Origin of the sequence: Lentzea jiangxiensis (assembly GCF_900104175.1) — a bacterium.
Lineage (GTDB): Bacteria > Actinomycetota > Actinomycetes > Mycobacteriales > Pseudonocardiaceae > Lentzea > Lentzea jiangxiensis.
This window is the reverse complement of record NZ_FNIX01000006.1, coordinates 55,482-110,015: the sequence shown is the minus strand read 5'-3', so window position 1 is coordinate 110,015 and position 54,534 is coordinate 55,482. Positions and strand designations below refer to the sequence as shown.

The 54,534-nt window shown below is 70.3% G+C and carries 61 protein-coding genes, 1 tRNA gene and 1 pseudogene (1 of these 63 cut by a window edge); 33 read left to right on the top strand and 30 right to left on the bottom strand.

Annotated features, from left to right (window positions below; all coding sequences use genetic code 11):
• Positions 1–180: 180 nt before the first annotated feature.
• From BLQ91_RS19585 to BLQ91_RS19575, 3 genes are all read left to right on the top strand, one after another.
• Entirely contained in the window at positions 181–1,434 is a 1,254-nt protein-coding gene (locus BLQ91_RS19585; RefSeq protein WP_176959832.1) for an aKG-HExxH-type peptide beta-hydroxylase, read from the top strand.
• A gap of 381 nt (positions 1,435–1,815) precedes the next feature.
• Entirely contained in the window at positions 1,816–2,538 is a 723-nt protein-coding gene (locus BLQ91_RS19580; protein ID WP_176959831.1) for an LPXTG cell wall anchor domain-containing protein, read from the top strand.
• Between the two features lie 211 nt (positions 2,539–2,749).
• Positions 2,750–3,475, top strand: a complete 726-nt coding sequence (locus tag BLQ91_RS19575) for a hypothetical protein (RefSeq protein ID WP_143022721.1) — start codon at positions 2,750–2,752, stop codon at positions 3,473–3,475.
• Here BLQ91_RS19575 and BLQ91_RS19570 read toward each other — a convergent pair.
• Both BLQ91_RS19570 and BLQ91_RS19565 read right to left on the bottom strand, forming a co-directional pair.
• A complete protein-coding gene (locus BLQ91_RS19570) occupies positions 3,472–4,248 on the bottom strand; it encodes a phosphotransferase (RefSeq protein WP_176959830.1) in 777 nt (258 codons plus the stop codon). The two genes, BLQ91_RS19575 and BLQ91_RS19570, sit on opposite strands and share 4 nt — an antisense overlap.
• A gap of 16 nt (positions 4,249–4,264) precedes the next feature.
• Positions 4,265–4,771 (bottom strand): DUF305 domain-containing protein, encoded by a 507-nt coding sequence (locus BLQ91_RS19565; protein ID WP_090098382.1) that lies wholly within the window; start codon positions 4,769–4,771, stop codon positions 4,265–4,267.
• A 143-nt stretch (positions 4,772–4,914) separates the two neighbouring features.
• Here BLQ91_RS19565 and ctaD point away from each other — a divergent pair, with 143 nt between their 5' ends.
• The 7 genes from ctaD to BLQ91_RS42745 all read left to right on the top strand — a co-directional run bounded on the left by ctaD (position 4,915) and on the right by BLQ91_RS42745 (position 11,470).
• Complete coding sequence (gene ctaD, locus BLQ91_RS19560; protein ID WP_090098380.1) at positions 4,915–6,705, top strand: aa3-type cytochrome oxidase subunit I; 1,791 nt, start codon at positions 4,915–4,917, stop codon at positions 6,703–6,705.
• Between the two features lie 81 nt (positions 6,706–6,786).
• Positions 6,787–8,001, top strand: a complete 1,215-nt coding sequence (gene serB, locus BLQ91_RS19555) for a phosphoserine phosphatase SerB (RefSeq protein WP_090098378.1) — start codon at positions 6,787–6,789, stop codon at positions 7,999–8,001.
• A complete protein-coding gene (locus BLQ91_RS19550) occupies positions 8,001–8,678 on the top strand; it encodes a peptidyl-tRNA hydrolase (RefSeq protein WP_090098678.1) in 678 nt (225 codons plus the stop codon). The genes serB and BLQ91_RS19550 overlap by 1 nt, the downstream gene beginning before the upstream one ends.
• Before the next feature lie 30 nt (positions 8,679–8,708).
• Positions 8,709–10,097 (top strand): phospholipase D-like domain-containing protein, encoded by a 1,389-nt coding sequence (locus BLQ91_RS19545; protein WP_090098376.1) that lies wholly within the window; start codon positions 8,709–8,711, stop codon positions 10,095–10,097.
• 22 nt (positions 10,098–10,119) lie between these two features.
• A complete protein-coding gene (locus BLQ91_RS19540; RefSeq protein WP_090098374.1) occupies positions 10,120–10,695 on the top strand; it encodes a bleomycin resistance protein in 576 nt (191 codons plus the stop codon).
• A 179-nt stretch (positions 10,696–10,874) separates the two neighbouring features.
• Entirely contained in the window at positions 10,875–11,171 is a 297-nt protein-coding gene (locus BLQ91_RS42750; protein WP_245733679.1) for a VOC family protein, read from the top strand.
• Positions 11,168–11,470, top strand: coding sequence for a hypothetical protein (locus BLQ91_RS42745; RefSeq protein WP_245733678.1), 303 nt, complete (start codon positions 11,168–11,170; stop codon positions 11,468–11,470). Before BLQ91_RS42750 ends, BLQ91_RS42745 begins: the two co-directional genes overlap by 4 nt.
• Here BLQ91_RS42745 and BLQ91_RS19530 read toward each other — a convergent pair.
• The 5 genes and pseudogenes from BLQ91_RS19530 to BLQ91_RS19510 all read right to left on the bottom strand — a co-directional run.
• Positions 11,439–13,442, bottom strand: coding sequence for an ATP-dependent DNA helicase (locus BLQ91_RS19530; RefSeq protein ID WP_483810819.1), 2,004 nt, complete (start codon positions 13,440–13,442; stop codon positions 11,439–11,441). The two genes, BLQ91_RS42745 and BLQ91_RS19530, sit on opposite strands and share 32 nt — an antisense overlap.
• A 127-nt stretch (positions 13,443–13,569) precedes the next feature.
• Positions 13,570–14,358 (bottom strand): TIGR04222 domain-containing membrane protein, encoded by a 789-nt coding sequence (locus BLQ91_RS19525; protein WP_176959829.1) that lies wholly within the window; start codon positions 14,356–14,358, stop codon positions 13,570–13,572.
• A 22-nt stretch (positions 14,359–14,380) separates the two neighbouring features.
• Positions 14,381–15,022: a nucleotidyltransferase domain-containing protein gene (locus BLQ91_RS19520; RefSeq protein WP_143022719.1), complete on the bottom strand. Its 642-nt coding sequence runs from the start codon at positions 15,020–15,022 to the stop codon at positions 14,381–14,383.
• A 10-nt stretch (positions 15,023–15,032) separates the two neighbouring features.
• Positions 15,033–15,605 carry a biotin transporter BioY gene (locus BLQ91_RS19515; RefSeq protein ID WP_245733677.1) on the bottom strand — a complete coding sequence of 191 codons (573 nt, stop codon included), beginning with the start codon at positions 15,603–15,605 and terminating at the stop codon, positions 15,033–15,035.
• Between the two features lie 132 nt (positions 15,606–15,737).
• Positions 15,738–16,195 (bottom strand): annotated as a pseudogene (locus BLQ91_RS19510) (glycosyltransferase family 2 protein); the annotation flags it as partial.
• 37 nt (positions 16,196–16,232) lie between these two features.
• On the opposite strand from BLQ91_RS19510, the gene BLQ91_RS19505 reads away from it, so the two are divergent.
• Both BLQ91_RS19505 and BLQ91_RS19500 read left to right on the top strand, forming a co-directional pair.
• Complete coding sequence (locus BLQ91_RS19505) at positions 16,233–16,472, top strand: UDP-N-acetylglucosamine 2-epimerase (protein WP_245733676.1); 240 nt, start codon at positions 16,233–16,235, stop codon at positions 16,470–16,472.
• Between the two features lie 119 nt (positions 16,473–16,591).
• Positions 16,592–17,248 carry a hypothetical protein gene (locus tag BLQ91_RS19500; protein ID WP_090098368.1) on the top strand — a complete coding sequence of 219 codons (657 nt, stop codon included), beginning with the start codon at positions 16,592–16,594 and terminating at the stop codon, positions 17,246–17,248.
• On the opposite strand, the gene BLQ91_RS19495 is transcribed toward BLQ91_RS19500, so the two are convergent.
• Both BLQ91_RS19495 and BLQ91_RS19490 read right to left on the bottom strand, forming a co-directional pair.
• Entirely contained in the window at positions 17,245–17,784 is a 540-nt protein-coding gene (locus BLQ91_RS19495) for an isochorismatase family protein (protein ID WP_090098366.1), read from the bottom strand. The genes BLQ91_RS19500 and BLQ91_RS19495 overlap by 4 nt on opposite strands.
• 1 nt (position 17,785) lies before the next feature.
• On the bottom strand, positions 17,786–19,069 hold the full coding sequence (locus BLQ91_RS19490) for a nicotinate phosphoribosyltransferase (RefSeq protein ID WP_090098674.1): 1,284 nt from the start codon (positions 19,067–19,069) through the stop codon (positions 17,786–17,788).
• Between the two features lie 79 nt (positions 19,070–19,148).
• On the opposite strand from BLQ91_RS19490, the gene clpS reads away from it, so the two are divergent.
• The 4 genes from clpS to BLQ91_RS19470 are packed head-to-tail and all read left to right on the top strand — an operon-like array spanning position 19,149 to position 21,224.
• Positions 19,149–19,448, top strand: a complete 300-nt coding sequence (clpS, locus tag BLQ91_RS19485; RefSeq protein WP_045310228.1) for an ATP-dependent Clp protease adapter ClpS — start codon at positions 19,149–19,151, stop codon at positions 19,446–19,448.
• Positions 19,445–20,002: a DUF2017 domain-containing protein gene (locus tag BLQ91_RS19480; RefSeq protein ID WP_176959828.1), complete on the top strand. Its 558-nt coding sequence runs from the start codon at positions 19,445–19,447 to the stop codon at positions 20,000–20,002. Before clpS ends, BLQ91_RS19480 begins: the two co-directional genes overlap by 4 nt.
• A complete protein-coding gene (locus BLQ91_RS19475; protein ID WP_090098365.1) occupies positions 19,999–20,910 on the top strand; it encodes a P1 family peptidase in 912 nt (303 codons plus the stop codon). Before BLQ91_RS19480 ends, BLQ91_RS19475 begins: the two co-directional genes overlap by 4 nt.
• Before the next feature lie 17 nt (positions 20,911–20,927).
• Positions 20,928–21,224 (top strand): hypothetical protein, encoded by a 297-nt coding sequence (locus BLQ91_RS19470; protein ID WP_090098363.1) that lies wholly within the window; start codon positions 20,928–20,930, stop codon positions 21,222–21,224.
• On the opposite strand, the gene BLQ91_RS19465 is transcribed toward BLQ91_RS19470, so the two are convergent.
• The 3 genes from BLQ91_RS19465 to BLQ91_RS19455 are packed head-to-tail and all read right to left on the bottom strand — an operon-like array spanning position 21,208 to position 22,478.
• Entirely contained in the window at positions 21,208–21,576 is a 369-nt protein-coding gene (locus BLQ91_RS19465) for an SRPBCC family protein (protein WP_176959827.1), read from the bottom strand. The two genes, BLQ91_RS19470 and BLQ91_RS19465, sit on opposite strands and share 17 nt — an antisense overlap.
• A gap of 46 nt (positions 21,577–21,622) precedes the next feature.
• On the bottom strand, positions 21,623–22,141 hold the full coding sequence (locus BLQ91_RS19460) for an SRPBCC family protein (RefSeq protein WP_090098359.1): 519 nt from the start codon (positions 22,139–22,141) through the stop codon (positions 21,623–21,625).
• Positions 22,134–22,478: an ArsR/SmtB family transcription factor gene (locus tag BLQ91_RS19455; RefSeq protein WP_090098358.1), complete on the bottom strand. Its 345-nt coding sequence runs from the start codon at positions 22,476–22,478 to the stop codon at positions 22,134–22,136. Before BLQ91_RS19455 ends, BLQ91_RS19460 begins: the two co-directional genes overlap by 8 nt.
• 110 nt (positions 22,479–22,588) lie before the next feature.
• Here BLQ91_RS19455 and BLQ91_RS19450 point away from each other — a divergent pair, with 110 nt between their 5' ends.
• From BLQ91_RS19450 to BLQ91_RS19440, 3 genes are read left to right on the top strand one after another with little or no spacing between them, the layout of a single operon-like run.
• Positions 22,589–22,999, top strand: coding sequence for a M67 family metallopeptidase (locus BLQ91_RS19450; RefSeq protein WP_090098356.1), 411 nt, complete (start codon positions 22,589–22,591; stop codon positions 22,997–22,999).
• A 31-nt stretch (positions 23,000–23,030) separates the two neighbouring features.
• Positions 23,031–23,303 (top strand): MoaD/ThiS family protein, encoded by a 273-nt coding sequence (locus BLQ91_RS19445; protein ID WP_090098354.1) that lies wholly within the window; start codon positions 23,031–23,033, stop codon positions 23,301–23,303.
• Positions 23,304–23,311: 8 nt separating this feature from the next.
• Positions 23,312–24,262, top strand: a complete 951-nt coding sequence (locus BLQ91_RS19440) for a PLP-dependent cysteine synthase family protein (protein ID WP_090098352.1) — start codon at positions 23,312–23,314, stop codon at positions 24,260–24,262.
• A 229-nt stretch (positions 24,263–24,491) separates the two neighbouring features.
• On the opposite strand, the gene BLQ91_RS19435 is transcribed toward BLQ91_RS19440, so the two are convergent.
• Positions 24,492–25,352, bottom strand: a complete 861-nt coding sequence (locus BLQ91_RS19435) for an SMP-30/gluconolactonase/LRE family protein (protein ID WP_090098350.1) — start codon at positions 25,350–25,352, stop codon at positions 24,492–24,494.
• Between the two features lie 33 nt (positions 25,353–25,385).
• Here BLQ91_RS19435 and BLQ91_RS19430 point away from each other — a divergent pair, with 33 nt between their 5' ends.
• The 4 genes from BLQ91_RS19430 to BLQ91_RS19415 are packed head-to-tail and all read left to right on the top strand — an operon-like array spanning position 25,386 to position 27,940.
• A complete protein-coding gene (locus BLQ91_RS19430) occupies positions 25,386–25,997 on the top strand; it encodes a rhomboid family intramembrane serine protease (RefSeq protein ID WP_245733675.1) in 612 nt (203 codons plus the stop codon).
• A gap of 11 nt (positions 25,998–26,008) precedes the next feature.
• The gene (murI, locus tag BLQ91_RS19425) at positions 26,009–26,758 is read left to right on the top strand and encodes a glutamate racemase (RefSeq protein ID WP_090098672.1); all 750 of its coding nucleotides are present in this window, start codon (positions 26,009–26,011) and stop codon (positions 26,756–26,758) included.
• Between the two features lies 1 nt (position 26,759).
• On the top strand, positions 26,760–27,527 hold the full coding sequence (locus tag BLQ91_RS19420; protein WP_090098348.1) for an MBL fold metallo-hydrolase: 768 nt from the start codon (positions 26,760–26,762) through the stop codon (positions 27,525–27,527).
• The gene (locus BLQ91_RS19415; RefSeq protein WP_090098346.1) at positions 27,524–27,940 is read left to right on the top strand and encodes an OsmC family protein; all 417 of its coding nucleotides are present in this window, start codon (positions 27,524–27,526) and stop codon (positions 27,938–27,940) included. Before BLQ91_RS19420 ends, BLQ91_RS19415 begins: the two co-directional genes overlap by 4 nt.
• Here the strand turns inward: BLQ91_RS19415 and BLQ91_RS19410 are convergent.
• Entirely contained in the window at positions 27,898–28,392 is a 495-nt protein-coding gene (locus BLQ91_RS19410; protein ID WP_245733674.1) for a DUF2231 domain-containing protein, read from the bottom strand. The genes BLQ91_RS19415 and BLQ91_RS19410 overlap by 43 nt on opposite strands.
• 49 nt (positions 28,393–28,441) lie before the next feature.
• Here BLQ91_RS19410 and rph point away from each other — a divergent pair, with 49 nt between their 5' ends.
• Together rph and rdgB are read left to right on the top strand one after the other, a co-directional pair.
• Positions 28,442–29,209 carry a ribonuclease PH gene (gene rph, locus BLQ91_RS19405; protein ID WP_090098342.1) on the top strand — a complete coding sequence of 256 codons (768 nt, stop codon included), beginning with the start codon at positions 28,442–28,444 and terminating at the stop codon, positions 29,207–29,209.
• The gene (gene rdgB / locus BLQ91_RS19400) at positions 29,206–29,808 is read left to right on the top strand and encodes an RdgB/HAM1 family non-canonical purine NTP pyrophosphatase (RefSeq protein ID WP_090098339.1); all 603 of its coding nucleotides are present in this window, start codon (positions 29,206–29,208) and stop codon (positions 29,806–29,808) included. Before rph ends, rdgB begins: the two co-directional genes overlap by 4 nt.
• Before the next feature lie 49 nt (positions 29,809–29,857).
• Here rdgB and BLQ91_RS19395 read toward each other — a convergent pair whose 3' ends face one another.
• From BLQ91_RS19395 to BLQ91_RS19375, 5 genes are all read right to left on the bottom strand, one after another.
• Positions 29,858–30,196 carry a DMT family transporter gene (locus BLQ91_RS19395; RefSeq protein ID WP_090098337.1) on the bottom strand — a complete coding sequence of 113 codons (339 nt, stop codon included), beginning with the start codon at positions 30,194–30,196 and terminating at the stop codon, positions 29,858–29,860.
• 284 nt (positions 30,197–30,480) lie between these two features.
• Positions 30,481–30,948 (bottom strand): thioredoxin-dependent thiol peroxidase, encoded by a 468-nt coding sequence (bcp, locus tag BLQ91_RS19390; protein ID WP_090098335.1) that lies wholly within the window; start codon positions 30,946–30,948, stop codon positions 30,481–30,483.
• A gap of 22 nt (positions 30,949–30,970) precedes the next feature.
• Complete coding sequence (locus BLQ91_RS19385; protein WP_090098334.1) at positions 30,971–31,498, bottom strand: hypothetical protein; 528 nt, start codon at positions 31,496–31,498, stop codon at positions 30,971–30,973.
• 337 nt (positions 31,499–31,835) lie between these two features.
• Positions 31,836–32,864 carry an LLM class flavin-dependent oxidoreductase gene (locus BLQ91_RS19380; protein WP_090098331.1) on the bottom strand — a complete coding sequence of 343 codons (1,029 nt, stop codon included), beginning with the start codon at positions 32,862–32,864 and terminating at the stop codon, positions 31,836–31,838.
• Positions 32,865–32,871: 7 nt separating this feature from the next.
• Positions 32,872–33,606 carry a hypothetical protein gene (locus BLQ91_RS19375; RefSeq protein WP_245733673.1) on the bottom strand — a complete coding sequence of 245 codons (735 nt, stop codon included), beginning with the start codon at positions 33,604–33,606 and terminating at the stop codon, positions 32,872–32,874.
• Positions 33,607–33,692: 86 nt separating this feature from the next.
• Here BLQ91_RS19375 and BLQ91_RS19370 point away from each other — a divergent pair, with 86 nt between their 5' ends.
• On the top strand, positions 33,693–34,739 hold the full coding sequence (locus tag BLQ91_RS19370) for an FAD-dependent oxidoreductase (RefSeq protein ID WP_090098329.1): 1,047 nt from the start codon (positions 33,693–33,695) through the stop codon (positions 34,737–34,739).
• Between the two features lie 441 nt (positions 34,740–35,180).
• On the opposite strand, the gene BLQ91_RS19365 is transcribed toward BLQ91_RS19370, so the two are convergent.
• Positions 35,181–35,795: a DedA family protein gene (locus BLQ91_RS19365; RefSeq protein ID WP_245733672.1), complete on the bottom strand. Its 615-nt coding sequence runs from the start codon at positions 35,793–35,795 to the stop codon at positions 35,181–35,183.
• 746 nt (positions 35,796–36,541) lie between these two features.
• Between BLQ91_RS19365 and BLQ91_RS19360 the strand changes: the two genes are divergently transcribed.
• Entirely contained in the window at positions 36,542–36,940 is a 399-nt protein-coding gene (locus tag BLQ91_RS19360) for a hypothetical protein (protein WP_090098323.1), read from the top strand.
• A gap of 111 nt (positions 36,941–37,051) precedes the next feature.
• Here BLQ91_RS19360 and BLQ91_RS19355 read toward each other — a convergent pair.
• A tRNA-Leu gene (locus tag BLQ91_RS19355) sits at positions 37,052–37,125 on the bottom strand.
• 109 nt (positions 37,126–37,234) lie between these two features.
• On the opposite strand from BLQ91_RS19355, the gene BLQ91_RS19350 reads away from it, so the two are divergent.
• Positions 37,235–37,456 (top strand): DUF3618 domain-containing protein, encoded by a 222-nt coding sequence (locus BLQ91_RS19350; RefSeq protein WP_090098321.1) that lies wholly within the window; start codon positions 37,235–37,237, stop codon positions 37,454–37,456.
• Here the strand turns inward: BLQ91_RS19350 and BLQ91_RS19345 are convergent.
• From BLQ91_RS19345 to BLQ91_RS19335, 3 genes are all read right to left on the bottom strand, one after another.
• Positions 37,453–38,064 (bottom strand): TetR/AcrR family transcriptional regulator, encoded by a 612-nt coding sequence (locus BLQ91_RS19345; RefSeq protein WP_245733671.1) that lies wholly within the window; start codon positions 38,062–38,064, stop codon positions 37,453–37,455. The genes BLQ91_RS19350 and BLQ91_RS19345 overlap by 4 nt on opposite strands.
• 311 nt (positions 38,065–38,375) lie before the next feature.
• The gene (locus BLQ91_RS19340; protein WP_090098318.1) at positions 38,376–39,137 is read right to left on the bottom strand and encodes a class I SAM-dependent methyltransferase; all 762 of its coding nucleotides are present in this window, start codon (positions 39,135–39,137) and stop codon (positions 38,376–38,378) included.
• Complete coding sequence (locus BLQ91_RS19335) at positions 39,134–40,276, bottom strand: carboxylesterase family protein (RefSeq protein ID WP_218130324.1); 1,143 nt, start codon at positions 40,274–40,276, stop codon at positions 39,134–39,136. Before BLQ91_RS19335 ends, BLQ91_RS19340 begins: the two co-directional genes overlap by 4 nt.
• Before the next feature lie 111 nt (positions 40,277–40,387).
• Here BLQ91_RS19335 and BLQ91_RS19330 point away from each other — a divergent pair, with 111 nt between their 5' ends.
• Positions 40,388–41,422, top strand: coding sequence for a zinc-dependent alcohol dehydrogenase family protein (locus BLQ91_RS19330; protein ID WP_090098314.1), 1,035 nt, complete (start codon positions 40,388–40,390; stop codon positions 41,420–41,422).
• On the opposite strand, the gene BLQ91_RS19325 is transcribed toward BLQ91_RS19330, so the two are convergent.
• Positions 41,406–42,893, bottom strand: a complete 1,488-nt coding sequence (locus BLQ91_RS19325; RefSeq protein WP_090098312.1) for a flavin-containing monooxygenase — start codon at positions 42,891–42,893, stop codon at positions 41,406–41,408. The two genes, BLQ91_RS19330 and BLQ91_RS19325, sit on opposite strands and share 17 nt — an antisense overlap.
• Positions 42,894–43,006: 113 nt before the next feature.
• On the opposite strand from BLQ91_RS19325, the gene BLQ91_RS19320 reads away from it, so the two are divergent.
• Positions 43,007–43,597, top strand: a complete 591-nt coding sequence (locus BLQ91_RS19320) for a TetR/AcrR family transcriptional regulator (RefSeq protein WP_090098669.1) — start codon at positions 43,007–43,009, stop codon at positions 43,595–43,597.
• Here BLQ91_RS19320 and BLQ91_RS19315 read toward each other — a convergent pair.
• Positions 43,557–44,264 carry a type 1 glutamine amidotransferase gene (locus BLQ91_RS19315; RefSeq protein WP_090098665.1) on the bottom strand — a complete coding sequence of 236 codons (708 nt, stop codon included), beginning with the start codon at positions 44,262–44,264 and terminating at the stop codon, positions 43,557–43,559. The two genes, BLQ91_RS19320 and BLQ91_RS19315, sit on opposite strands and share 41 nt — an antisense overlap.
• Positions 44,257–45,504 carry a MurT ligase domain-containing protein gene (locus BLQ91_RS19310; protein ID WP_245733670.1) on the bottom strand — a complete coding sequence of 416 codons (1,248 nt, stop codon included), beginning with the start codon at positions 45,502–45,504 and terminating at the stop codon, positions 44,257–44,259. Before BLQ91_RS19310 ends, BLQ91_RS19315 begins: the two co-directional genes overlap by 8 nt.
• Before the next feature lie 155 nt (positions 45,505–45,659).
• On the opposite strand from BLQ91_RS19310, the gene BLQ91_RS19305 reads away from it, so the two are divergent.
• Complete coding sequence (locus BLQ91_RS19305; protein WP_090098310.1) at positions 45,660–46,952, top strand: C40 family peptidase; 1,293 nt, start codon at positions 45,660–45,662, stop codon at positions 46,950–46,952.
• Positions 46,953–46,963: 11 nt separating this feature from the next.
• Positions 46,964–48,256: an FG-GAP-like repeat-containing protein gene (locus tag BLQ91_RS19300; protein WP_090098308.1), complete on the top strand. Its 1,293-nt coding sequence runs from the start codon at positions 46,964–46,966 to the stop codon at positions 48,254–48,256.
• Between the two features lie 52 nt (positions 48,257–48,308).
• On the opposite strand, the gene BLQ91_RS19295 is transcribed toward BLQ91_RS19300, so the two are convergent.
• Together BLQ91_RS19295 and BLQ91_RS19290 are read right to left on the bottom strand one after the other, a co-directional pair.
• Entirely contained in the window at positions 48,309–48,830 is a 522-nt protein-coding gene (locus BLQ91_RS19295) for a helix-turn-helix domain-containing protein (RefSeq protein WP_090098306.1), read from the bottom strand.
• A 79-nt stretch (positions 48,831–48,909) separates the two neighbouring features.
• Complete coding sequence (locus BLQ91_RS19290; RefSeq protein ID WP_090098663.1) at positions 48,910–50,331, bottom strand: LCP family protein; 1,422 nt, start codon at positions 50,329–50,331, stop codon at positions 48,910–48,912.
• A gap of 574 nt (positions 50,332–50,905) precedes the next feature.
• Between BLQ91_RS19290 and BLQ91_RS19285 the strand changes: the two genes are divergently transcribed.
• A complete protein-coding gene (locus tag BLQ91_RS19285) occupies positions 50,906–53,836 on the top strand; it encodes a glycine--tRNA ligase (protein WP_090098661.1) in 2,931 nt (976 codons plus the stop codon).
• A gap of 108 nt (positions 53,837–53,944) precedes the next feature.
• Here the strand turns inward: BLQ91_RS19285 and BLQ91_RS19280 are convergent, their stop codons facing one another.
• On the bottom strand, positions 53,945–54,534 hold the end of the coding sequence (locus BLQ91_RS19280; RefSeq protein WP_090098304.1) for an alpha/beta hydrolase. 871 nt of this gene lie beyond the right edge of the window; only the last 590 of its 1,461 coding nucleotides appear in the window; its start codon lies beyond the right edge, outside the window — the gene reads right to left on this strand; the stop codon is at positions 53,945–53,947.

Sequence of the window (54,534 nt, the reverse complement as noted above, 5' to 3'; positions counted from 1 at the left end):
CCGGTCCGCGTCGCTCGACGCGAGCCGGGGCACCGGCCTTGGTGCGACCTCCCGATGTGTTGCGCGCATCACGATGTGCCGTACGCTTCGCGCGTTCAGGGGCGCGCCGCACGTGCAGGGGTGTCCCTGACTTCTTTTCGTCGGGGACGTCGGCACGGGATCTGTCAGTACGGAGTCTCGGTGGTTGGTTCGCCTGTTGCGAGCACGCATGCGCTGCATGCCGCGATCGCACCCGCGGCCGCGCTGATCGATGAGCGACGCGCGCTCTACCGGCTCGCGATCGATCTGTTCGCGCCCGGTGCCGAGTTGTCGGACAACCTCGTCGACCATCCGATCGTCCGCTACGAGATCGGCCGCGTGCTCGCCGGGCAGGGCCACCTCGATCTGGAGCGGCTGGCTGGGGCCGCGGCTGTGCGTGTGCGCGACGTCGGCGTCGCTGTGGTGTCCGACCCTGCCGCGGCTTCGTTGATCGAAGCGCCGTTGCGCATCGTGGCACCACCTGGCGTCTGTCCGGAGCCGCTCACCGAGTCGGACGGAGCGAGGTTCGGCGACGCTCTGGAGATCGTTGCCGAGGGGGTTCGGCTGTTCCGCGAGATCGCTCCGCAAATGGCGGACGACCTGCTTGCGCACGTGTCGATGCTTGCCTTGCTCAAGCGGGAGACGTCAGGCGGCGTCGTCTCGGCGTCGTCGCGCTACGTGCCTGGAATCGTGCTCATCGACGAACCGTCGACTCCGCTCGAAGTCGCGGAGGCGCTGGTCCACGAGGGGGCGCACGAAAAGTTCTTCGACTTGGCGATTGTGAAAGAATTCGTTGACGCCAGGGCGGAAGACGTCGATTTTTTCGAGAACTCGTGGTCGCACGCTCGATGGCCACTGGAACAGACCTTCGCGGCATGGCACGCCTACACCTGCCTCGCGCAGTTCAGCACGTCCGCCGGCACCGAACCGCCCGGGCCTCACTCGCTGCTCCCGGTCGCCCGCGCGCGGGCGACCGAGATCGGTGATTGGTTGCTGGAGCACGAAGAAGTCCTGCTCTCCGACTCGCGCCGGCTGCTTCACGGCCTCCACGGTTCACCCGCTGGAGCCGTGATGCGGCGATCCGAAGTGGACTGTGCCACCCTTTGCGACGAGACCCTTGATGACGGCCACTTCCGCCTCCATCCAGACGTACGCATCCGGCGTGCGTCCACCGGACGCGCGGTTGTCGGCCGTGCCACCCAGCCACCCGGCATCTTTTGGCTCGATTCCGACGCGAGCTGGGTTGTAGGCCAACTCAACGACGAAACCCCAACATCGGTTGAGCTCCTCCTGTCACAGGCGTGCGAGGAATGGCAGACCATCTCGGATCTCGCATTGCGGCGCTTGAGAACCACGATCGGTTCGCTGGCGTCGTGGTCCCTCATCGAGCCAGCACAGACATCCGAGAAGGAATGATGACCACCCCGAACGAACCACTTCGCCGGCCGCAGCCTCCGCACAGCGCAGGCGCCTCGCTTCCTCCTCTTCCGACCGGGGCCGGCCCGGTGATCGGCCAGCCCGTGAGCTCCGTGGACTGGTTCCGGCGGATGCCGACCGGCGGTGGCACCGTGTTCCTGCGTCCTGCCGAGGCCGAGCAGAACGATTGAGCGCCTCGTTGTTGTTCCGACCCGAAAGGGCCGCCACGGCGGCCCTTTCGGCGTTCGGTCGTTCAGGATTCAACTTCACGGACGCATAACAACTCGGCCACAAGGGTGTAGTTGACCGTCATCTAGGCCGATCGGGCGACGTCGATCGTCTTAGATCGCCGAATCCGCCTACCCCCACGGAGTAATGACGATGCGCCTGACGCCCCTGAGAAGATCCGGCCTGGCCGGTGCCGCCGCAGTGGCCGCCGTGGCCACCCTCACGCTGGTCGCCACCGCGTCCGCCCGGCCTGACCAGCCGGCCCCCGGCTCTGGCGACGACCGCGCGGTCGCGTACGCGGGCAACGTCGACATCAACCACGACGACGCCTGCGCCGTCGGTGGCCTGACCGGCACCCCGATCGCGCCCGGCAAGTTCACCTTCACGGGTGGCGTGGGCAAGCAGGACCTCGACATCACCGCCGGCCCCGAGGGCGTGAAGGTCACCGGCATCGTGGTGAAGGGCGCCGACGCCTACAACGTCTACCTCGCCGGCAAGCTCGGGCCGCTGCCGTGGAACGACCTGCGGTCGCCGCTGAAGAACGACAAGGTCCCGGACATCAGCCACTGGTACGGCTGCGGTGTCAAGGACACGACGACCACCACCACTACGACCACGACGACGGCCACCACCACGACGGTCTCGACGGTCACCCACTCCTCGTCGCCCAGCTCCAGCACGAGCTCGACGACGACCACGACCACTTCCGGTGCGGTCACGCCCACGACGACCACGACGGTCGCGCCCGTGCCCGTCGCCAGCGAGGACGACCTGGCCAGCACCGGCTTCGGGTCCGCGTGGCTGCTCGGGCTCGGTGCCGCGCTCGTGGCCGCCGGTGCCGCCGTGCTGTTCGTGATGCGCAGGCGTCGCGCCTAGGAGCTGTGCCGGACGTGGAAGCGCACGTCTGAAGGGGCCGCCCGCCGCCGTGGATCTCCACGGTGCGTTGGGCGGCCTTTTCGTTTGGGGTTACACCTCACGGAGCAATAACAACTCGGCCACGAGGGGCGCTGTTGATCGTCACCTAACCCGTTCGGGGGACGTCGATCGTCTTGGATCGCGGCATCCGCCGACCCCCACGGAGTGACCGATGCGTGTGACGCCTCTGAGACGTTCCGGCCTGCTCGCCTCGGTCGCCTTGGCCGCTGCGGCCTCGCTGGTGCTCGCGACCAGCGCGTCCGCGGACGAGGTGACCACGGACGACCCGCGCGCGCAGCCGTTCTTCCAGTTCATCGACGTCAACCACCCCGACGCCTGCGCCGTGGGCGGGCTGAGCGGGAACGTGGTCCTGCCCGGCGAGTTCGGCTACACCGGCGGCGACAACCAGAAGCACCTGAACATCACCGGGTTGCCCGAGGACGTGGAGGTCACGGGCATGCTCGTGAAGGCGGGGGACGTCTTCAACGTCTACCTGGCCGACGAGCTCGGAGACGCGCTGCCGTGGAACGAGCTGCGCGCTCCGGTCGTCGACGGCGGAACCCTTCCGGAGATCGGCCAGTGGTTCGGGTGCGGTGTCGCTGTCGAACAGCCGCCCACCGGCACCACGACCACGACCACCACCACGACCACCACCACGTCCGAGCCGACCGTGACTCACTCGTCGACGCCGACTTCTACTTCGCGCTCCGAGCCGACCACGTCGTCTTCTTCCGCTGAGGCGGCGCCCACGACGACCACCGTCGCGCCCGTGCCGGTCGCCGAGGTGCGGGACCTCGCCGCCACCGGCTTCGGGTCCGCGTGGCTGCTCGGGTGCGGTGCCGCGCTCGTGGCCGCCGGTGCCGCTGTGCTGTTCGTGATGCGCAGGCGTCGCGCCTAAGACCACTGGACGAGCACGCCCCAGAGCGTGCCGAACATGGTTCGTGTCTTCACGTGGAACTCCACGTCTGCAAGAGCCGCTCCGCCGCCGTACAGCTCTACGGCGCGTGGGGCGGCTTCTTCGGTCGTGGAGCAGGCCATGTCCCAGGCGACCGGTCCGAGCCAGGCGTCCTCGAAGTCGTTCCAGACGGGGCCGGACGGGGTGAGCAGCAGGTTCCCGGGGTGGGCGTCGCCGTGGAGGGGCTGGACGTCGCGGTGGTGCTCGGTCCAGCGGGCCGCCAGCGAGTCGTGCCACGCGCGGAACCTGTCGAGGTCCGGCACGCCACAACAGGCCAGGTAGGCCAGGACGTTGTCCACGTCGTCCAGGGGACCTCGGGTGGGCAACACGCCTTCGTAGTGCCTCAGTTCGGCGTGCAGGTCCGGTAGGAGCTTGAGGACGTCCTCGCGCGGTAGCCGGGCACCGGACTCGTGCGGGACATACGTGCTGAACGACATCACGAAGCCCTCGAACGTGTGGGGTCCTGCGGGCAGGTCGCCGGACGGTGTCACGACCGGCACGCCGCGAGCCGCCAGGAACGCCGAGATCGACAGGTCTCGCGCGAAGTGGTCGGCAACGGAAGGCCTGATCAGGGCTGTGCGTGCGGCTACACGGGCCACGACCGGGGCCGGGCGCAGGTGCACGAGGACGTTGCTGCCCCGCTTCAGCACGACGGGGTCGGAGGAGACCACGTCGTGTGAGGCCGCCAACGAGACCGCGGCTGACAGAGCGTCCACGGGCAGAAGGCTGGCATCAGCCCTGTGGGAGGAGCGACTCCATTTCCGCGATCTCCTTCTCCTGGTGGCTGACGACGTCCTGGGCGAGCTTGCGCGTCTCCGGGTCGGTGCCGGCCGTCAGGTGCTTGCGGGCCATCTCCACGGCGCCGCGGTGGTGCTGGATCATCAGCGAGAGCCACTGGCGGTCGAACTCGGTGCCCTCGAGGTCGGCGAGGTTGCCCAGGTCGACCACGCCGTGCGACTCCGAGTGGCCGTGCGACGTGTGCGAGGACGCCTCGACCGGCGCGTTCCAGGTCCGCAACCAGCCGTTCATCCGGTCGATCTCGGGCTTCTGGGCGGCGGAGATGCGCTTCGCCAGGTCGGCGAGGCGGGGGTTGTCGGTGCGGTCGCCGACGAGGCCGCTCATCTCCAGCGCCTGCTCGTGGTGCGGGACCATGCCCTGCGCGAACGCGACGTCCGCGGAGTTGTGCGTGGCGGGGGTGCCACAGGCGGCCAGCGACAGGACAGAAGCGACAGCGAGCATTCGGAGCACGGCGGCAGAATACGTGTGACCTGCGCTACTCCGCTGGCCATCGGCTCCGGCCCACCCGAATGGAGCTGATCGGCTGCGTCTAATATCCCGGGGAGTTTCCCGAACGACTGGTCCCACCAAGGCCTGGAGGCACCGTGACGGCCGTAGCCCCGCAGCCGATCGCAACGCGTCCTTATCCGACGCGCACTGCGGTCAAGGGGTCCTTCCTGCTGCGGATGTTCCGCACCACGGACCACAAGCAAATCGGCATCATGTACCTGGTCACCTCGTTCGCCTTCTTCATGGTCGGCGGCGCGATGGCCATGCTGATCCGAACCGAGCTTGCCCGGCCTGGCATGCAGTTCCTGAGCCAGGAGCAGTACAACCAGCTCTTCACGATGCACGGCACCGTGATGCTGCTGCTGTACGCGACGCCGATCGTCTTCGGCTTCGCGAACTTCATCCTGCCGCTGCAGATCGGCTCGCCCGACGTGGCGTTCCCGCGGCTCAACGCCTTCTCGTACTGGCTGTACCTGTTCGGCGGCCTGATCGTGATGGCGGGCTTCATCACCCCCGGTGGTGCGGCTGACTTCGGCTGGTTCGCGTACACGCCGCTCAGCAACGCCATCCACTCGCCGGGTGTCGGCGCCGACCTGTGGATCTCCGGCCTGGCGGTCGGTGGTCTCGGCACCATCCTCGGCGCGGTGAACATGATCACCACCGTGGTCTGCCTGCGCGCGCCCGGCATGACGATGTTCCGGATGCCGATCTTCACCTGGAACATCCTGGTGACGTCGGTGCTGGTGCTGCTCGCGTTCCCGATCCTCACCGCCGCGCTGCTCGGCCTGCTGGCCGACCGCCACCTCGGTGCCCACGTGTTCGACCCCGCCAACGGCGGCGTGATCCTGTGGCAGCACCTGTTCTGGTTCTTCGGCCATCCCGAGGTCTACATCGTCGCGCTGCCGTTCTTCGGCATCGTGTCGGAGATCTTCCCGGTGTTCAGCCGCAAGCCGATCTTCGGCTACAACGGCCTGGTCTACGCGACCCTGGGCATCGCGGCCCTGTCCGTCGCCGTGTGGGCGCACCACATGTACGCGACCGGCGCCGTGCTGCTGCCGTTCTTCGCCTTCATGACGTTCCTCATCGCGGTCCCGACCGGTGTGAAGTTCTTCAACTGGATCGGCACGATGTGGAAGGGCCAGCTGACGTTCGAGACGCCCATGCTGTTCAGCATCGGCTTCATCGTCACGTTCCTCTTCGGTGGTCTGTCCGGCATCCTGCTGGCCGCGCCCGCGATCGACTTCCACGTGTCCGACACGTACTTCGTCGTCGCGCACTTCCACTACGTGCTCTACGGCACGATCGTGTTCGCGACCTTCGCCGGCATCTACTTCTGGTTCCCGAAGATCACCGGCCGGTTCCTCGACGAGCCGCTGGGCAAGCTGCACTTCTGGACGACGTTCCTCGGCTTCCACGCGACCTTCCTCGTCCAGCACTGGCTGGGCAACGAGGGCATGCCGCGCCGGTACGCCGACTACCTCGCGTCCGACGGCTTCACGACGCTGAACATGGTCTCGACGATCGGCGCCTACCTGCTGGGTGCCTCGACGCTGCCGTTCATCTGGAACATCTTCCGCAGCTACCGCTTCGGCGAGGTCACGACGGTGGACGACCCGTGGGGCTACGGCAACTCGCTCGAGTGGGCGACGTCGTCCCCGCCGCCGCGGCACAACTTCACCGAGCTGCCCCGGATCCGTTCGGAGCGCCCGGCGTTCGAGCTGCACTACCCGCACATGATCGAGCGGATCCGCAACGAGGGCCACGTGACCTTCACCGGCAAGACGATCCCGCACGAGCAGGCGCCGCCGGCGCTGTCGGAGATGGCCGCATCGGCGATCAAGTCGGGCACCGCCTCCGAGAAGGACGATTCCGAGCACGACAAGTAACCTGCTCTTCACAGGTTCAACGACGAGCCCCGGCTGCTTCGCGCGGCCGGGGCTCGCCGCGTCTTACGAGGAGACGACGACGTGAAAACGCCCGTGCTCATCACCGTGACCGGACCCGACAAGCCCGGTGTCTCCTCCGTGCTCTTCGCCGTGCTGACCAGGCACGGCGTCGAGGTGCTGGACGTGGAGCAGGTCGTCATCAGGGGCCGGCTGGTGCTCGGCGCGCTGGTCTCGACCGACCACGACCCGGAGGGCCTGCAGGAGTCGGTCGAGCAGGCCATGGCCACCGTCTCGATGCAGGTGGAGATCGAGATCGGCGCCGACTCGAAGCGCAGCGCGCGCCTGGAGTCCTCGCACGTGCTGATCGTGCTGGGCCGCCCGGTCACGGCGAAGGCGTTCACCGAGGTCGCGCGCCGGCTCGCGTCGCTCGGCGTGAACATCGACGCCATCCGCGGCGTCGCCGACTACCCCGTCACGGGCCTCGAGCTGCGCGTCTCGGTCGCCGACGACACGCTGGAGAGCGACGCCGAGCTGCGGTCCGCGCTCGCCGACGTGTCGGTGCGGGTGGGCCTCGACGTCGCCGTGGAACGCGCCGGGCTGACCCGCCGCGCCAAGCGCCTGGTCGTCTTCGACGTCGACTCCACGCTCATCCAGGGCGAGGTGATCGAGATGCTGGCCGCGCACGTCGGGTGCGAGGAGCAGGTGCGCGAGATCACCGAGGCCGCGATGCGCGGTGAGCTCGACTTCGCCGAGTCGCTGCGCCGGAGGGTCGCGCTGCTGGAGGGCCTCGACGAGAAGGTGCTGGACGAGGTCGGGGCGTCACTGGAGCTCACGGCCGGTGCGCGCACGACGATCCGCACGCTGAAGCGACTCGGGTTCTTCTGCGGGGTCGTGTCCGGCGGGTTCACGAAGGTGATCACGGGCCTCGCCGACGAGCTGCAGCTCGACTTCTGCGCCGCGAACACGCTCGAGGTCGTGGACGGCAAGCTGACCGGCAAGGTCGTCGGCGAGATCGTCGACAGGCCGGGCAAGGCGGTCGCGCTGCGCCGGTTCGCCGAGGAGGTGGGCGTGTCGCTCGCCCAGTGCGTCGCGGTCGGCGACGGCGCGAACGACATCGACATGCTCAACGCGGCGGGCCTCGGCATCGCGTTCAACGCCAAGCCGGCGTTGCGCGAGGTGGCGGACACCGCGTTGTCGCACCCGTTCCTCGACGCGGTGCTGTTCATCCTCGGCGTCACGCGGGCCGAGGTGGAGGCCGCGGACGCCGCGGACGGCCTGGAGCTGACCCGGCTGTGATGATCCTCGACCTGATCGCCTCCCGGAACTACGCCGAGGAGTCCGAAGTCCGCGCGATGCCGATGGTGCTGCGCATCGAACGCGTCGACCCGCCGTCCAGGACGGCGCTGCTGGAAGCCGCGGCCGCTTCGGCGGTCGCGGTGTGCCTCGACCCCCGTGCCGACGTGGGCGGGGAGTGGCACGAGGCCGTTCGCGCCTGGGTGGCCGGGCGCATCCGCAAGGTGTCGCGGCGGGCCCGTGGTGTGCAGTGGGAGGCCGTGCAGGACCTGCCCGGCGTGACGATCACCGTGGACGGGGCGTCGGTGCGGTCGCTGCTGCCCGTGCTGGTGTCCGAGACGCCCCGCGAGGTCGCCAAGCTGCAGATCTCGGGCTCCGACCTGCCCGTGGACGAGCCGGGGGAGGTGCCGGAGGGCGCCCGGCTGCTGTACGTGAACCCGCGCGTCGAGATGTCCGCGGGCAAGCTCGCCGCCCAGGTCGGGCACGCGTCGATGCTGCTGGCCCCGCGGCTGTCCGAGACCGAGCTCAAGGCGTGGGCGGACCTGGACTACCGCTGCGCCGTGCGCACGCCGTCCCCGGCCGAGTGGGACGTGCTGATCGGCCGCGACGACGTCGTGGCGGTGAGGGACGCGGGGTTCACGGAGGTCGAACCCGGTACAACCACGGTGCTCGCTGTTTAGAAGCGCCTGAATCGGGTAAATCCGCGTCTCGTGGGCCTACTCGACGTTCTCGACGCCCGGCTCGGCGACGGGCTGGAGAATCTGCTGTGCTCCCATCACACGCGAAGACTGCGGCGGCTGGGGTGGGGCGACGTGCTCGAAGGCGACGGCGCGGGGTGGTTCACCCCGCGCCGTCCGGTGCAGCACGGCAACAACATCGAGGTCCTGGTGGACGGGGCCAACGCGTTTCCCGTCATCGCGAAGGCGATCGAGGGTGCGCAGAAGTACGTCCACATCGCGAACTGGCACGCGTCACCCGACTTCCGGCTGACCCGTGAACCGGGGGCGCCGCAGCTGCGCGAACTGCTGTCGGCCGCCGCGGAACGGGTGCCGGTGCGGGTGCTGCTGTGGGCGGGTCCGCCCATGCCGTTCTTCGAACCGACGCGGAAGCGCGCTCTGGCGGCGCAGAAGGCGTTCCTGGAATGCGGTGCGGTCCGCTGTGAGCTCGACGCGCGCGAACGCACCCTGCACTGCCACCACGAGAAGATCGTGATCGTCGACGACGTGGCGTTCGTCGGAGGCCTCGACATGACCGCGGTGGAGGGCGACCGCCACGACTCGCCGGACCACCCGCCGCGCGACCTCGGCTGGCACGACCACATCGCGCGTCTCGAAGGTCCCGTCGTGGCCGAGGTGGCCGCGCACTTCGCCGCGCGCTGGCTGGAGATCGCGGGGGAGACCCTGCCCGCGCCGGAGGTGCCGCCGGAGGCCGGGTCCTCGTCGGTGCAGCTGGTCCGCACGATCCCGGAGAAGACCTACGACTTCTCCCCGCACGGCGACTTCAGCCTGCTCGACTCGTACCTGCGGGCGCTGCGGGCGGCGGAGTCGTTCGTGTACGTGGAGAACCAGTTCCTGTGGTCTCCCGAGATCACCGAGGTGCTGCTGGAGAAGCTGAGCAACCCGCCCTCACCGGACTTCCGGCTGGTGCTGGTGTTGCCGCAGAAGCCGAGCAACGGCGCCGACACCACGCGCGGGCAGCTCGGCCGGATGCTCGACGCCGATCCCGGCAAGCACGTCGTGGCCGCAACCCTCGTCTCCCACGGTGACGCGCCCGTCTACGTGCACGCGAAGCTGTGCATCGTGGACGACAAGTGGATGTCCGTCGGCTCCGCGAACCTCAACGAGCACTCGCTGTTCAACGACACCGAGGTCAACGTCGTGACTGACGACGTTGACGTCGTGCGGGCGACGCGGCTCAAGCTGTGGGCGGAGCACCTGCACGGCCTCGAGGGCGACGTCTCCGGTCCCGTGCACGAGGTCGTGGACGGGATGTGGCGCCCGGCTCTGGAGCGTCCGGCGCGGGTGACGTCGCTGCCCGGCGTGTCCCGCCGTGCCGGAAGATTGCAGGGACCGTTGCGCGGATTGCTGGTCGACGGCTGACCTGCGGGTCTAGCGTGGCGGCGTGGCCAACGAGGTGACGATCCCGCTGCTGCCGTGCGAGTCCATCGACGAGGTGGCCGAGTTCTACGTGATGCTCGGGTTCACCGTCACCTACCGCCAGTACCGGCCGAACGCCTACCTCTCGGTGCGGCGCGAGGAGATCGAACTCCACTTCTTCGGCATCCCCGGCTACGACGCCGAACGGTCGTACAGCTCGTGCCTGATCCAGCTCGAAGATCCGCGGGAGCTGTACGAGGTGTTCGCCGCGGGGATGCGCGCGGTGTACGGGCAGGTGCTGCTCACCGGCATCCCGCGGATGACACGGCCCCGGCGGGACGGGTTCCTGGTGGTCGACCCCGGCGGCAACTGGATCCGCGTGGTGCCGGCCGTGCGGGAGTCCGTGCGGTCGAACGGGCTGTCGCGGGCGTTGACCAGCGCGGTCACGCTGGCCGGGTCGCACGGTGCGGAGCGGCAGGCGTTGAAGATCCTCGAAGGCGCGCTGGTGCGGGAGGTGCACGCCTCGGAGGAGGAGCGGGCGTCGGCGCTGGAGTTCCGCGAAGAGCTGCTTGAACGTCTTGATCCACATAGGTGGTCTTAGCGGTGTGGAGCCGCAGTGGGGCTTGGAGGTCATCAAGCTCACGGGCAGGCCATCTGGATCACTCCGACCTGGGACGACCACACCGAACGACGTTGTTCGTGCTCGGTGGGACCGTGCTGCTGTTCGCTTGAGCAAATAGCTCGGTGTCGTTTCGGCGATGCCGGGCTTAGCTTCGGGCGGTGGCGAACGAACTGACGATTCCCCTCCTGCCCTGTGCCGACATCGACGAGATGGCGGCCTTCTACGAGATGCTCGGCTTCTCGGTCACCTATCGGCAGACGCGGCCGAACCCGTACGTCGCCTTGCAGCGTGAGGACCTCAACCTGCACTTCTACGGGTTGGAGGGACACGTTCCGGAGCACTCGCACAGCACGTGCGTGGTCATCGTCGAGGACACCGGACCGTTGTACGAGGCGTTCGCGGCGGGGATGCGGGCGGTGCACGGAAGGTGCTCATCTCCGGCATCCCGCGAATGACCCGGCCGCGGTTGCGCAACGACCGGTACACCGGGTTCGTCGTCGTCGACCCGGCCGGCAACTGGATCCGGATCACCAAGGCGGCTCAGGAACCCGAGGCGCGCACGAAGCTGGCCCGCGCTCTCGAGAACGCGGCCCGGCAGGCGGACGCGCGCGGGGACGAGCGGCAGGCGTTGAAGATCCTCGAAGGCGCGCTGAAGCAGGCCGACGGCTCCGAACCGGAACTGCTGGAAGCCCAGGCCTACCGCGACGAACTGGTCGAGCGGATCACTTCGTCCGAGCCGCGTCCAGGCGCTTGAGAGCCGCCCGGACCACCTCGGGGTCGTAGGTCGTCCAGAACGGAGGGAGGGAGGCGCGGATGAAACCGCCGTAACGCGCCGTGGCGATGCGCGGGTCGAGGACGGCCACCACGCCCTTGTCCGACATCGACCGCAGCAAGCGGCCCGCGCCCTGGGCCATCAGCAGAGCCGCGTGCGTGGCGGCGACGGTCAGGAAGCCGTTGCCGCCACGGGAGTTCACCGCCTTCTGCCGTGCGGAGGCCAGCGGGTCGTCCGGGCGCGGGAACGGGATCCGGTCCATGATCACGAGCTGGAGGCTCGGGCCCGGCACGTCGACGCCCTGCCACAGCGACAGCGTGCCGAACAGGCACGAGCGCTCGTCCTCGGCGAACTTCTTGACCAGCAGGCCCGTCGCGTCGTCGCCCTGGCAGAGGATCGGGTGGTCGAGCCTGTCCCGCAACGCTTCCGTGGCCGCCTTCGCCGCCCGCATCGAGGAAAAGAGCCCGAGCGCGCGACCGCCCGCCGCGTTCACGAGGCCCTCGATCTCGTCGAGGTACTCCGGCGGCAGCCCGTCCCTGCCCGGCTGCGGCAGATGCCTTGCCACGTAGAGGATTCCGCTCGTGCCGTGCTGGAACGGCGAGCCAACGTCCAGGCCGGTCCACTTCGGACCGTCGATGTCCTTCTCGGTCGCCGCGCCCTCGATCTTGCGGACCTTCTCCGACGGCGGCAGCCCCCACTGGCGCGCCATCGCGTCGAAGGCGCCGCCGAGCGTCAGCGTCGCCGACGTCAGGACCGTGGTGCGCTTGGCGAACAGCCGTTCCCTCAAGAGCCCGCCCACACCCAGCGGCGCGACCCTGAGCGACGGCGCCTTCTGGTTGAAGTCGCCCGACACCCACACGACGTCGCGCTCTTCGTCGAACGCCTCCAGCACGCGCACCGCGCAGTCGTGGACCTCTTCGAGCAACGCCAGCGCGAGCTTGCGCGCCGTCGCCCCGTCCGGGTCTTCCTTCCTCTCCGACCCCATCGCGGACACGCAGTTGTGCGCCGCGTCGCGCGTCGCCGCCAACGCCCCCGCGAGCGCCCGCGGCAGCGCGTCGAGCCGGCCGGACGGCATGTCCTCGAGGATCATCGCGAGCCCGTCGCCCGCCTCGGCCAGCCTGTCCGCGATGTCCTGGTCGATGAGCCTGCCGCACCGGCGCGCCGCCACGGACACGGACGCGCCGCTCAGCTCCTCGGTGGCCACGGACGTGACGCGGTCGACCAGGTCGTGCGCCTCGTCGATGACCACCACGTCGTGGTCCGGCAGGACCTGGTAGCCCTCCAACGCGTCGATGGCGAGCATCGCGTGGTTCGTGACCACGACATCGGCTTTGCCCGCCTCGGCCCGCGCCCGTTCCGCGAAGCAGTCGGACCCGATCGGGCACTTGCTGACGCCGAGGCACTCCCGGGCCGTGACGCTGACCTGCCGCCACGCCTGTTCGCTGACACCGGGCACCAGCTCGTCGCGGTCACCGGTCTCGGTGTCCGACGACCACTCGTGCAGCCGCTTCACCTCACGCCCGAGCTTCGACACCGCGAACGGGTCGAACAGCGCGTCGTCCTCCGGCTCGTCGGGTGCCCCGTTGTGCACGCGGTGCATGCACAGGTAGTTCCTGCGGCCCTTGAGGATGGCGAACGTGGGCTCCCGTCCCAGCTCCTTCTTGAGCGCCTTGGCGAGCCGCGGCAGATCCCGGTCCACCAGCTGCCGCTGCAGAGCGATCGTGGCCGTCGAGACCACCACCGTCTCCTCCTCGGCCACCGCGTGCCGGATCGACGGAACCAGGTACGCCAACGACTTGCCCGTGCCCGTGCCCGCCTGGACCGCGAGGTGCTCGCCGGTGCGGATCGAGTGGTCGACGGCCTCGGCCATCTCCACCTGACCGGGGCGCTCCGCACCGCCGACGGCGTGGACGGCGGTCTCGAGCAGGCTCAGGGTGGGGGGAACTTCAGGCACGGGACAGACCGTACCCGGCGGGTCCGACAGCACCGGTCAGGAGTGGCGGAGTGGGTGGGCTTGAGGGTGGCGTGCGTGTACTAGGGGCGTGCGACGGCGCGAGAAAGCTCACCCACTCCGCCTGGACTCAGTCGCCACCTCCGCCGCACCCACCACCACAACCGCCGCCGTCCCCTCCACTGCCACAGGAGTTGGAGGAACACCCGCTTCCGCAGCTGCCACTCGAAGACGGGTCCCGGTGGGGCAGCATCCCGGCCACAGCGGCCGAAAGCCCGAACATCCCCGCCACGGCCAGCCCGCCGACCCGGCCGCGCAACCCGCACACCGCCACCGCGCCCAGCGGGTCCTGCGGTGACACGCGCCGCTCGGCCCGCTTCAAGGCGACGTGACCGGACCGGGTCCGCAGGCGGCCGGGATCACGGGTCGCCAGCACGGTGCCCCACACGAACAGCAGAACACCGGCCGCGTAGCAGGACCAGTCGGGCAGGCCGGGTGCGAAGCCGTCGACGAACGACGTCACGGGACGAACGACCTCCGGCCACACCCAGTCGAGGAACCCGACCGCCACCAGACCGAACGCCAGGATGAACAGCCACGGGTGCAGGCGGGGGCGCAGCGAACGGCGGCGGCGCAGCAGGCGGCGGTCCGCCAGGTGGCCGCGCAGGCCCGCCGCTTCGGTCGAGGACGCCGTGCCGCCCAGGACGTCGTGCAGCGAGCGGCCGTAGCGCGTGTTCTGCAGTATGTACGACTCAAGAGGTGTGGACGGGCCTCGGCCGGGGACGTGGACGGCGCTCACCACGCCTTCGCGGGAGATGCGCACCAGGCCCGCCTGCACCAGGCGGGCCAGGGCCACCTCGGCCGCGCGGGCCGGGCCGCCGGCCAGGCAGCCCAGCTCTTCGGGGGTATGCGTGGTCACGCGGATTTCTCGGCCGCGGAACCTACGTCGTTACGTCGGTCAGGATCCGGTCGAACAGGTCGATGGTCGCCTGCGTGTGCGATGCGCCCAGCTCTACCGAGGGGTCCCGGCGGGCGGCGACGATGTCGGCGAGCGGCAGGTCCGGCCAGCGGGCCGCGGCCAGTTCGCCGGCGCGGGACTTGCTGACGATGTCACCGGTCCTGATCGTGTGCCACAGCCGGGCGGGACCGAGTCCCACCCAGAGGATGCCGTCGCGCGGCAGCGACTCCACAGCGCGGACCTGCGCGAACAAAGGCGTCCAGTAGCTGACGAGGTTCCCGCGGCAGTAGTCCTCGACCTCGGCCGCGGTGACCGGGCATGTGGGGCGTGTGCCGCGCACGGTCTGACCGACGGTCCGCAGTTGTTGCCACAGCACGGGAGTGATCTCGCCGGCCAACGGCGTCACGGCGGAAACCGGCTTCTCCAGCGAGCCCGCCGGCACGACGGCGACGTCGGCGCCCTCGAAACCAGGCACCTCGGCGGGGGACGACAGCTCGACCACGATGTCGAGGTCCGAGTCCGCGACCACGTCGTCCAGCACTCGTGAGCCGTAGAGATGCGCGCCCGCCACGAGACCGGGCAGACGCGCATCCAGGAAGGACAGGTACTCCCCGGGTGTGATCACCTGGTCCAAGCTACCGGCGGCGCACGAGCGCCCAGGCTCCCGGCAGCAGACCGGCGGCGAGCGCGATCTTCAGGGCGTCACCGACCAGGAACGGCAGCACGCCGACGGACAGCGCCTTGCCCAGCGACATCCCGGTCATCGCCATCAGCCACGGCACGCCGACCGAGTAGATCGCCAGGTTGCCCAGCGCCATCGTGCCGATGGTGCGCAACGGCGTGCGGTCGCCGCCGCGTCCGGCCAGGTAGCCGACCAGGGCACCGGCGAAGACGAAGCCGACCACGTAGCCGAGCGACACCGGGACGCCGGACGAGCCGCCCTGGAACCACGGGACGCCCGCGACACCGGCGATCAGGTACAGCAGCATCGAGGTCGCGCCGCGCTGCCAGCCGAGAGCGGCACCCACGAGCAGTGCGGCGAACGTCTGGCCGGTCAGCGGAACAGGGCTGCCGGGGATCGGCAGCGCCACCTGAGCGGCGAGACCGGTGAGAGCGGCACCGGCGACGACCAGGGTCAGGTCGCGGACCAGTGCCCCCGGCACGAAGTCGGCGAGCACGGTGCGACGGGGCGCGAGTGCGAGAGCCACGTTCCCTCCCAGGCGGAATCGAGTGAACCGAGGTTAACCAGGGAGACTCGAGAACGTCTTTGTCCGATGTCTACAAAGTGACCGGTTACACACATGTATCTCACACGTCGAGAGCGACCTTGCCGTCACGCGCTCTTCGTTGCGCCGCGTCTTGGTCCAGCCGTTGTGGCCGCGCACCAAACGGATCAGCGCACGCCACGACGTGATGCAGAGGTGTAGATGTACAACGCGTAACCGAACCCGTACCCGATCGACCTCCAGGGGATCGGGTGGACCACCGTGCCGAGCAACTGCATCCACGGTTGCGCGAGGTAGTGCATCATCTCGGCGGCACCGAGGGTCGTCAGGTGGCCGTAGTCCCAGATGCGCCGCAGGTAGCGCATGCACTGCATCGTTCCCTGACCCCATCGGGTGCGTTGCGCCAGGAAGCGCCGCATCGAGTAGAGGACTTCCTGGTTCACGTGCGTGTTCAACGAGAACCCGGTGTGCCAGCCCGCCGTCAGCAGGTGCACGCCGAGCTCGAAGTCCTCCGGCAGCGAGCCGCGCCACGGACTCCCGGCCGGCCCGGCGATCGAGTCCAAAGCGGACAGTCCTGCGCGTCCTGGTTCCCGCGCACCCGAACCCGGTGTGCGCGAGACGACCGAACGCATGCTCGCCGTCGACGCCGGGTGCGCCTGGCTCGTCGGCACCGACACCACCCGCATCCTCGCCGAGGCGGGCCGGGTGCTCGGCTTCCGGCTGCGCCTTCCGCTGGGGCGCAACCCGTTCGGCGACGGGCGTGCCGCGGTCCGGGTGTGCTCCGCGCTGGAGGGGCTGGCGGCCCTGCCGCGCCGCGAGCCGTACGCCACCCTGGCCGGTGTCCGCTGAATGTCACTCGGTCGGGTAATCGCGATTTCCCCAACGGGTGATGTGACCGCCCAGCCGTCAGCGATGCCATGTCGCACAACCATTATCGGGTGGTGGGAAATCGAGCCTTGAAAGCACCGATGCGCAAAAGCTTCATCGCGGGCGCTGTGGTCGCGCTGACGTTCGCGACCGCGGCCCCCGCGCTCGCGGCCAACCCTCCCGGCAGGGCGTCGGCGGGCTCCGCGGACTTCGCGAAGGAGGGCCAGGCCTACCAGGTCGCGCCGCTCGCGGTGTGCGACGTGAACCCGGACGCCGCCGGCACCGTCACCGGCGCGAGCCCCGCCGTGAGCACGACCGGGCTCAAGTTCGGCGAGACCAGCTCGTCCTGCACGACCGAGGTCGTCAACCCGGACGAGTTCCTGACGAGGACGAGGTCGGCGGCCAGGGGGTCGGCCTTCGAGCTGTCCGCGCTCACCGGCGTCCGGGGGCCGCGCCTCAAGATCGGCGAGTGGGCGATCACCTGCGACGCGACTGACAAGGGCACCAGCGCCGGCTGGGAGCTCAAGGGCATGTCCGGCTGGACGGGGCTGCCGACGCAGATCCCGCCGGGGTACGTGCACGAGGTCAAGGCGAACAACGGCACGGTGCTCGCCAAGGCCAAGTTCACCGACGCGGTGTTCCCGGTGCCGAACGACGGCAGCGTCAGCATGACGCTGCTGAAGATCACGTTCGAGCCGTCGTCCGGCTACACGGGAAGCGTCACCGTCGGCACGGTGGCGTGCTCACCGACGCCTTAGGCGACCCGGACACCCGCGGCGAGCAGCTCCTCGACGGCGGCGTCGCGGGTCGTCGGGGCGACGGCCGCCGTCAGGTCGACGAGCACCGTCGTGCGGAAGCCGTTGCGTTGCGCGTCCAGTGCCGTGGCGCGCACGCAGTGGTCCGTCGCGATGCCGACGACGTCGACCTCGGTCACGCCCTTCTCCGTCAGCCAGCCAGCGAGGTCGTTCTCCGCCTCGAAACCCGAGTAGGCGGCGGCGAAGCGGCCCTTCGAGAACACCTGCTCGATGCCGGACACGTCGAGCTCCGGGTGGAACGACGCACCGGGCGACCCGGCCACGCAGTGCACCGGCCAGGAGTCGATGAAGTCCGGCGTGAGGGAGAAGTGCGGTCCGGGGTCGACGTGGTAGTCCCGGGTCGCGACGACGTGGTCGTACGACGAGGCGGCGATGTGCTGCGTGATGGCCGCCGCCACGGCCGCACCACCGGCCACGGCCAGGGAACCGCCTTCGCAGAAGTCGTTCTGCACGTCGACGACGATCAATGCCTTCGTCATGTCAGCCTTCCAGGTAGATCGTCGGGATCGCGGGCTCGCCGCGCGAGAGCTTGAGGCCCTCCCACGGCACGCTCACCAGGGCAGCGCGCAGGCGCTCGCGGCTCTGCTCGAGCGTGGGAACGTCGTCGGTGAGCTTTCCGCCGCGCATCAGCGGGATCTGCACCAGCCTGTCGTGCGGGCCGAGCTCGGGCTCCGACGGCGCCTGGAACACGACCTCCTCGATGGCCGTGCCCGTGTCCTTGTGGCGGCGCAACGCCTGCTTCCACCCGCCGCGCGACTGCTTCGACGAGCTGCGCTTCTCGACGTGCCTGCCGTCGACCTCGACCAGCTTGTAGACCATGCCGGCGGTCGGCGCGCCGGACCCGGTCACGACCGACGTGCCGACGCCGTACGCGTCCACGGGCTCCGCGCGCAGAGCGGCGATCGCGTACTCGTCGAGGTCGCTCGACACGACGATCCGGGTGTTCTTCGCGCCGAGCGAGTCGAGCTGGTCGCGCGCCTGCCGGGCCATCACGCCGAGGTCGCCCGAGTCGATCCGGATGGCGCCGAGCTCCGGGCCGGCGACGTCGACGGCCTTCTTGATGCCCTCGGAGATGTCGTAGGTGTCGACCAGCAGCGTCGTGCCGACCCCCAGCGCCTCGACCTGGCTGCGGAACGCCTCTTCTTCGGTGTCGTGCAGCAACGTGAACGCGTGCGCGCACGTGCCGGCCGTCGGGATGCCGTGCCGGCGGCCCGCCTCCAGGTTGGAGGTGGCGTGGAAGCCCGCGAGGTACGCGGCCCGTGCACAGGCCACGGCGGCTTCCTCGTGCGTGCGGCGGGAGCCCATCTCGATCATGTGACGGCCGTTGGCGGCGGACACCATGCGGGCTGCGGCGGAGGCGATGGCGCTGTCGTGGTTGAGGATCGAGAGAGCGAGCGTCTCCAGGACGACCCCTTCCGCGAACGACGCCCTCACCGTCAGCACCGGGGATCCGGGGAAGTAGAGCTCACCCTCGGGGTAGCCGTCGATCTCGCCGGAGAACCGGTAGTTCGCGAGCCATTCCAGGGTCGCGTCGTCCACGACGGAGTTGCGGCGGAGCTGCTCGACCTCCTCCTCGCCGAAGCGGAAGTCCGCGATCGCGTCGAGCAGCCTGTTCACGCCGGCGACCACGCCGTAGCGGCGCCCGTCGGGGAGCCTGCGCGCGAAGACCTCGAACACGCACGGACGGTCACCGGTTCCGTCACGCAGCGCGGCCGCGAGCATCGTGAGCTCGTAGTGGTCGGTCAGCAAGGCCGTCGAGTTCATGGTCACCAACCCTAAGGTCGCATCCGGTTTACCCGCACGCGGTCTCCGTCACTGCGGCGAACATGACACCATTGGCGGTATGACCACGCCCGTCGAACAGGAACGGACGCAGCCGGAGGCCGTCGGCGAGGAGATCGCCGCCGAGGACCGACCGTGGCAGACCGTGGTCTGGAACGACCCGGTGAACCTCATGTCGTACGTGACTTACGTGTTCCAGAAGCTGTTCGGTTTCAGCAGGGACAAGGCGACCAAGCTGATGCTCGACGTGCACCACAAGGGCAAGGCGATCGTGACTTCGGGTACCAAGGACAAGGTCGAGGCCGACGTGGCGAAGCTCCACGCGGCGGGCCTCTGGGCGACCATGCAGCGGGCCTCGTGAAGCGGTGGATCCGCGACGGCGACGTCGTCGTCGGCAGGCTGGACCGGCAGGAGGCCGCGGTCGTGCGCGGTCTGGTCAGCCAGATCCAGGACATGCTGCTGGCCCGCGCCGAGGAGACCCCCCAGGACGAGCTCGCGGAGCTCACCGGCATCAGGACAGGTCCGTCGGAGGCTCCCGACGACCCGATCCTGGGCAGGCTGCTGCCGGACTTCCACCGGCTCGACGACGACGCGCCCGACCCGGACGAGGTCAACTCGGCGTCAGCGCTGCGCTCGTTGCACGAACCGGAGCTCCTCGACCACAAGACGGGTGCCGCCGAGGTGGTGCTGAAGACCTGCTCGCCCGACGGCGGGGAGATCAGGCTCACCATCCCCGAGGCCGAGGCCTGGATGGCGTCGCTGAACGACGTGCGTCTGGCCCTCGGGACGGCGCTCGACGTGACCGAGGACATGCCGGACGAGCTGCCGCCGGAGGACCCGAGATCACCGCACCTCGGCGTCTACCACTGGCTGACCTGGGTGCAGGACACCCTGGTCGAGGCGATGATGCCGTGATCCCCGGCGTCCTCGTCGGCCACCACCACCGGGTCGAACCGGGCTGGGCCACGGGCACGACCGTGGTGCTCGTGCCCGGTGGCGCGGTCGGTGCCGTCGACGGACGGGGTGGTGCGCCCGGAACGCGCGAGACCGACCTGCTGGACCCGGCAAATCTGGTCCAGCAGGTGCACGCGGTCTGCCTGTCGGGCGGGTCCGCGTACGGGCTCGCGGCCGCGGACGGCGTCATGCGGTGGCTCTCGGAACGCTCGATCGGCTTCCCGGTGGGCGCGCAGCCGCACCACGTCGTGCCGATCGTGCCGGGCGCGGTGATCTTCGACCTGCCGATGTCGGAGTGGGGCAACCGGCCGGACCCGTCGTTCGGCCACGCGGCCTGCGAGGCGGCGTCGGAGCGGTTCGAACTGGGCTGCGTCGGCGCGGGTGCCGGCGCGCGGGTCGGGTCGTTGAAGGGCGGCGTCGGCGTCGCCACGACGACGGTCGGCGCGCACCAGGTCGGCGCGTTGGCCGTGGTGAACGCCGCCGGTGAGGTCGTCGACCGCGCCTGCGGCCTGCCGTGGCTGCCGTCGCTGGGCACCGAGGCCGTCGTGCTGCCGGACCGCAAGCCCGAAGGCCTCAACACCACGATCGGTGTCGTCGCGGTGGACGCCGATCTGTCCAAAGCGGAGTGCCGGCGGCTCGCGATGGCCGCGCAGGACGGCCTGGCCCGCGCCGTGCGGCCGGCGCACACCATGTTCGACGGCGACACGGTGTTCGCGCTGGCCACAGGTGCCGTGCCGCTGGCGGGACCGCGTGCGTTCGCGCTGGACGCCCTGTGCACGGCCGCCGCGGACATGTTCGCCGAGGCCGTGGTGTCCGGTGTGCGCGAGGCAACTTCTTTGAACGGCGTGACGGCGTTCCGCGACCTCTGAGTGGGTAACCCCCGCGCATGGCGGATGTCATCGATCAAGCAGCAGGTGTCGTCACGGAGCTCGCACCGCCCGGCGCGGCGCGCGAGATCCCCGGCCGGGAACTGGCGGTGGTCGCGCCCGCGGGGCTCTTCGCCGCGGCGTTCCTCGTGCCCCCGGCGGTGGGGAAGGTGCTGATGAAGCTCGGCGTCGCCGCCACACCGCTCGCCGCGTGGGCCGAGCTGGCCGCATGGCGCGGCCTCGACCAGGGGCAACGCCGGCGCGGCGTGGCGTTGCTGGCCCTCTACCTCGTGGTGGTGCTCAGCAGGCGTCGATGAACGCCTTGAAGTTGTCGACGTTGCGCTCGACCTGTTCGCGCAGCGGCTTCTCGAGCACCCCGCGACCCAGCTTCATGATCCCGGACAGCTCGAACTCGTTGTCGCACACCAGGAGCGTGTGTCGGTCGTCGACCGCCGAGTGGCGGTTGGCGATCGTGTGGACCATGCCGGGCGTGCGGTAGCGCGGGACCCGTTCGCCGGCGGTCGCGGACAACACCGTCTCCTCCAGCGTGGACTTGCGGTACCTCAACGTCGCCGTCGAGCCCGCCGCGCCGGGGGTGGCGGTGTGGTGCGTGATGCCGACCAGGTCCGGCTGCCACTCGTGCAGGTGGGCCGGATCGGACGTGAGCACCCGCACCGCTCGATCGGCTGGTCGAGCACGACCTCCTCGGTGAACCTCACCGCAGCACCTCCGTCCACGCGTCGCTGATCCGCTGGGCCTGCACGCCCGCGGCCGCCAAGTCCTCGGGCGAGGCCGTGGCGACCCAGTCCTTCGCGGCGCCTTCGGGCAGGTCACCGGCCAGGAACTTCTCCAGCGCGCCCAGGCCCATCTCCCAGCCGGCGCCGAGACCCCACACCGCCGGCGAGGCGTTCGGGATGAGCTCGCCGGGCACGGGGGAGTGCGACAGCGTGAGGACCGTCGAGTCGCCGTCCTCCTCGAGCCGCACGACGACCTCGGTGACGCCGCCCATCTCCCAGGTCAGGCCGATCTCACGGGGCCGGTCGCAGCGGACGACCTCGCCGCCCGCGTTGCCCTCCAGCTGGTAGCGGCCGCCCTCGCGCAGGTCGCCGCTGATCGGCAGGAACCACCTGACCAGGCGTTCCGGTGTGGTGATGGCGTCCCAGACGTCCTCGCGGTCCGCCTTGTAGTGCCTGCGGACGACGAGCTTGCCGTCCTCGTAGGAGCGGTCAGTCATCTTCTGCCTCCAGTCTGCGTTCCCGCCTGCCCCTGGCCAGTTCGGTGGTGAGCGCGTCGAGGTGCGGTTCCCAGAACCGCCGGAAGTGGCCGAGCCACGCGTCGACCTCTCGCAACGGGTCCGGTGCGACCGCGTACAGCCGTCGCGTACCGGCGGGTCTCACCTCGACGAACCCGTTCGAGCGCAGCACCTTGAGGTGTTGCGACACGGCGGACTGGGTGATCCCGAACTCCGCCTGGACGACCTCGCCGACGTCGCCCGCCGCTCGTTCACCGGTGGCGAGCAGCTCCAGGATTCGTCGGCGGACCGGGTCCGCGAGTACGTCGAACGCGTGCACGAAGGCAACGATAGTAGTCTTAGCTAATATAAGCGAGAGCTAAATAAAGGAGCGTGACGTGGGTATCTCGCATACCGAGACAACTCCCGTCAGCCCGTAGGATTGAGCACGTGCTGGTGATTCGCCGTGACCTGGTGGACGCGATGGTGGCCCACGCGCGCCGCGACCATCCCGACGAGGCGTGCGGGGTGATCGCCGGGCCGTTCGGGTCCGACCGTCCCGAGCGCTTCATCGAGATGGAGAACGCGGAGCGGTCGCCCACGTTCTACAGGTTCGACGCGGCCGAGCAGCTCAAGGTCTGGCGCGAGATGGACGCGAACGACGAGGTGCCGGTGGTCATCTACCACTCGCACACGGCGACCGAGGCGTACCCGTCCCGCACCGACGTCTCGTTCGCGGGCGAGCCGGAGGCGCACTACGTGCTGGTCTCCACGCGTGACCCGATCGAGCACGAGCTGCGGTCGTACCGCATCGTCGAAGGTGTCGTGACCGAGGAACCGGTCAAGATCATCGAATCCTGAGTTGCACCCGTTTCCCGGAGGTAGAACCACCATGGCAGTCACCGTGTCGATCCCGACGATCCTGCGCACCCACACCGGGGGCGAGAAGTCGGTGTCCGCCACCGGTACGACGCTCGCCGAGGTCATCGACGACCTGGAGAACAACCACGGCGGCCTCAAGGCCCGCCTGGTCAAGGAGGGCTCGCTGCACCGGTTCGTCAACGTCTACGTCAACGACGAGGACGTGCGCTTCTCCGGTGGCCTCGACGCCGAGGTGAAGGACGGCGACAACGTCACCATCCTCCCGGCCGTCGCGGGCGGCTGATCCTCCCCATGACCCGCTACGACTCGCTCCTGGACGCGCTCGGCGGCACACCGCTGGTGGGCCTGCCCCGCCTGTCGCCGTCCGAGGACGTGCGCATCTGGGCGAAGCTCGAGGACCGCAACCCGACCGGCTCGATCAAGGACCGGCCCGCGCTGGCCATGATCGAGGCGGCGGAGCGGGACGGCGTGCTGCGTCCCGGCGCGACGATCCTGGAGCCGACGTCCGGCAACACCGGCATCTCGCTCGCCATGGCCGCGAAGCTCAAGGGCTACGGCCTCGTGTGCGTGATGCCGGAGAACACCTCGACCGAACGCCGGCAGATGCTGCAGGCGTACGGCGCCCGGATCGTGTTCTCCCCTGCCGCGGGCGGGTCGAACCAGGCCGTCGCCACCGCCAAGGAGCTGGCGAAGCAGAACCCGGACTGGGTCATGCTCTACCAGTACGGCAACCCGGCGAACGCCGAGGCGCACTTCCGGGGCACGGGCCCGGAGATCCTCGCCGACCTGCCGGAGATCACGCACTTCGTGGCCGGCCTGGGCACGACGGGCACGCTGGTCGGCGTCGGCCGGTACCTGCGCGAGACCAAGCCGGACGTGCAGGTGATCGCCGCCGAACCCCGGTACGGCGAGCTGGTCTACGGCCTGCGCAACCTCGACGAGGGCTTCGTGCCGGAGCTGTACGACGAGTCGGTGCTGACCGGGCGGTACTCGGTCGGATCGTACGACGCGTTGCGCCGCACCCGGCAGCTGCTCGAGACCGAGGGCATCTTCGCCGGCATCTCGACGGGCGCGATCCTGCACGCCGCACTGGCCGTGGCGCAGAAGGCCGTGGTGGCGGGGAAGTCCGCGGACATCGTGTTCATCGTCTGCGACGGCGGGTGGAAGTACCTGTCCACCGGTGCCTACTCCGGCACCCTGGACGAGGCGGCGGCGCGGCTCGACGGGCACCTCTGGGCTTAGCCCGACGATCTTGTCGGTGGTGCTGGGTAAGTTGTGACGCAGGGGTTCCCAGTTCGGGGGGACGCCTGCGTCAGCCTGTTCTCGGCCTCTGCGGTGACACGCCCGCGTTGGCCGCGGTCGACGGCACGTCCGCCGCAGCTGTGACTCCCCGCACCCCGGCTCACCGCCGCCCAGAACCGCTCCCGCACGGCCCGAGGCGGCTCCGGAACACCCCTCCAGGCCGGGTGCGTCAGCCGTTGAACGCCGTCCCCGGCACGCCCTGCCCCACGCCCGGCAGCACCAGCACCGACCCGTTGAGCTGCCGGTCCGCCAACGCCTCGTCGGACAGCCCGACGCGCGCGGAGGTGACGTAGAGGTCGGTGAAGTCCGCCCCGCCGAAGCAGCACGCCGTCGGGTTGTCGACCGGCACCTCGATCTCGCGGTCGAGCTCACCGGCGGGCGTGTAGCGGCGCACGGCGCGACCACCCCACAGCGCGACCCAGACGCACCCGTCGGCGTCGACGGTCAGCCCGTCCGGCCAGCCGTCGGTGTGGCCGACGTGGGTGAGCGGGCGGCGGTTCGCGACGGTGCCGGAGGCGTTGTCGAAGTCGAGGACGTCGATGCGGCGGGTCGGGGTGTCGATGAAGTACATGAGCTTCGCGTCCGGGCTCCAGCCGACGCCGTTGCTCGTGTTCACCTCGTCCAGCACGACCTTCGCGGAGCCGTCGCCGGTGACCCTGGCGAGCCAGCCCTCGTCCGCCGCCTGGTCGTAGCGCATGGTGCCGGCCCAGAGGCGGCCCGACGGGTCGATGCCCGCGTCGTTGCCGCGCACGCCCTCGCGAGCCCAGTAGACGAGCCAGTTCTTGGTGCCGTCGCGGTCGATCAGCGCGATGCCGTCGCGCAGGTTGCAGACGATGCCGCCCTGCGCGCGCGGCTTGGCGGCGCCCACGTGCTGCGGCACGGTCAGCACCGCGTCGTCGTCGCGCCCAGGGGCGTACCGGTGCACCTCGGAGGCGAGGATGTCCACCCACAGCAACGTGGAGCTGCCGTGGTCCCACGTCGGCCCCTCGCCCAGCTGGGCGGAGGCGCGTACCGCTACTTCGATCGACACCCGGCCACCCTAATCGCCACGTACGCTGGACTGGTGGACCGCACCGCGCTGGCGAAACGGGTCATCCCCCCGCACCCCGTGCTGTCGTTGCTCGTCGTGGCGGGGTTCGTCGGTTTCCTCTACGTCGTCGAGGCCTTCGACGTGACGACCGGCGGCTCGCTCGAGGACGACGGCGTGCGGCCGCGCGACTTCGGCCAGTGGGACAACCTGCTCTGGATGCCGTTGATCCACGGCGACTGGAGCCACCTCACCGGCAACGCCGTTCCGTTGCTGCTGCTCGGTTTCCTCGCCACCTCGGGCGGGCTGAAGCAGTTCTTCCAGGTCACCGCGGTCATCTGGCTGTCGTCGGCGCTGGGCGTGTGGGTGCTCGGCAGTCCCGGCAGCCACATCGGCGCCTCCGGCCTGGTGTTCGGGTTCCTCGCCTTCCTGCTCGTGCGCGGGATCTTCGCGCGCTCGTGGCTGCAGCTGCTGATCGCGGTCGGCGTGTTCGCGCTCTACGGGGCCGCGCTGTGGGGCGTGCTGCCGGGGCAGCCGGGTGTCTCGTGGGAGGGCCACCTGTTCGGCGCACTCGGTGGAGTTCTGGCGGCGTGGGGTGTTTCTCGCGACAACCGCCGCAGTACGACACCCGCTACATTCACGGCGTGACGATCGGGATCATGGACTCGGGCGTCGGCGGCCTGACGGTCGCCCGCGCGATCATGGACCAGTTGCCGGGCGAGTCGATCCACTACATCGGCGACACGGCGCACGGTCCCTACGGGCCGCTGCCGATCGCGCAGGCGCGCAAGCACGCGCTGGAGATCTGCGACCGGCTGGTCGACGAGGGCGCGAAGATGCTCGTGATCGCGTGCAACACCGCGTCCGCCGCCTGCTTCCGCGACGCCCGCGAGCGCTACGACGTGCCGGTGGTCGAGGTGATCCTCCCGGCGGTGCGGCGTGCCGTGATGACGACGAGGTCCGGTCGCGTCGGCGTGATCGCGACGGTCGGCACGATCAACTCGCACGCCTACCAGGACTCGTTCCAGGCGGCGCGGGACGTGACGGTGACGGCGGCGGCGTGCCCGCGGTTCGTCGACTTCGTTGAGCGCGGCACCACCTCGGGCCGGCAGGTGCTCGGGCTCGCGCAGGCCTACCTGGAGCCGTTGCAGCGCGCCGAGGTCGACACCGTCGTGCTGGGCTGCACCCACTACCCGCTGCTGACCGGCGTGATCCAGATCGTCATGGGCGAGCGCGTGACGCTGGTGTCGAGCGCCGAGGAGACGGTCAAGGACGTCGTGCGGCTGCTGACCGAGCGCGACGACTTCGCGTCCGAACCGCCCGTGCACCGCGTGACGTGCACCGGGCCGCCGGAGCGGTTCGCGAAGCTCGCCGCCCGGTTCCTGCCGACCTTCGAACAGTGGGGCTGATGTGCTGCTGACCGTGCTCGGCTGCTCCGGCAGCATCCCCGGACCCGGCGCGGCCGCCTCGGGCTACCTGCTGGAGGCTGACGGGTTCACGCTGGCGCTGGAGTTCGGCAACGGGGTGCTGTCGCGGTTCCAGGAGGAGCGGCCGCTGTTCTCGATGGACGCGCTGGTCCTCTCGCACCTGCACCCCGACCACTGCGTGGACGTGTCTTCCCTCTACGTGGCAAGGAAATACCACCCCGACCCGCCGTCGTCGCCGCTGCCCGTCCACGCGCCGGCAGAGGCCCATGAGCGGTTCATCGCCGCCTACGCGCCGAACGAGGCGGAGCGCTCGGCACTGGACTTCAGCGACGTGTTCTCGTTCCACCCGCTCGGATCCACGGTCCGGATCGGACCGTTCACGGTGGACTCCGCGGTCGTGGCACATCCTTGCGAGGCTTACGGGTTCCGGATCTCGTGCGGTGGCGCGACGCTCGCCTACACCGGCGACAGCGGCCCGTGCGCGGCGCTCGACGAGCTGGCCTCGGGCGTCGACGTGCTGCTGAGCGAGGCGAGCTGGACCCACGCTCCCGATCGCCAGCCCGACCTGCACCTGTCGGGACGCGAGGCGGGTGAGCTGGCCGCACGGGCGGGGGCCGGGCGGTTGCTGATCACGCACGTGCCGCCGTGGACGTCGCGGGAGGCCGTGCTGCAGGAGGCCAAGTCGGCGTTCGACGGGCCGAGCGAGCTGGTCGTGCAGGGCGGCCGGTACGAGGTGGGGGAGCAGACATGATCGAGATCGAACGCGTCGGTGACCACGAGTTCGTCGCCACAAACGGGCGCGGCGCGTCCGTGCGGATCGGGCGCAAGGGCCAGGAGGGGTCGTTCAGCCCCGTCGAGCTCCTGGCCGCCGCGGCCGCGGGCTGCGCGGTGGTGACGTCGGAAACGCTGATCCTGCGCAGAACGGGCGGCGGCGAGCTGACAGCGCGGGCGGACGCGGTGCAGTCCGAGAGCGGCAACGAGGTGATCTCCATCCCCGTGACGCTCTCGTACGACCTGTCCGCCGTCGACGACCCGGAGGCGCTCGAGGTCGTCGTCCGCCGCGCCGTGGAGCAGTTCTGCACGGTCACGCGCACCCTGAAGCAGTCGGCGACGGCCCCGCTTCAGCTGCCGACACCGCTCCAGACGGCCTCCGACCCGCTGTGACCGGCCCGCACGGTCTGCACCGTCGTGCCGACCGCGAGCACCACGACCAGCACGGACACCACGACTGAGATCACCCGCCACGTCTTCGTGGCGGGTGCCTCCGCCTGGCGTTCCCGGTCGGCGAGCCGGCCCGCGACCAGCAGCGCGATCACCGCGACGCCGAAGCCGAGCGCGAGGGGCAGCAGCATGTCGCCGAGGTCCGCGTGCGCCTGGATGACGGGGTTCTGCACGCCGTTGCGCGCGAGACCTGCCTGGAGGTCCTCCCCGGTCCGCGTCGCCGCCGGAACGGAGGCGACACCGGCCAGCGTGACCCCGAGAACGACCCAGGAGTACCTGCGCCGCCACGCGGGCACCAAGGCGATCGCGACCGCGCACAGAGCCGTGAGGGGCAGCAGCACGACCACCGCGTGCACCAGCAGGGGGTGGAGCGGAATACCGTCGATCGTCAGCATGTCTCTCCCTACGCCATGGCGCTCCGCAGGGTTCATTAGGGTAGGTGCCGTGGTGCGAAGCGATGGCCGAAACGACGACGTGTTGCGTGACATCCGGATCACGCGTGGATACCAGACCTGGCCCGCGGGCTCGGTCCTGGTCGAGTTCGGGAACACCCGCGTGCTCTGCGCCGCGAGTGTCACCGAAGGCGTCCCCCGCTGGCGTCAGGGCTCCGGCCTCGGCTGGGTGACCGCCGAGTACGCGATGCTCCCGTCGGCCACGCACAGCCGCAGCGACCGCGAGTCCGTGAAGGGCCGGATCGGCGGCCGCACCCACGAGATCTCGCGCCTGATCGGCCGGTCGCTGAGGGCCTGCATCGACCTGGCGGCGCTGGGCGAGAACACCATCGTCATCGACTGCGACGTCATCCAGGCCGACGGTGGCACGCGTACGGCCGCGATCACCGGCGCCTACGTGGCCCTGGCCGACGCCGTCACGTACCTGGGCGCCGCCGGCCGCCTCGCCGACCCGTCGCCGCTGTCCTGCGCGGTGTCCGCCGTGTCGGTGGGCGTCGTGGACGGACGGGTGCGCCTCGACCTCCCCTACGAGGAGGACTCCCGCGCCGAGGTCGACATGAACGTCGTCGCCACCGACGCCGGCACCCTGATCGAGGTCCAGGGCACGGGCGAGGGCGCCACGTTCGCCCGGTCCACTTTGGACCGCATGCTGGACGTAGCCCTGCGCGGGTGCGCCGAGCTGAACCGGATCCAGGCCGAGGTGCTGGCGCAGCCGTACCCCGGCGTGCTGCCGGAGCCGAAGTCCGGGGGCAAGCGGTGAAGCTGCTCCTGGCTTCGCGCAACGCGAAGAAGCTCCGCGAGCTGCAGCGCATCGTGGTGGCCGAGTCGCTCGAGGGCATCGAGGTGCTGTCGCTCGCCGACGTGCCCGAGTTCCCCGAGGCCCCGGAGACCGCGCCCGACTTCGAGGGCAACGCGCTCGCCAAGGCCCGTGACGCCGCCGCTGCCACGGGACTGGTCTCGGTCGCCGACGACTCCGGGCTCGCCGTCGACGAGCTGAACGGCATGCCCGGCGTGCTGTCCGCCCGGTGGTCCGGCCGGCACGGTGACGACGACGCCAACCTGGACCTGTTGCTGGGACAGCTCGGCGACGTGCCGGACGAGCGTCGCGGCGCTGCCTTCGTCTCGGTGGTCGCGCTCGTCGTGCCCGGCGGCGAAGAGGTCGTCGTGCGCGGCGAATGGCGTGGCGCGTTGCTGCGGGCTCGCCGCGGCACCGGCGGTTTCGGCTACGACCCGATCTTCGTGCCCGAGGGGTACGAGATCACCTCGGCGGAGATGACGGCGGAGCAGAAGGACGCGGAGTCGCACCGCGGCCGCGCCCTCAAGCTCCTGGTCCCGCACCTGCGCAAGCTCGCCCGGTAGTACCGGCGACGACGCCGGGGCTCGGTTCACAGGCTCCGGCGTCGTCGCGTCAGGCGGCTGCCTGGGCGTGCGAGGCCACCGACACGACGCAGACGCCGGCGGCGATCAGGGCCATGCCCCCGAGCATGGCGAGGTTCAGCGGGTCCGCGAACAGCACCCGGCTCGTGACGGCAACCAGGGCGATGCCGGCACCCGCCCAGATCGCGTAGGTGATGGCCACCGGCAGGCCCATCCGGATCACGAGTGATTCCAGGTAGAGGGCGGTCAGGAAACCGACGGCCAGACCTGCGACCGGCCAGGGTTTCGTGAAACCGTCGGAGTATTTCAGGCAGAGGGTCGCGAAAACCTCCGCGCCCACGGCGAGGGCGAGCAACATCCACTTGAGCATTGAATTTTCCCAGCACAAAATGCACGCAGCACAAGGCGTGCGTGTTGAGGAGAACGGATGACGTCGAGGCGAAACGCCCTGGTCAGCCGCCGCGCGTGGGGAAGTGGACTCGTAAGACGAAATCAGACGGGATGTCGGGGCCGCTAGGTGCCGTCACGCGACACACGGTGTATCACCCTCACCGGAACAGGGGCGGCTTTGGTGCACGCCCTCCGTTCGACCATACCCGAAGAAAGGGCCGCCGTCGCGACGAAAGCGACGGCGGCCTCACCTGCGGGTGGAGATCAGGCGGGGAGTTCGCGCAGCAGCTTGGCCACGTGGCCGGTGGCGCGGACGTTGTACATGGCCTTGACGATCTTGCCGTCGGGGCCGACGAGGAACGTGGAGCGGATGACGCCCTGGACGGTGCGGCCGTAGTTCTGCTTCTCGCCGAACGCGCCCCACTCGGTCAGGACCTGCTTGTCCGGGTCGCCGAGCAGCGGGAAGGTGAGGCCTTCGGCGTCGCGGAACTTCGCGAGCTTCTCCTGCTTGTCGGGGGAGATGCCGACGACCTCGTAGCCGGAGTCCGCGAGCGCGCCGAGGTTGTCGCGGAAGTCGCAGGCCTGCTTCGTGCAGCCCGGGGTGCTCGCGGCCGGGTAGAAGTACACGACCACGGACTTGCCGAGGTAGTCGGACAGGGACACCGGCTTGCCCTCGCTGTCGGGCAGCGTGAACGCGGGTGCGGTGTCACCAGGTTCGAGACGACTGGTCATGCCGCAGAGACTATGCCCGCGGCTACGCCTGGCCCTCGAAGACGGTCGGGGCGTCCTGGCCCTGTCCACCTGGCTTGATGGTCAGCTGCATCCTCGTCGGCGTCTCCGGGACCGCGAACGCGAGCTGCAGCTGCGTGTCGCGGCCCGGCGGGAGCTCCGCCACGGCCGCGGCGAGGCCGTTGAGGCCCTGCACGGAGTCGACGAGCTCCGCCGCCGGCTGGCCGTCGGTCGTCGCCCTGACGGAGAGCTGGGAGAGGCGGTAGGAGGCCTTGGAGCCGTTGTAGACGGTGATCGTGAAGACCGCGGTGCGCTTGGCCGGGGGGATCGCCGTCTCGGACGGCGCCAGCGAGCGAGGAGCGGACACGACGACGGAGAGGCCCGAGGCCCACACGCGCTGGGTGCCGAACGCGGCGGCACCGGACGCGTTGGGCGTGTCGGCTCGCTGTTCGACGGTCAGGTTCTCGTCCGGGGTGACGGCGACACCGGAGCTCGCACATCCCGCCACGGCCAGGAGCAGGCACAGGCCCGCGGCCGATTCGGCGAACTTCACGAACTCCCCTTTCCCACCCCGGCGGTGGGTGTGGACGACTCACGTCAACTGTGACGGTGCCGAAGGGGGCAGTGCGAACGAAAGTGGCCTCTGAAGCGGACCTGGTGCCGGGCCGTGGCCGACTCGTGATGGGCGGCGTGGGCGGCGCCACAGAGAGCGCCGGCCCCACGCCGTCCTGCGGCCGAAGCCGCTTGGTGAAGCTAGGGAGCGCGTCGGGGGGCGTGCGCGCTCATACCGATCATCGCTCACTGTGTGCCACGCGCTACAAGCGGAGCCGTTTATCACCCGTTCAGAGCAGCACCAGTAGTACGAAACGTGAAGCTCACGCGTAACCGTCTCACGTATGTGCGGCTGAACGGTCCAGCGACGGCGTCCGTTCGGCGATCTCGCCGAGCAGCTCGAACGAACGCAAACGGTCATCATGGCCGTGGACGATGGTCGTCACCATGAGCTCGTCGGCCGCCGTCGACTCCAGCAACTCGTCGATCCCGGCGCGGGCCGTCGAGGGGGACCCGATGATCTGGTTGGCCATGCGGTCCTCGATCACCAGCTCGTCGGTCTCGGTGTACGGGTAGTCCGCGGCCTCCTGCGGCGTGGCCAGCGGGGCCGGGCGGCCCTGGCGCAGCCGCACGAATGAGAGCGCTCCCGGACCCGCCAGGTAGCGGGCCTGCTCATCGGTGTCGGCGACGATCACCGAGGCGCACACCATCGCGTACGGCTCCTGGAGAACCTCGGACGGCCGGAAGTGCCGCCGGTAGAGCTCCAGCGCCGGCAGCGTGTTCTGCGCGCTGAAGTGGTGGGCGAACGCGAACGGCAGGCCCAGCATGCCCGCCGCCTGCGCGCTGTAGCCGGACGAGCCGAGCAGCCAGATCGGCGGCTTGTTGCCCGCCGCGGGCACGGCGTTGAGCTCGGCGGTGCCCTCGAAGTACTTGATCAGCTCGGTCAGCTCCTGCGGGAAGTTCTCCGCGGAGAGACCGGCCTCGGTGCGCCGCAACGCCCGCGCGGTCTTCTGGTCGGTGCCGGGTGCGCGGCCGATGCCGAGGTCGATGCGGCCGGGGTGCAGCGCCTCGAGCATGCCGAACTGCTCCGCGACCACCAGCGGCGCGTGGTTGGGCAGCATGACGCCGCCGGAGCCGACGCGGATGGTCGACGTGGCGTCCGCGACGTGCCCGATCAGCACGGCGGGCGCGGAGGACGCGATGCCGGGCATGTTGTGGTGCTCGGCGAACCAGTAGCGGTGGTACCCGAGGCGTTCGGCCTGCTGGGCGAGCTCCCGCGAGTTCCGCAGCGCGGTCGTCGCGTCCGACCCCGACGTGATCGGGGCGAGGTCGAGTACGGACAGCGGGATGTCGCTCAGGCGGCTCATACATCGATCAACACCGATGCTTCGTCACTTCTTCCGTGAGCCCGGTAACTCGTTTCGACGCCTTCGCGTAGCTCGTGCCCTCGGGGTGCAGCGTCAGCACCGCGACGATGCTGAACAGGCACGTCCCGGAGGTGTGCAGGGCGGGCGACTTCAGGTCCGGCTCCCACCGAGCACGGGGCCGCGGCCGGTCCACGCACGGCTTCACCGGGTCGCCGAACCCCGACCACCCCTGCTTGAACGCGGGCCGCCACGTCGCCGACGGCAGCCCGAACGACTGGTCGAACCCGTCCGCAGCGCACTTCTCGGCCCGGTGCAGGTGTCCCATGATCGTGTGCCGGACCCTCGGGTGTGCTTCCTCCAGCAGGTACCGGTAGATCTTCACGACGTCATGGGCACTCACGGCGGTGTAGCCCCACATGCCGCGCTTCTCCGGCGGCCGCGTGTCCCTGAGCCGCAGCCGCTCGGCCGTGCGCACGACCAGCTGGTCCCAGCCGTTCTCGACCCACAGCTCGCTCGCCGCGCTGTCGTCGCTCACGCGCAGCATGGGTTCGATGCGCGGGTCGTCGCCGCGCGTCTCCAGCTGCTCGATCGCGATCAGGATCTTCACGAGCGAGGCGGACCTGAACGGCTTGTGCACGTCCCGGCCCGTCAGCGTGTGCGTGATCCGGTCGTAGACGGCGTAGGAGGCCGTCGTCGTGGGGACGGGGGTCGCGAGCAACGCCATCGTCAGAAGTAGGTGCACCCTCCCGGAAGCTAGCGCTCCTCATGCCGGTTGTCTCGTAGCTCACAGGTGGGACGGACCGGTGTCGCCGTTCCGTTGATCGAGGTGTGACGGATGTGGTGGTGATCGGCGCGGGACAGGCGGGCCTGTCCGCCTCGTACTTCTTGCAGCGACGCGGTGTCGACCACGTGGTGCTCGACGCGAACCCCGCACCGGGCGGCGCCTGGCTGCACCGCTGGCCGAGCCTGCGCATGCGGACCGTGCACGGCATCCACGAGCTGCCCGGCATGCCGTTCGAACAGCCGTCGCCCGACGAACCCGCCAACGAGGCGATCCCGTCGTACTTCGCCCGCTACGAACAGCTCTTCGACCTGCCGGTGATCCGTCCGGTTAACGTCACGCAGGTCTTGGACCACGGCTCGTTGCTCGGGGTCGAGACCTCCGGCGGAACCTGGACCACGCGCGGCCTGATCAACGCGACCGGCACGTGGCGCCGCCCGTTCTGGCCGCACTACCCGGGCCAGGAGACGTTCCGGGGCCGCCAGCTGCACACCGCCGACTACCGGGGCCCCGACGAGTTCGCCGGCAAGCGCGTCGTCGTCGTGGGCGGCGGCGCGTCGGCCACGCAGTTGCTGATGGAACTCGCTCCTCTCGCAGCGGAGACCCGGTGGGTCACGCGGCACGAACCGGTGTGGCGCGAGGGACCGTTCACCGAGGACTACGGCCGCTGGGTCGTCGGGATGGTGGAGGAACGCGTCCGCGCCGGCCTGATCCCGCGCAGCGTCGTCAGCGTGACCGGGCTCCCGCTGAACGACGCGACCCGGGCCGCGCTGGCCTCCGGGGTGCTGGACCGGTGGCCGATGTTCTCGCGGATCACACCTGGTGGGGTGGAGTGGGCTTCCGGAGAGCGGTTCGACGCCGACGTGGTCCTGTGGGCGACGGGGTTCCGGCACGACCTGGACCACCTCGCGCCGCTGCACCTGCGCGGAGCCGGGGGCGGGATCCAGGTGGACGGGACGCGGGTGGTGTCCGACCCTCGGATCCACCTTGTCGGGTACGGGCCTTCGGCCAGCACCATCGGGGCGAACCGCGCTGGGCGGAGTGCTGTTCGGGAGTTGATGGGGCACTTGGACGGGCTGAGGGTGGCCGGGTAGCGGGCTTGTGGGTCGGGGCGGGTGGCTGCGGGCGGAACTGGCGGCTGCGGCTGGCGGAGTGAGGCTGGCCGCCAGTGGGTGGGAGCAGGGCGTTGGTCGGTGGCGTGGCCGAGCTTCACGCGACTGGTTGTCGGCGCGGCCGAGTTCGACGCGGCAGAGGGGCGACGCGGCAGAAGGTCGGTGGGGTTGAGGGTTGGCGGGGTTGAGGTTGCTGCCGCCGTGGCTGTGGGCTGGGTGCGGTGCGAGCTCGGTCAGGGATGACGTGTCGAGTGGTGGCCTGGCTGGAAGCGTGAGTGAAATCGGGTCGAGCGTGGTGCGGTGGTGGGTTGCCAGCGCTGTTCTGGCGTCCAGGCACTGTGTCGGGTGGCGCTGACCGCGTGGCCGGATGGCGTGGACCGCGGGGCGGGCGCGTGGCGGCGGGCTGATGTCGGAGGCGGCCGGTCAGCTGGGGACGTCCGCCCGCTTCTTCGAGAGGCGTGTCGCCACGAACACCGCCACGGCGACCACGGCCAGCCCCAGGACCACCTTGGAGCCCAGGCCCACGTACTGCTCGACCAGGTGCCAGTTGTCGCCCAGCAGGTAGCCCGCGAGGATCAGCGCCGTGTTCCACAGCAGGCTGCCGGCCGCCGTGTACGCGACGAACGGTGCTAATCGCATGCGTTCCACGCCTGCCGGGATCGAAATCAGGCTGCGGAAGACCGGGATCATGCGGCCGAAGAAGACGGCGCGGTAGCCGTTGCGGAGGAACCAGGCCTCCGTCCTGTCCACATCGGACACCCGGACCAGGGGCATGCGGGCGGCGATGCGGCGGACCCTCTCGCGGCCCAACCGGGCGCCGACCCAGTACAGCAGCAGGGCGCCCGCGACGGAGCCGAACGTGGTCCACAGGACGGCGTCGAGCAGCGACATCTTGCCCTGGGCGGCGGTGAAGCCCGCCAGCGGCAGGAAGACCTCGCTGGGCAGCGGCGGGAACAGGTTCTCCAGCGCGATCGCCAAAGCCGCTCCGGGTGCGCCGGCCGTGTGCATCAGGTCGGTGACCCAGTCGACCAAGTTCATGGCTTCCACGGTACGGAGGTGGGAGGCGGGGGACATTGGGGTGATCCGCAGGATTGGGGTGGGGGAAACCCCACCGGGGAGGTGGGGGGATACCACTAGGGGCGCCGGGCGAAGTCCAGAAAGGACCGGAGGCGGGCCGTTCGTCCACACCGCACCGGAAGCGCGGTCGGGCGCGTGGTCGTCCGGCTACGATGCTCCGCTGATGGCCGACCTGGTGGGGACGTGTGTGATCTGCGGCGCTCCGGCCGCCACCTCCGGTGCGGGCGGGCGCGGTACTGCTCGAACGCCTGCCGCCAGCGCGCGTACCGGCGGCGCGTGAACGAACCCGCGCCGGCGCTCGGCAGCTTCGTCGGCCGTGGTGCCGAACTTGGTCGTCTCACCAGGCTCGCGGACGCGCGCGTGCTCACGCTCGTCGGACCGGCGGGGGTGGGGAAGAGCAGGCTGGCCGAGGAGTTCACCCGAGCCGAGGCGGTGACGTGGGTCGACCTCGCGACGGTGCCGGACGTCGCGAGGGCGTGCGCGGACGCGCTGGGAGCCGCGGATCCCGCGCTGAGCACCCTGGTCCTGGCGCTGGCGGGCCGGAAGGTGCTGGTGCTGGACAACTGCGAGCACCGGGCAGCTGAGTGTGCTGCGCTGCTGGAGCCGTTGCTGCTCGCGTGTCCCGGTCTGAGGGTCGTGGCGACGAGCCGGGAGCCGGTCAGGGTGCCGGGTGAGGTGCTGTTCGCGGTGCCGCCGTTGTCGATCGCGTGCGCGGTGCGGCTGTTCACCGACAGGGCGAGGCGAGCCAGGTCGGGCTCAGGCTCGGGGACGGGCACCAGCTCGCCGCCCGGCTGGACCGCCTCCCGCTGGCCTTGGAGCTCGCGGCACGGCTGGTCACCGTCCTGCCCGTGCCGGAGCTGCTGGCGCGGGTGGACGACCGCCTGGAGCTGCTCGCCCGCGGCAACCGCGCCGCCGCCGAACGGCACCGGAGCCTGCGCGCGGCGATCGGGTGGAGCTACGACCGCCTCAGCGCCGAGGAGCAGCACGTGTTCCGGTGCGTCTCGCAGTGGGCGGGCGGCTTCGGGATCGACGGCGCGGTGGCGGCGTGCGGCCTGCCGCCGGACCGGGTGCTGCTGGCCGCGCTCGTTGCTGACCTTCACGGGTGACGGCCGGTTCGAGCAGCTGGAGTCGGTGCGGCTCTACGGCGGGGAGCGGTCCGCGGCCGTGGTGCGCCGCGGAGCGATCCCCTCGGCGCACCACTGAAAACCGCTGCTCAATGAGGTCGGGGGGACTCGAACCCCCACTGGCTGGGACCTAAACCCAGTGCCTCTGCCAATTGGGCTACGACCCCTCGAGCGGAAGCCTATAGCGCGTCCGTGTACTCGCTCTCGCGGGTCGCGCGAAGCCGCGCTCCCCGCCGTCCACTACGGTTGCGGGCAGAACCGCTGCTAGGAGGACATGTGGCTCGCGATCCCGACACCATCCAGCGCGAGATCGAGCAGGCTCGCACCGCGCTGGCCGCCACCCTGGACGAGCTCAGCGAGCGCGCCAACCCGCAGAAGCTCGTCGAGCAGGGCAAGTCGTCCGTGCTCGAGGTGCTGAGCAGGCCCCAGGTGAAGTACACGCTGATCGCGGTCGGCGCGGTGGTCGGCTTCGCGCTGGTGCGCAAGCTGTTCCGCTAAGCGTGCACCAACGGTAGGAGCACCTGCTCGACGACCTTCTCCACGAACGGCTCGTCGAGCGGGTCACCGGTGAGCATCAGCCGGTAGATCAGCGCGGCACCCGCGATCTCGACCGCCATGCCGCGCGGGGCGTCCGCCTTGAGCTCGCCCCGGTCGGCCGCGCGGTCGAGGATCCCGCGCAGCACGTCGCGCTGCGAGATCAGGAACGTCTCCCGGAACGCCGCTGCCAGCTCGGGCTCGTGCGGCAGCTCACCCACGAGTGCCTGCGCGGCCTTGCCGATCGGTCCGGAGAGGAACGCGGCGAACGACGAGAGGAACTCGCGCAGGTCCCCGGCCAGCGAGCCGGTGTCCGGTGCCGCGAGGTTCTGCGTCGCGAGCTGGGTGCACGTGTCGATCACGAGATCGAGCTTCGACTCCCACCGCCGGTAGATCGTCGCCTTGCCCGCTCGCGCGCGGGCCGCGACGGCGTCCATGGTGAGGGCGCGGTACCCGACCTCGGCCATCACCTCTAGCGCTGCCTGACGTAATGCGTCGTCCCTGCTGGCGTCGCGAGGACGGCCCCGCTGGGGGACCCTGCCCTCGTTGAACGCCGTTGTCGACACGGCCATGCCACCTCCTCGTACAAGGGCACGGCTCATGCGTGTCTCCCCGCCCCTTTGGCGGCACATCCTAGGCGTCCTGCCCACCCCGCAGGGTGAGCAGCACCCGGTTTGTTGCCTCGTGTTGCGGTCCGCGGCTTCTTGAACGGCGCACGGGACAGCTCCTGCCTTTCCGGCGGCTCAACCGGTCGAGTACCGGGAAGAGTTCCGGTCCATCGGAGGTCTCGACGCCTGTCCGGAGTAACGCCGGCTCCGGCTTCGACGTGGCCCCGCTGGCCTCACCGGCCTCACCCTGGTGGCGGGAGGCGGCGCGGCGTTGGTCACGGCCGGCCGGTCCCGGCGGCCCTGACACGGGCGACGGCGAGCTGGGTCAGGTACCGCTTCACGACCCGGCCGCCGAAGCGCGTGTCGATCAGCGACCGGATGTCCGCGACCAGTTCGTCCCGCGTCGGCAGCACGATGTGGTTCGAATACGTGAGGAGCAGGTCCACGTACGCCTCGGTGTCGTAGGCCCGGTCCCACTCGTACCGGTGGAACTCCGGCTCCTCGAACTTGGGGCTGTCGTCGAACTCGCGCGGGACGTCCGCGGCGCGGGGGAGCCGGAGCCCGGGTGGGGCCGAGGGGTCCCAGCGCTCGTAGCACTCCTGCACGTCCACGAAGAACTGCTCGGTGCCGCCCGCCACGTGGTGCGTCGAGATCACCGCCAGCGCACCGCCGGGCCGCAACGCCGCGGCGCAGCGGGCCATCCGGGTGGCCGGGTCGAGCCAGTGGAACGCCGTCGCGGACACCACGAGGTCGAACGGTTCGCCCGGCAACGGCCACGAGTCGAAGTCCGCGACGACCACGTCGGCGGCGGGAGCGTGCGCACGGGCGAGCGTCGCCAGATCGGGGCTCAGCTCGACCGCCGTCACGTGTCCCAGCGCCGTCAGCGGCAGCGTGGCCTGACCGGTGCCGGGACCGATCTCCAGGATCCGCGGGCCCCGCAGACGGCCGAACAGCTCGGCGGGGTACGACGGACGAGCCCGGTGGTAGCGGGCCGCGTCCGAGCCGAACGTCGTGCGCAGTCTCTCGCGGTCGGTCACGCGTCGAATTCAAGCGACCTCGACGGCAGGGCGTCCATCCCGTTCCGCGCGAAGCCGGCCCACAGCCCCCGAACGGTCTTCGCCAGCCCGACGTCCGGTTCGTGCCCGGCCAGCATGCCCGCGCCCGACCAGCCGGCCGGGTCGAACAGGAACGGCAGCTCCATGCAGTGGCACGCGCCCAGCGGAGCGCCCGGTGGCGCCCACTGGAACCTGTAGGTGGCGACCTGACCGCCCGCCGCCTCCCAGTCCCGGGCGAGCTGCCGCGCGGGCCCCGCGAAGATCAGCTCCGTCACCACCTCCCAGTGCTCGCGGCTCGGCACGTAGGGGCTGCCGTCGTCCGCGGTGTGCCCGACGAGCAGCTCGACGCGGGACGCCGCCGCGGCCAGGTCGACCTCGCCGAGCTCCGGGGCGAACGGCATGGCGCCGGACGGACCGAACCGGGGCCCCACCTCGGCGACGACGGCGATCTGCGCCACGAGCACGTCGTCGGCGGGTGTGGAGGCGTCCACGGAGACCGACGACCGCAGCGCGGCCGTCATCTCGGCCCGCTCGGGACCGCGGGTGCCCAGCGGCGCGCTCTGCAGGACCGCCCGGTGGAACAGGCCCTCCGTGTCGGTGAGCATCAGCGCGTACACGGAGTCGGCGCCCGCGGACTGGCCGAACGCCGTCACGTTCGCCGGGTCGCCGCCGAACGCGGCGATGTTGTCCCGCACCCACCGCAGCGCGGTGAGCTGGTCGAGCAGTCCCAGGTTGTCCCGCAGGTACCCGAAGACGCCGAGCCGGTAGCTGACGCGGACGACCACGACGCCCTCCGACGCCAGCAGGTCGCAGTCGTACTTGACCGACTCACCGCTGCCCGTCACGTACGCGCCGCCGTGGAACCAGACCATCACCGGCAACCCGGAGGCGCCGGCGGGAGCCGTCACGCTCAGCACGTGGCAGTGCTCGTCGAACGCCAGGCCCTCGACCGAGTTGCCGACCAGCGCCGCGAGCGCCGAGGGCGGCTGCGGGCACGCGGGACCGCGTTCGCCGGCGTCGACCACGCCGTCCCACTCGTGCGGCTCGGGCTTTGCGAACCGGGATGCCGTCGCGTAACGGACACCGCGCGCTCGTACGAGACCTTCGGCGTTGATCAGCACGGTTCCGATGGTAGGCACGCGTAACCAATTCCACAGCGTCTCGATTCGGCGTGAAGCCCGCGGCAGGAGCACGATGCAGGGGGTTGTACGACGAATCAGAGGAGGCGCCCGGTGCGGGCTACGACGATCTACGGCACCCGAGACATCCGCGTCGAGGAGGTGCCGGACGCGGCGGTCCAGGAGCCCGCCGACGTCGTCGTCCGGGTCGAGCTCGCGTGCATCTGCGGCAGCGACCTGTGGGCGTACCGGGGTGTGGCCAAGCGCGAGGCGGGACAGCGCATCGGGCACGAGTTCCTCGGCATCGTCGAGGAGGTCGGCAGCGCGGTCCGGTCCGTCAACGTGGGCGACCGCGTCATCGCGCCGTTCGTGTGGAGCGACGGCACGTGCGCGTACTGCCAGGCCGGGCTGCAGACGTCGTGCCGCAACGGCGGGTTCTGGGGCGGCAAGGGCAGCGACGGCGGGCAGGGCGAGGCCGTGAGGGTGCCGCAGGCGGACGGCACGCTCGTCCGGGTGCCCGCGGACGCGCCGCAGGAGCTGCTGCCCGCGTTCCTCAGCCTGAGCGACGTCATGGGCACCGGTCACCACGCCGCCCTCGGCGCGGGTGCGGGTCCCGGCAGCACCGTCGCGGTCGTCGGGGACGGCGCGGTCGGGCTGTGCGGCGTGCTCGCGGCCAAGCGGCTCGGCGCCGAGCGGATCATCGCGCTGGGCCGCCACGAGGACCGCGCCAAGATCGCGAAGCTCTTCGGTGCCACGGACCAGGTCGCCGAACGCGGCGAGGCCGCGGTCGAGCGGGTCAAGGAGATGACCGGCGGCCTCGGCGCGTCGGCGGTGCTGGAGTGCGTCGGCACCGAGCAGTCGTGGGAGACCGCGATGGGCGTGGTGCGCGACGGCGGCAGGATCGGCTACGTCGGCGTGCCGCACGAGATGCCGGGGCTGCCGCTGGGCAAGCTCTTCGGGCGCAACATCGCCATCGGTGGCGGCATCGCGCCCGTGCGGGCGTACCTGCCGGAGCTGCTGGCCGACGTGCTGGCCGGCCGGATCGACCCCGGTCCCGTCTTCGACAGGACGGTCTCGCTCGACGACGTCGCCCAGGGCTACCGGGCGATGGACGAGCGGACCGCCCTCAAGGTCATCGTGCGGCCGTAGCCTTCCTGGCGGCGGTCAGCACGTAGTCCTCGGCGCGCACGCGCTTGGTCCGCATCCAGTACCGCCAGGTGAAGCCCGGCCACACGGTGCGGTTCACGCCCTGCGCGTCGAGGTACCAGCTCTTGCAGCCGCCCTGGGTCCAGACGCCCTTGCTGAGCTTGCGCTGGATCTCCGAGTTGAACTCCTGCTGGGCCTCCAACCGCACGTCCAGCTCCGCTGCGCGGTGCCGGTCGAGGAGCCGGAGGCACTGCGAGACGTACCGGATCTGCGACTCGATCATGAACACGACCGAGTTGTGCCCGAGTCCCGTGTTGGGGCCCAGCAGGAAGAACAGGTTGGGGAAACCCGAGACCGTGATGCCGTAGTAGGTCTCGATCCCCTCCTGGCGCCACTTCTTCGCGAGGTCGACGCCGTTCTTGCCCTGGATGTCCAGGTAGTCGAACGAGTCGACGACGTGGAAACCGGTGCCGTAGATGATGACGTCGACCTCGTGCTCGACGCCCGCGCTGTCCACGATGGAGTTCTCGCGGACCTCGGAGACCTTGTCGGTCACCAGGTCGACGTTGGGGTAGCCGAGCGCCGGGTAGAAGTCGTTGGAGATGAGCACGCGCTTGCAGCCCATCGTGTAGTCGGGCTTCAGCTTCTCGCGCAGAGCGGGGTCGGGCACCTGCTTCTTCAGGTGCCGCAACGCGATGCCCTGCGCGAACTGCATGATCTTCGGGTTCACCGCGAAGCCCAGCGCGGACGACTCGCGCATCCAGTAGACGAAGTTGCGGTAGAGCCGTTGGGTGACGGGCAGGGCGCGGAACAGCTTCTGCTCCCAGCCGCTGATCTCGCGGTCGGCCTTGGGCATGATCCACGGCGGCGTGCGCTGGAAGATCTTCATCGACCCGACCTGTCCCGCGATCTCCGGGACGAACTGGATCGCGGACGCGCCGGTGCCGATGACGGCCACGCGCTTGCCGGTGAGGTCGTGGTCGTGGTCCCACTGCGCGCTGTGGAACGTCTTGCCGGCGAAGTTCTCGATGCCCGGCAGTTCGGGGATGTTCGGGATGTGCAACGCGCCGACGCCGGCGACCAGCGCCTTCGCCGTGTACGTGTCGCCCTGTTCGGTCGTGACGTTCCAGTGCTTGGCCTCGTCGTCCCACCGCGCGCCGGAGACCTTGCTGCCGAAGCGGATGTGCGGCCGCAGCCGGTACTTCTCGGCCACCCGCCGCAGGTAGTCGAAGATCTCGCCCTGCTGCGCGAACATCCGCGACCACTTCGGGTTCATCTCGAACGAGAACGAGTACATGTGCGACGGCACGTCGCACGCGCAGCCGGGGTAGGAGTTGTCCCTCCACGTGCCACCGAGGTCGGCGGCCTTCTCGAGAACCACGAAGTCGTGCTCGCCGCGGCGCTTCAGCTCGACGGCCATGCCCAGGCCGGAGAAGCCGGTGCCGATGACGAGGACCTTCGTCTCTCGGTGCATGGGGTTCCCTCCGCTCGCGGTGGCTACTTCGCAGTAGGTTACTCGAAGTAAGTTACGAGCGGTAGACTCCGTTCGTGACTGCTCCGCGCCGCCGCATGCCCAAGGCCCAGCGCATGGCGCAGATGCTCACCGTCGCCGAGGAGATCTTCGCCGAGCAGGGGTATCTGGCCACGTCGATGGACGAGATCGCCGAACGCGTCGGCGTCTCGAAGCCGATGCTCTACGAGTACTTCGGCTCGAAGGAAGGCCTGCTCATCGGCTGCATCCACCGTGCGCGCACGGAGTTGCGCGAGAAGACGGCGGCGGCCATCGCGGGCGCGGCGGGGCCGGAGGAGTTCCTGCGGCTCGGGCTGCGGGCGTTCTTCGAGTTCATCGTCGAGCACCAGCGGTCCTGGGCCCTGCTGCGGCAGGAGGCGGCGATCGCGGTGCCGTCGGCGCAGGAGGAGGTCGAGGGGATCCGGCAGCAGCAGACGGACATGATCGGGTCCGTGCTGGTGTCGTTCGCGCCGCAGATCGACCCGCTGGAGGCGGAGGCCTTCGCGGAGATCGTCGTCGGCGCGTGTGAACGGCTCGCGGTGTGGTGCGAGCGCAGGCCCTCGGTGGGACCCGCGCTCGCGACCGACTACGTGATGGCGGTGATCTGGCCCGGGGTGGCCGATCGCTTTAAGAAGCTGCCCGGACCCGTTCAGCCCGCATGGCGGTGACGGCCGGCAGGTCGATCGGCGCGACCTTGGTCCCGGTCGCCCACTCGATCAGCATGTCCGCGAGCGCCGGGTTGCGCGGCAGCACCGGCCCGTGCAGGTACGTGCACACGATCCGGCCCTGAACAGCGCCTTCGACGCTGCCGTCGTTGCCCGTGCCGACCTTGACGTGCGCCAGCGGACGCGCGGCCGGACCCAGCACCGTGCGGCCCTGGTGGTTCTCGAACCCGGTCAGCGGACCCGCGAACAGGCCGTCGGCGGGCTCGGCGACGACCTCGCCGATCGCGCGGCTGCCGCCGGCGTGGGAGGTCGAGTCGATCAGGCCCATGCCGGGGTGGGTGACGTTGTCGGCACGGGTGAAGCTCTCGCCGAAGATCTGGATGCCGGCGCAGACGCCCAGCACCACGGCGTTCTTCGTGACGGCGCGCTGCAGGCCGGGGTGCTCGCGCAGGTGCTTGACCGCCAGCGTCTGCGCGGTGTCCTCACCGCCTCCGACGACGTAGATGTCGCACGAGTCCGGCACCGGCTGGCCGTAGTTGATCGGCACGATCTCGGCTTTGATCCCGCGCCACGTCATGCGCTTCTCGAGGACCACGGCGTTGCCGAAGTCCCCGTACGTGCCGAGGAGATCCGGCAGCACGAGCGCGATCTGGACAGTCGACTCACTCATCAGCGGCAGCCCTGGCATTCAAGTCGCGGAACGCGGTGTAGTTGGCGATGACCTCGACCGCCCCCTGCGGCAGCTGGTCGATGGCCTTCAGGGGGTCGGGCACGATCGTGTGCTGGACCTCGGCGTACGTGAGACGCACCGCGAGGTCCGTGGCGCGTTCACCGGATGCGATGACCGTGCGGCCCTGCAGGCGTTCGAACGGGACGTCCCACAGCCAGGACAGGTCGCGGCCGTCGGCCTCCTGGGCGTTGATCACCAGGACGGCCGGGTGGTGGGCCTCCTTGACGACCGTGAGCGTCTCGCTCCAGCCCGCCGGGTTCTTGCTGAGCAACAGGCGCGCGCTGCGGCCGTTGCGCTGGATCGTGCGGTAACGGCCGCTCACGTTCGAGACGCCGCGCAGACGGCGCACCGCCTCGTCGGCGGGGACGCCCATCGCGTACGCGGCGGCGGCCGCCATGACGGCGTTGGCCTGGTTGAACTTGCCCGGCAGCGTGAGGCGCAGCTCGAGCTTCTGGTGCTCCGGCGTGATCATCGCCTCGTCGGTGGTGATCCAGTTCGGATGCGGGCGGGCGAGGTCGCAGCCCGTGCAGTGCCAGTGCTCGCCCTGCCAGCTGATCGGGCTGCCGCAGCGCGGGCAGCTCGCCGAGTCGTGGTGCCAGCCGGTGCCGGTGGCGACCCAGACGACCTTCGCGGCGTTCCAGGCCGCGCTCGTCACCATCACGTCGTCGCAGTTGGCGATGATCGTGCAGTTCCGCAGCTTGGAGATGGCGTCGCGCAGCGACCGCTCGATGGTGCGGACCTCGCCGACGCGGTCCAGCTGGTCGCGGCTCAGGTTCAGGACCACCGCGACGGCCGGGTTGCTGGCGCCCGAGACGGCCGGGAAGTAGGCCTCGTCGCACTCCAGGACCGCGTACGGGGCGTCCGGCTGCTTCGACAGCGCCGTGACGTGGCCGTCGGGCATGTTCGCGCCGCTGTGGTTCGTGGCGACCTCGCCCAGCGCCCCCACGGCCCTCGCCAGCATCATCGTGCTGGTCGTCTTGCCGTTGGTGCCCGTCACGACGGCGACCCTGCGGCCCTGCGTGAGGTGGCCCAGCGCCTGGGGGTCAAGCTTCAGCGCGACCCGGCCGCCGATCATGCCACCGGCGCCGAGGCCCATCTTCTGCGACAGCGTGGAGCTCAGGTTGCCCAGCTTCACGGCGGCTGCGGTGCGCAGGGGAAGGCGGGCGGGGGAATCGTTCACCCCGGCGACTCTACCGGCGCTCGCGGAGCGGCTTCTGCCCGGCTCGCTTCGCTTGCAGGACTTCTGGAGACGCGTTGCAGGTTTTTTGGAGATCGCCCCAGCAGTGTCGTTCCTGTCAGCAAGACAGCGAAGACACCGACCTGGGGGTCATCGAAATGCGCAACACGAACAAGGCTTTCGTCAGCGCCGTTCTCCTCGCCGCCACCTTCACCTCCGTCCTGCTCCCCTCGGCGGGCGCCGCGCCGGCCAAGCCGGACGCCGCGGTCGTCTACTCCGAGGCCGACTTCTCGACGATGGCGACCATCACCAGGGCCGAGGTGATGGCCCGCGCCAAGACGTGGGTGGACGCGAGAGTGCCGTACAGCATGAGCGCCGCGAGGGACGGCTGGCGGACCGACTGCTCCGGCTTCGTCTCGATGGCCTGGAACCTCTCCAAGCCGGGCCTGAGCACGGTCACGCTCGTCGGGTCCAACGTGACCCACCGCATCACCAAGGACGAGCTGCTGCCCGGTGACATCCTCATCAAGGGCGGCGCCGGCACGGAGGGCGCGGCCGGGCACGTCCGGTTGTTCGGCGGCTGGCTCGACTCGGCCCGCACCCGCTACTGGGTCTACGAGCAGACCCCGCCCATCGCGACGTACAACGAGTACACCTGGTCCGCGACGGCCGCCGAGTACCCGCCCTACCGCTACAACAACATCGTCGGCGGTAGCGGCCGCGGCAACGCCGACATCACCGGTGACGGCAAGGGCGACCTTTTCGCCGTGTACCAGGACAAGCTGCGCTACTACTTCGGTGACGGCAGCGGCAACCTGCACTGGGGCAGCGAAGGCGGCGTCGGCTGGGGCGGTCTCGGTGAGGTCGCGATGGGTGACGTGAACGGCGACGGCAAGGGTGACCTGATCGCCGAGGCCGGCGGCAAGTTGCGGTACTTCTACGGTGACGGCAGCGGCAACCTGCACTGGGCCAGCGAGGGCGGCACCGGCTGGGAGGCCGTCAAGCACCTCAACCTCGAGGACGTCAACGGCGACAACAAGGCCGACATCGTCGGCGTGGTGGGTGACAAACTGCGCTACTACTACGGCGATGGCACGGGCAACTTCCACTTCCACAGCGAGGGAGGCATCGGCTGGGGCGCTCTGTCCAAGCTGGAGGCCGGGGACGTCAACGGCGACGGCAGGGCAGACCTGATCGCCGTCGCAGGTGACCAGCTCCGTTACTTCTACGGCGACGGCAACGGCAACTTCCACTGGGGCAGCGAAGGCGGCACCGGCTGGGGGAGCCTGGGCCACATCGCGGTGACCGACATGAACGGTGACGGCAAGGGCGACCTGCTCACCGTTGCCGGTGACAAGCTGCGCTACTACTACGGCGACGGTTCGGGCAACTTCCACTGGGGCCACGAGGGTGGCGCCGGCTGGAGCGCCCTGACCCGCTTCGCAGGGTGAGGGGACCAGCCATGAGGAAGATCCTCGTTCTCGCCGCCGCGGTGGCCGGTCTGGTCGCCACGCCCGCACTGGCCACGGCGTCCGAACTGTCCGCGCAGGACTACCGGGACGACTTCATCGCCGTCGCCGGCGCTCTCGCCCAGGACGTGAAGCGGGAGTACGACGTGCCCGCCTCGGTGACCACCGGGCAGGCGATCCACGAGTCCGCCTGGGGGCGCAGCACCCTGTCCGCCAACGACCGCAACTACTTCGGCATCAAGTGCAAGGACGGCCTGCCCGGCCCGATCGCCGTCGGCTGCCGGGCCTACCCGACGACCGAGTGCGACCAGAGCGGCTGCCACCCGGCCACGGCGTACTTCCGCACCTACAACTCGATGCGGGACTCGTTCCGCGACTACGGCCGGATGATCTCGACGGTCGCGAGCTACGCCCACGCCCTGCCGTACCGGTCGCAGCCGGACAGGTTCCTCACCGAGATCGCCAAGGTGTACGCGACCGACCAGTCCTACGTGACCAAGGTCCTGGCCATCATGCGGAACTGGAACACCTACCGGTTCGACAACGCCGGTGGCCGCGGCAACGCCGACATCACCGGTGACGGCAAGGGAGACCTCTTCGCCGTGCACCAGGACAAGTTGCGCTACTACTTCGGCGACGGATCCGGGAACCTGCACTGGGGCAGTGAAGGTGGCGTCGGCTGGGGCGGTCTCGGCGAGATCGCGATGGGTGACGTGAACGGCGACGGCAAGGGCGACCTGATCGCCGAGGCCGGCGGGAAGCTGCGGTACTTCTACGGTGACGGCAGCGGCAACCTGCACTGGGGCAGCGAGGGTGGCACCGGCTGGGAAGCCGTCAAGCACCTCAACCTCGAGGACGTCAACGGCGACAACAAGGCCGACATCGTCGGTGTCGTGGGTGACCAGCTGCGTTACTACTACGGCGACGGCACCGGGAACTTCCACCTCCACAGCGAGGGAGGCAACGGCTGGGGCGCTCTGTCCAAGCTGGAGGCCGGGGACGTCAACGGCGACGGCAAGGCGGACCTGGTCGCCGTGTACCAGGACAAGCTGCGCTACTACTACGGCGACGGCAGCGGCAACTTCCACTGGGGCAGCGAAGGCGGCACCGGCTGGGGGAGCCTGGGACATCTCGCGGTGACCGACATGAACGGTGACGGCAAGGGCGACCTGCTGGCCGTGGCAGGTGACCAGCTCCGCTACTTCTACGGTGACGGAACGGGGAACTTCCACTGGGGCCACGAGGGTGGCGCCGGCTGGAGCGCCCTCACCCGCTTCGCCGCCTGACAACCGAATGAAGACCAGAACGCCCCTGCCGGCCGGTGGGGGCGTTCCGGCGTCAGCGGCTCAACGCGCGCAGGATCCTGATGAGCTCCACGGCGGGCAGTTGGCAGAGCTGTGCCATGTTCTCCAGGGCGGGCAGGTCGAGGTGCACCTCCGGGGAGACTCCGGGAGGGAGCGCGTGCAGGCGCCCGGCCGCCCACCTCCGCAGCGGGATCAACCGGGAGTCGTCGGTCGCCGCGACGGCGGCGAGGTTCAGCGCCAGGTACCCCGCCGGGGTGTCGCCGAAGAAGCGTTCGTGGACGCGGGCGAGGACCTCGTGCGCCGGAACGTCGAGGGCGTGGCAGATCTCCACGAGGCGCACGACCGAGCACTGCCGGGTACCGAGCTCGTAGGTCGCGAGCGTCTGCAGCGAGATCTCCGTCTGCAGCCGCCTGTTGAGCTCCTTGCGGGTCCATCCGCGTCGCTTGCGAAGGGTGCGGATCTCATCACCGAGCACGCGCTGGTACGCCGCTGTGTCGATTTGGCCGTTCGCAGGTCGCACTGGTCCCTCCACCCCGTGAGCGGGTCTCACGGTCATGGAAGGCGCCAGTGCTTCGTCGCTTACGCAACTTGCCGACAGAATCCCCCGAACGGGGGATGCTTCTCTACTCTGGGTATCAGTTCACGCAGCGCACGCCGTCTGCGGAGATGGGCGGAGGGGCCGCGGGATCAGCCGGTTGCTGGCGCGCACCGTCCAGGGCGAGCACTCCGGACCCGGTGAAGCCCTGCGCGCCGGGACCCGAGTAGTCGGCTCCGAGGAACACGCGGGCGGTGCCGGTCGGGATGTTGACGTCCTCCTCGACCTTCAGCCCGCCGAGGGCCTCCTGGACGGCCTCGGCGCCCGCCTCGCCGCCCTTGCCGTAGCGGACGACCGACTTCGCCAGCGCTTCGGCGTTGCCCGCCTGGCCGCCCTTGAAGCCCTTCGTGACGAGCGACTGCAGCACCTGGCCCGCGAGGCCCGGCTGGCCGGAGGCGTTGCGGACGTCGACGGTCAGCGAGGCCTTGTCGAACTTCGGGGCGGCCGGCTTCGAGGACTCCGGGGCCTTGCCCAGGCTCTTGAAGAACGCGCGCACCTCCGACTCGACCACCTCGACCGCCGAGCCGTCCTCCGGCGTCTGCAGGTCGGGGTTGCCGGTCGGGATGGTCTGGAACGTCATGTTGCCGCCCGTCATGTCCTTCATCTGCAGGGCGAACTTGGTGATGTCCCAGCCGTCGTCGAGCACGATCGCGCCGCTCACGGCCTTGATCATGTCGTTGCGCTTGGTGCTGTCGGTGAGCACGCCCGCCGACAGCATCTTCTTGGCGAGGCCCGCCATGAAGACCTGCTGGCGCACGACGCGGTCGAGGTCGCCCAGCGGCAGGCCGTGGCGCTGCCGGACGAACGCCAGCGCGTTCTTGCCCTCGATGGTCTGCTTGCCCGCGGCGAAGTTCGCTCCGGAGAAGCTGTCGCGGACCTTGGCGTTGAGGCAGACCTCGATGCCGCCGATGGCCTTGGTGATGTCGTAGAAGCCGACCAGGTTGACCTCGGCGTAGTGGTCGATCGTGGTGCCGGTGAGGGTCTGCACGGTCTCGATGAGGTTGTTCGCGCCGGCCTTGCGCGACTCCATCTCGACCTCGGGCCCGCCCTTGCCGCTGCCCTTGAGCTTCTCGGCGGCCTGGTTCTTGGCGTAGCCGTAGGCGGAGTTGATCTTGTGTCGCCCGAACCCGCCCGCGATCTTCACGTAGGAGTCGCGCGGGAACGAGACGGCGAACGCCTTGCCGCTGTCGTTCGGGATGTGCAGCAGGATGAGCGTGTCGGTGTTGAACCCGCCGTCGTCGGTGCCACCCGCCTGAAGTTCGTTCAGGATGTTCTGCGGTAACGGGTTGCCCCTGGAGTCGGTGCGGCTGTCCATGCCGACCAGCAGGATGTCGATCGCGCCGTCGGCCGGCTTCTCACCGCCGTCGGCTAGGTTCAGGTCCTGTTTGGTCAGGCCGTCAGTCAGCGCGGTCAGGTTCTGCCACGCGACGCCGGTGACCGCGAGGACCGCCGCGGACAGCATGCTGACGAAGACCTTGGCGCCGGTCGACGCACCGCGCCTGGCCGCGCTCGGGCGGCGCGCGGGAGCGGGCCTCGGACGAGGCCTCGGCTCCGGGGCCTTCGTCTTGGCCGGGGTGGTGCGGACCGTCGGGCGGTCGGCCGGCGAGCGCGGTGCGGACGAGGCCTCACGCCCGCGCTGGGGTTCCCCGCGGGCCGGCTCGCGGCGCGCCGGTTCGATCCGCCGCGGCGGCTCGCGCCTCGGCGGCTCCGCCCGGTTTGGCTGCCTGCGCGGCGGGTCGGACGCACGCGGCGGCACCGGCGGGCGGCGGGGCTGTCCCGCCGGCGGACGAGGAGTGGCGGGAGGTCGCCCAGAAGACGATCGACCAGAAGACGATCGACCGGGAGCCCCGTTCGGGTCTCCCGGCCGCGGCGGCCGGTTGTCCACACCCACTCCTCTCGGCACATGCGGGTACCCCAAGTGGACGTGCGGGAGCGCCACTCGGTTGTGCAAGGGTGGCACAGTGGTGGGCAGTACCCGATCAAGGCCCCCTGACCAGCATTTTTGTCCGTTTCGTAGACTCGTCGCCGTGTTGACGATGCAGGACGCGCTGCTCGCGCTGACCAAGTACTGGACCGACCGAGGCTGCATCGTGGTGCAGCCGTTCAACACCGAGGTCGGGGCGGGAACGCTGAACCCCGCCACCGTGTTGAGGGTGCTGGGCCCCGAGCCGTGGCGCGTCGCCTACGTGGAGCCGTCCGTGCGGCCCGACGACGCCCGTTACGGCGAGAACCCGAACCGCCTGCAGACGCACACGCAGTTCCAGGTGATCCTCAAGCCCGACCCGGGCGACCCGCAGGAGCTCTACCTCGGCTCGCTCGAGGCGCTGGGCATCGACGTCCGCGCGCACGACGTCCGGTTCGTCGAGGACAACTGGGCCTCGCCCGCGCTCGGCGCCTGGGGCCTCGGCTGGGAGGTCTGGCTCGACGGCCTGGAGATCACCCAGTTCACGTACTTCCAGCAGGCCGGCGGCATGACGCTCGACCCGGTGTCGGTGGAGATCACCTACGGCATCGAGCGGATCATGATGGCGCTGCAGGGCGTCGACCACTTCAAGAAGATCGCCTACGCGCCCGGCATCTCCTACGGCGAGGCGTTCGGCCAGGCCGAGTACGAGATGTCGCGGTACTACCTCGACGACGCCGACGTGGAGGCGAACAAGCGCCTCTTCGAGGAGTTCGCCGCCGAGGCCCGGCGCATGCTCGACGCCCGCCTGCCCGTGCCGGCGCACAGCTTCGTGCTGAAGTGCTCGCACATCTTCAACGTCCTGGACGCGCGCGGCTCCATCTCCACGACCGAGCGCGCCCGCGCGTTCGGCCGGATGCGCGGCCTGGCCCGCGAGGTCGCCGGTCTGTGGGCCGAGCGCCGCGCCGAGCTCGGGCACCCGCTGGGCGTCGCCGAGGCTCCCGCCGCCGTCGAGAAGCCCTCGTCCTTCACCGACGTCGTGGCGCCCGCGACCCTGCTGTTCGAGATCGGCACCGAGGAACTGCCGCCCGCCGAGGTCGTCCGGACCGTCGACGCGGTGCGCGAGGCCGTGACTGCGAAGCTCGGCGCCACCCGCCTCACGCACGGCGAGGTGGCGGTGCACGGCACGCCGCGCCGGATCGTCGTCCTGGTGCCCGCCGTGTCGCCGCGCGAGCCGGACGCCGAGCGCACCGTCCGCGGTCCGCGCGTCTCCGCCGCCTTCGACGCCGACGGCAACCCGACGAAGGCCGTGCAGGGCTTCGCCCGCGGCCAGGGCGTCGACGTGTCCGCGCTGGGCCGCGTCGCGGAGAACGGCGTCGAGTTCGTGGCGCTGACCAAGACCGACGCCGGACGCGGTGCCGTCGAGGTGCTGAGCGGGCTGCTGGGCGAGGTCGTCGCGGACCTGCGCGCCGAGAAGAACATGAAGTGGAACGACCCGAAGCTGTCGTTCACCCGCCCGATCCGCTGGCTGCTCGCGCTGCTGGGCTCGACGCCGGTGCCGGTCGCGGTGTCGTCGCTGGCCTCCGGCACGACCACCCGCGTGCACCGCACGGCTTCGACGCCGGTGGTCGAGGTGTCCACAGCGGACGGTTACCTGGAGTTCCTGTCCTCGCACGGGATCCAGGTCGACGCGGCCGCCCGCTCGGCCGCGATCGTCGAGGCCGCGCAGGAGCTCGCGGCGTCGGTCGGCGGTGTCGTCGAGGTCGACGGGCTGCTGTCCGAGGTCACGAACCTCGTCGAGTGGCCGACGCCGATCCTCGGCTCGTTCGAGGAGCGGTACCTGGAGCTGCCGGCCCAGATCCTCACCACCGTGATGCGCAAGCACCAGCGCTACCTGCCGGTGCGCTCGGCCGACGGCGCGCTGCTGCCGCACTTCGTGGCCGTGGCGAACGGGTCCGTGGACGCCGACCTGGTGCGCGCGGGCAACGAGGCCGTGCTGCGGGCGCGGTACGAGGACGCGGCGTTCTTCTGGCGCGCGGACCTCAAGACGCCGCTGGAGGAGATGAAGTCCGGTCTCGCGAAGCTGACGTTCGCGGACAAGCTGGGCTCGATGGCGGACCGCGCCGCCCGCATCGCCGCGCTCGCCGGCCGGTTCGCCGCGGTGGTCGACGCCGACCGCGAGACGCTGGACCGCGCCGGCGCGCTGGCCAAGTTCGACCTCGGCTCGCAGATGGTGATCGAGCTGTCGTCGCTGGCCGGTGTGATGGCCCGCGAGTACGCGGAGCGGGCGGGGGAGACGCCCGAGGTCGCGCTGGCGTTGTGGGAGATGGAGCTTCCCCGGTCGGCCGGTGACGCGCTGCCGTCGTCGGTTCCGGGTGCCCTGCTGTCGCTGGCCGACCGGTTCGACCTGCTGGCCGGGCTGTTCGGGATCGGTGCCCAGCCGACCGGGTCGTCCGACCCGTTCGGGCTGCGTCGTGCCGCTCTCGGTGCGGTGACGGTGCTGCGGGCGTTCCCGGACCTGCGGGCGATCACGTTGCCGGTGGCGCTTTCGCTCGCCGCGGAAGGGCTCGACGTCTCGGCCGACGCGCTGGAGACGGCACGGGAGTTCGCCGTGCGCCGGTACGAGCAGGCTTTGCTCGACGCCGGGCACGAGCACCGGTTCGTCCAGGCCGTGCTGCCGCTGGCCGATTCGCCCGTGCTGGCCGACGAGACGCTCGCGCAGCTGGAGTCGCTGGCCGGCGACGAGTCCTTCGCGGCGCTGACGGCTGCTTTGCAGCGGGTGCGGCGGATCGTGCCGGCTTCGGTGGAGGGGTCGTACGACGCCTCGGTGCTGGTCGAGCCCGCTGAGGTGGCGCTGCACGAGGCGTTCGGCCCGGTGCCGCGGGACGTGGCCGGGCTGGCTGCATTCGTGGCCGCGGCCGAGGGGTTGACCGGGTCGATCAACACGTTCTTCGACGAGGTGCTGGTGATGGCCGAGGACGAGTCGGTGAAGGCGGCTCGGCTCGGGTTGCTGGCGTCCATCCGGGACTTCGCGGCGCCGGTGCTGGACTGGACCCAGCTGTAGGAAGTGATCTCGAAGCTCCGGCCGTGAACACCTCAGCGGCCTGTTCAGAGGTGTTCACGGATCGACGAGGGTGGAGGACGGCCGGAGCCGTCCTCCACCCCCGGGGTGTCAGCTGGTCTCGGCCGCGCACCTGAGGTCGTCCGGGCGCTGCCCGCCGAGCAGGTACTCGGTCACCTTGTCGTTGGCGCACTTGTTCTTGCCGAGGACGTAGGCGCCGTGCCCGCCCTGGTCGATCGTGATCATCGCGGCCCTGTCGCCGAACGCGCGGCGCGTCGACCGTGCGCCGGCCAGCGGCGTCGCGGGGTCGCGTTCGTTCTGCACCAGCAGGACGTTGCGCGGGCCCCGGTCGGACGGCAGGACCTGCTTCTCCAGCGGCTTCGGGAAGAACGCGCACGGCTGGATGTTCGCGGCGGCCGCGCCGAACATCGGGTGGCGGACCCGGTCGACCGCCACGTTGCGCTCGTACGCGCCGACCGACGTCGGCCAAGCCGAGTCACCGCAGATCACGTGCAGGCGGCCCGCCAGCAGGGCTTGGACGCGCGGGACCTCCGGGTAGTCCTGCGGCGGCTGCGGCTGTCCGGTGTCGAAGGCCTTCCAGGAGGCGGCGAGCTTCGCGAAGGCCGCGTCACCGGTGCCGTACAGGCCAGTGAAGGTGAGCAGGCGGAAGGTCCTGCCGTCCAAGCCCTCCACCGAGGGCT

Excerpts from the sequence above, each read along its gene's own strand:
- BLQ91_RS19580 (WP_176959831.1), top strand. The coding sequence starts at position 1,816 with ATGCGCCTGACGCCCCTGAGAAGATCCGGCCTGGCCGGTGCCGCCGCA.
- BLQ91_RS19575 (WP_143022721.1), top strand. The coding sequence starts at position 2,750 with ATGCGTGTGACGCCTCTGAGACGTTCCGGCCTGCTCGCCTCGGTCGCC.
- BLQ91_RS19565 (WP_090098382.1), bottom strand. The coding sequence starts at position 4,771 with ATGCTCGCTGTCGCTTCTGTCCTGTCGCTGGCCGCCTGTGGCACCCCC.
- BLQ91_RS19550 (WP_090098678.1), top strand. The coding sequence starts at position 8,001 with ATGATCCTCGACCTGATCGCCTCCCGGAACTACGCCGAGGAGTCCGAA.
- BLQ91_RS42745 (WP_245733678.1), top strand. The coding sequence starts at position 11,168 with ATGACCCGGCCGCGGTTGCGCAACGACCGGTACACCGGGTTCGTCGTC.
- BLQ91_RS19500 (WP_090098368.1), top strand. The coding sequence starts at position 16,592 with ATGCGCAAAAGCTTCATCGCGGGCGCTGTGGTCGCGCTGACGTTCGCG.
- BLQ91_RS19495 (WP_090098366.1), bottom strand. The coding sequence starts at position 17,784 with ATGACGAAGGCATTGATCGTCGTCGACGTGCAGAACGACTTCTGCGAA.
- BLQ91_RS19490 (WP_090098674.1), bottom strand. The coding sequence starts at position 19,069 with ATGAACTCGACGGCCTTGCTGACCGACCACTACGAGCTCACGATGCTC.
- clpS (WP_045310228.1), top strand. The coding sequence starts at position 19,149 with ATGACCACGCCCGTCGAACAGGAACGGACGCAGCCGGAGGCCGTCGGC.
- BLQ91_RS19470 (WP_090098363.1), top strand. The coding sequence starts at position 20,928 with ATGGCGGATGTCATCGATCAAGCAGCAGGTGTCGTCACGGAGCTCGCA.
- BLQ91_RS19460 (WP_090098359.1), bottom strand. The coding sequence starts at position 22,141 with ATGACTGACCGCTCCTACGAGGACGGCAAGCTCGTCGTCCGCAGGCAC.
- BLQ91_RS19445 (WP_090098354.1), top strand. The coding sequence starts at position 23,031 with ATGGCAGTCACCGTGTCGATCCCGACGATCCTGCGCACCCACACCGGG.
- BLQ91_RS19440 (WP_090098352.1), top strand. The coding sequence starts at position 23,312 with ATGACCCGCTACGACTCGCTCCTGGACGCGCTCGGCGGCACACCGCTG.
- murI (WP_090098672.1), top strand. The coding sequence starts at position 26,009 with ATGGACTCGGGCGTCGGCGGCCTGACGGTCGCCCGCGCGATCATGGAC.
- BLQ91_RS19415 (WP_090098346.1), top strand. The coding sequence starts at position 27,524 with ATGATCGAGATCGAACGCGTCGGTGACCACGAGTTCGTCGCCACAAAC.
- BLQ91_RS19410 (WP_245733674.1), bottom strand. The coding sequence starts at position 28,392 with ATGCTGACGATCGACGGTATTCCGCTCCACCCCCTGCTGGTGCACGCG.
- BLQ91_RS19395 (WP_090098337.1), bottom strand. The coding sequence starts at position 30,196 with ATGCTCAAGTGGATGTTGCTCGCCCTCGCCGTGGGCGCGGAGGTTTTC.
- bcp (WP_090098335.1), bottom strand. The coding sequence starts at position 30,948 with ATGACCAGTCGTCTCGAACCTGGTGACACCGCACCCGCGTTCACGCTG.
- BLQ91_RS19380 (WP_090098331.1), bottom strand. The coding sequence starts at position 32,864 with ATGAGCCGCCTGAGCGACATCCCGCTGTCCGTACTCGACCTCGCCCCG.
- BLQ91_RS19365 (WP_245733672.1), bottom strand. The coding sequence starts at position 35,795 with ATGAACTTGGTCGACTGGGTCACCGACCTGATGCACACGGCCGGCGCA.
- BLQ91_RS19345 (WP_245733671.1), bottom strand. The coding sequence starts at position 38,064 with ATGGCCGTGTCGACAACGGCGTTCAACGAGGGCAGGGTCCCCCAGCGG.
- BLQ91_RS19325 (WP_090098312.1), bottom strand. The coding sequence starts at position 42,893 with ATGCACCGAGAGACGAAGGTCCTCGTCATCGGCACCGGCTTCTCCGGC.
- BLQ91_RS19320 (WP_090098669.1), top strand. The coding sequence starts at position 43,007 with ATGGCGCAGATGCTCACCGTCGCCGAGGAGATCTTCGCCGAGCAGGGG.
- BLQ91_RS19315 (WP_090098665.1), bottom strand. The coding sequence starts at position 44,264 with ATGAGTGAGTCGACTGTCCAGATCGCGCTCGTGCTGCCGGATCTCCTC.
- BLQ91_RS19305 (WP_090098310.1), top strand. The coding sequence starts at position 45,660 with ATGCGCAACACGAACAAGGCTTTCGTCAGCGCCGTTCTCCTCGCCGCC.
- BLQ91_RS19300 (WP_090098308.1), top strand. The coding sequence starts at position 46,964 with ATGAGGAAGATCCTCGTTCTCGCCGCCGCGGTGGCCGGTCTGGTCGCC.
- BLQ91_RS19295 (WP_090098306.1), bottom strand. The coding sequence starts at position 48,830 with ATGACCGTGAGACCCGCTCACGGGGTGGAGGGACCAGTGCGACCTGCG.
- BLQ91_RS19290 (WP_090098663.1), bottom strand. The coding sequence starts at position 50,331 with ATGCTGTCCGCGGCGGTCCTCGCGGTCACCGGCGTCGCGTGGCAGAAC.
- BLQ91_RS19285 (WP_090098661.1), top strand. The coding sequence starts at position 50,906 with ATGCAGGACGCGCTGCTCGCGCTGACCAAGTACTGGACCGACCGAGGC.